Annotated in this window: 43 protein-coding genes, 2 pseudogenes and 1 riboswitch (1 of these 46 cut by a window edge); of the genes and pseudogenes, 20 read left to right on the top strand and 25 right to left on the bottom strand. The window is 64.9% G+C overall.

From position 1 onward, the window contains the following. Nucleotides 1-40: 40 nt before the first annotated feature. The 10 genes from QRM89_RS11160 to QRM89_RS11205 form a co-directional block, all read right to left on the bottom strand. Entirely contained in the window at nucleotides 41-256 is a 216-nt protein-coding gene (locus QRM89_RS11160; protein WP_014508557.1) for a hypothetical protein, read from the bottom strand. Between the two features lie 473 nt (nucleotides 257-729). Next, nucleotides 730-2,571 (bottom strand): beta-galactosidase GalC, encoded by a 1,842-nt coding sequence (galC, locus tag QRM89_RS11165; RefSeq protein ID WP_285448047.1) that lies wholly within the window; start codon nucleotides 2,569-2,571, stop codon nucleotides 730-732. A gap of 239 nt (nucleotides 2,572-2,810) precedes the next feature. Continuing rightward, nucleotides 2,811-5,156, bottom strand: coding sequence for a GH92 family glycosyl hydrolase (locus tag QRM89_RS11170; RefSeq protein WP_225041211.1), 2,346 nt, complete (start codon nucleotides 5,154-5,156; stop codon nucleotides 2,811-2,813). A gap of 135 nt (nucleotides 5,157-5,291) precedes the next feature. Beyond that, nucleotides 5,292-6,722, bottom strand: coding sequence for a glycoside hydrolase family 125 protein (locus QRM89_RS11175; RefSeq protein ID WP_225041229.1), 1,431 nt, complete (start codon nucleotides 6,720-6,722; stop codon nucleotides 5,292-5,294). Between the two features lie 174 nt (nucleotides 6,723-6,896). Then, the gene (locus QRM89_RS11180; protein WP_225041210.1) at nucleotides 6,897-9,563 is read right to left on the bottom strand and encodes a glycoside hydrolase family 3 C-terminal domain-containing protein; all 2,667 of its coding nucleotides are present in this window, start codon (nucleotides 9,561-9,563) and stop codon (nucleotides 6,897-6,899) included. A gap of 257 nt (nucleotides 9,564-9,820) precedes the next feature. After that, complete coding sequence (locus tag QRM89_RS11185) at nucleotides 9,821-12,502, bottom strand: glycoside hydrolase family 2 protein (RefSeq protein WP_221261842.1); 2,682 nt, start codon at nucleotides 12,500-12,502, stop codon at nucleotides 9,821-9,823. Between the two features lie 21 nt (nucleotides 12,503-12,523). Further along, nucleotides 12,524-14,980 carry a family 20 glycosylhydrolase gene (locus QRM89_RS11190; RefSeq protein ID WP_285448048.1) on the bottom strand — a complete coding sequence of 819 codons (2,457 nt, stop codon included), beginning with the start codon at nucleotides 14,978-14,980 and terminating at the stop codon, nucleotides 12,524-12,526. Nucleotides 14,981-15,129: 149 nt separating this feature from the next. Further along, complete coding sequence (locus tag QRM89_RS11195; RefSeq protein WP_011038014.1) at nucleotides 15,130-16,191, bottom strand: glycosyl hydrolase family 18 protein; 1,062 nt, start codon at nucleotides 16,189-16,191, stop codon at nucleotides 15,130-15,132. A gap of 14 nt (nucleotides 16,192-16,205) precedes the next feature. Next, nucleotides 16,206-17,891, bottom strand: a complete 1,686-nt coding sequence (locus tag QRM89_RS11200; protein ID WP_285448049.1) for an alpha-L-fucosidase — start codon at nucleotides 17,889-17,891, stop codon at nucleotides 16,206-16,208. A 204-nt stretch (nucleotides 17,892-18,095) separates the two neighbouring features. Beyond that, nucleotides 18,096-20,786 carry a TonB-dependent receptor gene (locus QRM89_RS11205; RefSeq protein WP_115540755.1) on the bottom strand — a complete coding sequence of 897 codons (2,691 nt, stop codon included), beginning with the start codon at nucleotides 20,784-20,786 and terminating at the stop codon, nucleotides 18,096-18,098. 376 nt (nucleotides 20,787-21,162) lie between these two features. Here QRM89_RS11205 and QRM89_RS11210 point away from each other — a divergent pair, with 376 nt between their 5' ends. Further along, nucleotides 21,163-21,495, top strand: a complete 333-nt coding sequence (locus QRM89_RS11210; RefSeq protein WP_285448050.1) for a hypothetical protein — start codon at nucleotides 21,163-21,165, stop codon at nucleotides 21,493-21,495. Further along, on the top strand, nucleotides 21,492-22,508 hold the full coding sequence (locus QRM89_RS11215; protein WP_115573372.1) for a glucokinase family protein: 1,017 nt from the start codon (nucleotides 21,492-21,494) through the stop codon (nucleotides 22,506-22,508). The genes QRM89_RS11210 and QRM89_RS11215 overlap by 4 nt, the downstream gene beginning before the upstream one ends. Before the next feature lie 209 nt (nucleotides 22,509-22,717). Here the strand turns inward: QRM89_RS11215 and QRM89_RS11220 are convergent, their stop codons facing one another. Continuing rightward, complete coding sequence (locus QRM89_RS11220; RefSeq protein WP_115573371.1) at nucleotides 22,718-23,452, bottom strand: 16S rRNA (uracil(1498)-N(3))-methyltransferase; 735 nt, start codon at nucleotides 23,450-23,452, stop codon at nucleotides 22,718-22,720. Beyond that, nucleotides 23,443-24,861, bottom strand: a complete 1,419-nt coding sequence (bioA, locus tag QRM89_RS11225) for an adenosylmethionine--8-amino-7-oxononanoate transaminase (RefSeq protein ID WP_115573370.1) — start codon at nucleotides 24,859-24,861, stop codon at nucleotides 23,443-23,445. Before bioA ends, QRM89_RS11220 begins: the two co-directional genes overlap by 10 nt. A gap of 41 nt (nucleotides 24,862-24,902) precedes the next feature. Between bioA and nudE the strand changes: the two genes are divergently transcribed. The 8 genes and pseudogenes from nudE (at nucleotide 24,903) to gcvH (ending at nucleotide 31,045) form a co-directional block, all read left to right on the top strand. Further along, the gene (nudE, locus tag QRM89_RS11230; RefSeq protein ID WP_029216848.1) at nucleotides 24,903-25,451 is read left to right on the top strand and encodes an ADP compounds hydrolase NudE; all 549 of its coding nucleotides are present in this window, start codon (nucleotides 24,903-24,905) and stop codon (nucleotides 25,449-25,451) included. Beyond that, nucleotides 25,448-26,248, top strand: a complete 801-nt coding sequence (gene cysQ, locus QRM89_RS11235; RefSeq protein ID WP_014508542.1) for a 3'(2'),5'-bisphosphate nucleotidase CysQ — start codon at nucleotides 25,448-25,450, stop codon at nucleotides 26,246-26,248. The genes nudE and cysQ overlap by 4 nt, the downstream gene beginning before the upstream one ends. A 34-nt stretch (nucleotides 26,249-26,282) precedes the next feature. Beyond that, nucleotides 26,283-27,089: pseudogene (gene mazG / locus QRM89_RS11240) on the top strand (nucleoside triphosphate pyrophosphohydrolase); the annotation flags it as partial. 14 nt (nucleotides 27,090-27,103) lie between these two features. Continuing rightward, complete coding sequence (locus QRM89_RS11245; RefSeq protein WP_012437730.1) at nucleotides 27,104-27,439, top strand: YnfA family protein; 336 nt, start codon at nucleotides 27,104-27,106, stop codon at nucleotides 27,437-27,439. A 350-nt stretch (nucleotides 27,440-27,789) separates the two neighbouring features. Beyond that, complete coding sequence (locus QRM89_RS11250) at nucleotides 27,790-28,755, top strand: SPFH domain-containing protein (protein ID WP_014508540.1); 966 nt, start codon at nucleotides 27,790-27,792, stop codon at nucleotides 28,753-28,755. A 3-nt stretch (nucleotides 28,756-28,758) separates the two neighbouring features. Next, nucleotides 28,759-29,193, top strand: coding sequence for an NfeD family protein (locus QRM89_RS11255; protein ID WP_042594711.1), 435 nt, complete (start codon nucleotides 28,759-28,761; stop codon nucleotides 29,191-29,193). Between the two features lie 207 nt (nucleotides 29,194-29,400). Further along, nucleotides 29,401-30,510, top strand: a complete 1,110-nt coding sequence (gcvT, locus tag QRM89_RS11260) for a glycine cleavage system aminomethyltransferase GcvT (protein WP_115006177.1) — start codon at nucleotides 29,401-29,403, stop codon at nucleotides 30,508-30,510. A gap of 139 nt (nucleotides 30,511-30,649) precedes the next feature. Further along, nucleotides 30,650-31,045 carry a glycine cleavage system protein GcvH gene (gcvH, locus tag QRM89_RS11265; protein WP_011038001.1) on the top strand — a complete coding sequence of 132 codons (396 nt, stop codon included), beginning with the start codon at nucleotides 30,650-30,652 and terminating at the stop codon, nucleotides 31,043-31,045. Nucleotides 31,046-31,262: 217 nt separating this feature from the next. Here gcvH and QRM89_RS11270 read toward each other — a convergent pair whose 3' ends face one another. Beyond that, nucleotides 31,263-31,556, bottom strand: a complete 294-nt coding sequence (locus tag QRM89_RS11270) for a hypothetical protein (protein WP_273671892.1) — start codon at nucleotides 31,554-31,556, stop codon at nucleotides 31,263-31,265. Nucleotides 31,557-31,603: 47 nt separating this feature from the next. On the opposite strand from QRM89_RS11270, the gene QRM89_RS11275 reads away from it, so the two are divergent. Then, nucleotides 31,604-31,795, top strand: a complete 192-nt coding sequence (locus QRM89_RS11275; protein WP_153065445.1) for a hypothetical protein — start codon at nucleotides 31,604-31,606, stop codon at nucleotides 31,793-31,795. 275 nt (nucleotides 31,796-32,070) lie between these two features. Here QRM89_RS11275 and QRM89_RS11280 read toward each other — a convergent pair whose 3' ends face one another. From QRM89_RS11280 to QRM89_RS11290, 3 genes and pseudogenes are all read right to left on the bottom strand, one after another. Beyond that, nucleotides 32,071-32,511, bottom strand: a complete 441-nt coding sequence (locus tag QRM89_RS11280) for a hypothetical protein (RefSeq protein ID WP_238150646.1) — start codon at nucleotides 32,509-32,511, stop codon at nucleotides 32,071-32,073. Between the two features lie 993 nt (nucleotides 32,512-33,504). Then, a pseudogene (locus tag QRM89_RS11285) lies at nucleotides 33,505-33,591 on the bottom strand (SufD family Fe-S cluster assembly protein); the annotation flags it as partial. Nucleotides 33,592-33,858: 267 nt separating this feature from the next. After that, a complete protein-coding gene (locus QRM89_RS11290; RefSeq protein ID WP_193725627.1) occupies nucleotides 33,859-35,202 on the bottom strand; it encodes a serine hydrolase domain-containing protein in 1,344 nt (447 codons plus the stop codon). Nucleotides 35,203-35,577: 375 nt separating this feature from the next. On the opposite strand from QRM89_RS11290, the gene QRM89_RS11295 reads away from it, so the two are divergent. Further along, on the top strand, nucleotides 35,578-36,942 hold the full coding sequence (locus QRM89_RS11295; RefSeq protein WP_285448051.1) for an MFS transporter: 1,365 nt from the start codon (nucleotides 35,578-35,580) through the stop codon (nucleotides 36,940-36,942). 56 nt (nucleotides 36,943-36,998) lie between these two features. Further along, complete coding sequence (locus QRM89_RS11300; RefSeq protein WP_011037996.1) at nucleotides 36,999-37,352, top strand: DUF1304 domain-containing protein; 354 nt, start codon at nucleotides 36,999-37,001, stop codon at nucleotides 37,350-37,352. A 684-nt stretch (nucleotides 37,353-38,036) separates the two neighbouring features. On the opposite strand, the gene QRM89_RS11305 is transcribed toward QRM89_RS11300, so the two are convergent. Next, the gene (locus tag QRM89_RS11305) at nucleotides 38,037-40,511 is read right to left on the bottom strand and encodes an acyl-CoA dehydrogenase (RefSeq protein WP_223646154.1); all 2,475 of its coding nucleotides are present in this window, start codon (nucleotides 40,509-40,511) and stop codon (nucleotides 38,037-38,039) included. After that, nucleotides 40,508-41,431, bottom strand: coding sequence for an alpha/beta hydrolase (locus tag QRM89_RS11310; RefSeq protein WP_285448052.1), 924 nt, complete (start codon nucleotides 41,429-41,431; stop codon nucleotides 40,508-40,510). The genes QRM89_RS11305 and QRM89_RS11310 overlap by 4 nt, the downstream gene beginning before the upstream one ends. Before the next feature lie 137 nt (nucleotides 41,432-41,568). On the opposite strand from QRM89_RS11310, the gene QRM89_RS11315 reads away from it, so the two are divergent. Then, complete coding sequence (locus QRM89_RS11315) at nucleotides 41,569-42,177, top strand: TetR/AcrR family transcriptional regulator (protein ID WP_011037993.1); 609 nt, start codon at nucleotides 41,569-41,571, stop codon at nucleotides 42,175-42,177. Nucleotides 42,178-42,284: 107 nt separating this feature from the next. Here the strand turns inward: QRM89_RS11315 and QRM89_RS11320 are convergent, their stop codons facing one another. The 3 genes from QRM89_RS11320 to QRM89_RS11330 all read right to left on the bottom strand — a co-directional run bounded on the left by QRM89_RS11320 (nucleotide 42,285) and on the right by QRM89_RS11330 (nucleotide 47,241). Further along, nucleotides 42,285-45,119, bottom strand: coding sequence for a TonB-dependent receptor (locus tag QRM89_RS11320; protein WP_285448053.1), 2,835 nt, complete (start codon nucleotides 45,117-45,119; stop codon nucleotides 42,285-42,287). A gap of 242 nt (nucleotides 45,120-45,361) precedes the next feature. Continuing rightward, nucleotides 45,362-46,195, bottom strand: a complete 834-nt coding sequence (locus tag QRM89_RS11325) for a hypothetical protein (protein WP_016944143.1) — start codon at nucleotides 46,193-46,195, stop codon at nucleotides 45,362-45,364. Nucleotides 46,196-46,350: 155 nt separating this feature from the next. Next, entirely contained in the window at nucleotides 46,351-47,241 is an 891-nt protein-coding gene (locus tag QRM89_RS11330; protein WP_285448054.1) for an Hsp33 family molecular chaperone HslO, read from the bottom strand. A 72-nt stretch (nucleotides 47,242-47,313) separates the two neighbouring features. Between QRM89_RS11330 and mtgA the strand changes: the two genes are divergently transcribed. Genes mtgA through QRM89_RS11345 form a run of 3 tightly spaced genes read left to right on the top strand, consistent with a single transcriptional unit; the run spans nucleotide 47,314 to nucleotide 49,497 of the window. Continuing rightward, the gene (gene mtgA, locus QRM89_RS11335; RefSeq protein WP_285448055.1) at nucleotides 47,314-48,054 is read left to right on the top strand and encodes a monofunctional biosynthetic peptidoglycan transglycosylase; all 741 of its coding nucleotides are present in this window, start codon (nucleotides 47,314-47,316) and stop codon (nucleotides 48,052-48,054) included. Between the two features lie 11 nt (nucleotides 48,055-48,065). Further along, nucleotides 48,066-49,109 (top strand): glycosyltransferase family 2 protein, encoded by a 1,044-nt coding sequence (locus QRM89_RS11340; RefSeq protein ID WP_285448064.1) that lies wholly within the window; start codon nucleotides 48,066-48,068, stop codon nucleotides 49,107-49,109. Further along, nucleotides 49,069-49,497: a CBS domain-containing protein gene (locus QRM89_RS11345; protein ID WP_070694333.1), complete on the top strand. Its 429-nt coding sequence runs from the start codon at nucleotides 49,069-49,071 to the stop codon at nucleotides 49,495-49,497. Before QRM89_RS11340 ends, QRM89_RS11345 begins: the two co-directional genes overlap by 41 nt. A gap of 9 nt (nucleotides 49,498-49,506) precedes the next feature. Here the strand turns inward: QRM89_RS11345 and QRM89_RS11350 are convergent, their stop codons facing one another. From QRM89_RS11350 to QRM89_RS11365, 4 genes are all read right to left on the bottom strand, one after another. Then, the gene (locus QRM89_RS11350; protein WP_285448056.1) at nucleotides 49,507-51,471 is read right to left on the bottom strand and encodes an AsmA family protein; all 1,965 of its coding nucleotides are present in this window, start codon (nucleotides 51,469-51,471) and stop codon (nucleotides 49,507-49,509) included. Between the two features lie 42 nt (nucleotides 51,472-51,513). Then, nucleotides 51,514-52,158, bottom strand: coding sequence for a hemolysin III family protein (locus QRM89_RS11355; protein ID WP_011037985.1), 645 nt, complete (start codon nucleotides 52,156-52,158; stop codon nucleotides 51,514-51,516). Between the two features lie 75 nt (nucleotides 52,159-52,233). After that, nucleotides 52,234-53,838 (bottom strand): peptide chain release factor 3, encoded by a 1,605-nt coding sequence (locus QRM89_RS11360; RefSeq protein WP_011037984.1) that lies wholly within the window; start codon nucleotides 53,836-53,838, stop codon nucleotides 52,234-52,236. 115 nt (nucleotides 53,839-53,953) lie between these two features. Beyond that, a complete protein-coding gene (locus QRM89_RS11365) occupies nucleotides 53,954-54,844 on the bottom strand; it encodes a M23 family metallopeptidase (protein WP_285448057.1) in 891 nt (296 codons plus the stop codon). Between the two features lie 139 nt (nucleotides 54,845-54,983). Next, nucleotides 54,984-55,104, top strand: a riboswitch (SAM riboswitch). A gap of 71 nt (nucleotides 55,105-55,175) precedes the next feature. Here QRM89_RS11365 and QRM89_RS11370 point away from each other — a divergent pair. The 3 genes in view from QRM89_RS11370 to QRM89_RS11380 are tightly spaced (each overlapping or abutting the next) and all read left to right on the top strand, a layout consistent with a single transcriptional unit that may run on beyond the window. Continuing rightward, nucleotides 55,176-56,207: a homoserine O-succinyltransferase gene (locus QRM89_RS11370; protein ID WP_115556504.1), complete on the top strand. Its 1,032-nt coding sequence runs from the start codon at nucleotides 55,176-55,178 to the stop codon at nucleotides 56,205-56,207. Beyond that, nucleotides 56,204-57,421 carry an O-succinylhomoserine (thiol)-lyase gene (locus QRM89_RS11375; protein ID WP_042594689.1) on the top strand — a complete coding sequence of 406 codons (1,218 nt, stop codon included), beginning with the start codon at nucleotides 56,204-56,206 and terminating at the stop codon, nucleotides 57,419-57,421. The genes QRM89_RS11370 and QRM89_RS11375 overlap by 4 nt, the downstream gene beginning before the upstream one ends. Further along, on the top strand, nucleotides 57,418-57,671 hold the 5' portion of the coding sequence (locus QRM89_RS11380; RefSeq protein WP_042594688.1) for a homoserine dehydrogenase. The gene runs 835 nt beyond the window's last position; the window shows 254 of its 1,089 coding nt (coding positions 1-254); it begins with the start codon at nucleotides 57,418-57,420; the stop codon falls past the right edge of the window. The genes QRM89_RS11375 and QRM89_RS11380 overlap by 4 nt, the downstream gene beginning before the upstream one ends.

Genomic DNA, 57,671 nt, shown 5'->3' on the forward strand with positions numbered 1-57,671 from the left:
GTGCTATCGCCCGTGTTGCCAACGCGCGGCTGCGCTGCGCTCAGGCGGCGTCTTGGTCGCGGCCTTGCGGGGGCAGCAGGGTCTGCGGTTGTTTGGCCGCGTGGGTCTGGACCAGGAAGGTCATCAGGTGCGTCGCTTCGGTGCTGCCGATCGGTTTGCTGGGTGCGTGCTTGCTGTGGACGTGTTCGGCGAAGGCGTGCTGGGTCTGCTCCGGAACCGCGGAGACAGGGTCTTGCGTAACGGTGGACGACGACATGAAACGCTCCTGGAACCAACCAACTGACCGCCGTTCAAACGGACGACGGGAATGCGCCGCTCTCTCTGTATAGCGACGTGAGCCGGTGATCTTGCCTTGAATGTGGTCCGTCCGATACCACGCGGGCCGCGGACGGTGCACGAGCACCGGATGTCCAGTTAACGGCGGGGCTGCTGGGCTCTGAAGGGCCCGTGGCCCGGCGGCTGGATGGCGGTTGCCTGCCGGTGGGGTTGGCGGTGGCGAGCCTGATCGCTGGAGTGGCGGATGGAGGCTTCTGGTTCGTGCGGGCGCACGTTGGCCTGAGCTGTCAGCAACTAGCCGGCGGGACTGACCACCAGCGATCAGCCGCTAGCGGCCAGCCGCCAACCGCCAGTAGCCAATTACCAAGCGCCACCACTACTCACCAATCACCAATCACCTGACCACTGCGTACGCGCGACGCAGACGCACAGCCCGCACGGTCCCTGCCGCGCTCACTCCTTCGGCGTCATCCATACCTGCTGCTGCAGGCCGCGCACGCTCGGCTTGGGGGTGCTGTCCAGGTCGAACACCACCACGGTGTTGTCGCCCTTGCGCTGGAACGGGGCGGGGTAATACAGCGCCCGTTGCGGGCCGATGTTCCAGTGCCTGCCGAGGTTGACGCCGTTGGCCCAGGCGATGCCTTTGCCGAATGCGCGCATGTCCAGGTAGGTGTCGGTGGGCGTGCCGATGCGCAGGGTGCCGCGATGAAAGGCAGGGCCTTGCACTGTGTTGCGGGTCCAGCCGCGGATGCTGTCGGGCGAGCGCATGGGGAGCGGGAACGCCTGCCAGTTGGTGAGTTGCTGGTTGTCCAGCAGTACCGGGTCGACCAGGCCGGCGCGGCCGTCGGCCATGCGCGGGCCGTAGTTGATGCGGCCGCTGTTTTCGACCAGCACATCGAGCGTGTGTTCGCCGGCCGGAATATCCACGTTGGTGGAGACCTGCTGCAGGCGACGCTCGACGCTGGCGACCGGCTTCTTGTCCAGATACACGCGTGCTACGTCGCGCACCTCGCCCAGATATAGCGAACCCTTGCGCGGGCCGGTGACGGTGGTGCGATACAGGATGTAGCCATAATCCTGGCCAAAATGTTCCATCGGCTGCGGCGTGGCGATGGCGATGGGCGCGGGCAGGTTGTCCCACAGCGAGGCCGACTCGCGCAGCGGTGCGTCCTTCAGCGCGGCCATAGCGATCGGTGCGGGCAAGGCCGGCGGCTGCACGCCGGTGACGCGCGTGATGGCATCGCGCATCAGCGCGAACTTGGGCGTGGGGCGGCCGGCTTCGTCCAGGATGGCGTCGTAGTCGTAGCTGGTAGTCTGCGGTGCGTAATGGTCGCTGGGATTACCCTGGAAATTGGCACCGTTCATGAAGCCGAAACTGGTGCCGCCGATGAACATGTAGAGGTTGGCCGAGTGGCCCTGGCGCAGGATCCATTCCAGTTCTTCGGTCTGCTGCTTGGCGTTGGTGCTCGCGTGCGGCGTGCCCCAATGGTCGAACCAGCCGGCCCAGTATTCGCCGACCATGCGTGGTTGGTCAGGCTGAAACTTGATCAGTTTGTCGAACGCACTCTTGGCCTCGCCCGGGGCGAAGTTCACCACGGCCAACGTGCCCGGCAGGGTGCCGTTGGCAAGCATGTCTGCGCCGTCGGAGGTAAACAGCAGCGCCTTGTCGAAGCCGGCCTTGACGAACATGGCGCGGTTGTCGGCCATGTAGGCATGGTCGTCGTCGTAGGAGCCGTATTCGTTCTCCACCTGCACGGCAATGATCGGGCCGCCGTTGTGGTTGAGCAGCGGTTGTATCTGCTTTGCCACCGCATCCAGGTAGGCCTGGCTGGCGCCGAGAAAGCGCGGGTCGCGGCTGCGCACACGGATGTTGTCCTTGCCGAACAACCAGGCTGGATACCCACCGGCTTCCCATTCCGCGCAGGCGTACGGGCCCGGCCGCAGGATCACGTTGAGGCCTTGCGCGGCGGCCTCGCGTACGAACGCGGCCACGTCGTTATTGGCGTTGAAATCGAATTGCCCCTGCTGCGGTTCGACTAGGTTCCAGAACACGTAGGTTTCCACGGTGTTCAAACCCAGCGCACGCGCTTTTTGCAGGCGGTCTTTCCAATAGGCGCGCGGAATGCGCTGGAAATGGATGGCACCGGAAAGCACTTGGTACGGCTTGCCGTCGCGCACGAACTGCGTGCCCTGGGTGGCGAAGGTGGGCCACTGGTCATCGCTGGCGGCCGTGGCGGTGATGGGCAGTGCGATGGCCAGGGCCAGGACGAGCGGGGCAAGCGTGGTACGCAACATGGGCAATTCTCGGCAATGACGAATGACGAATGACGTGGGGCGAGTGACACGAACGGATGGCAGGCCAGGCTGCAGTGCCGGTGCTGCGTGCACCGCAGGCTGTCTGTCGTTGCGCCATGCAGCACCGCGGTGGCGCGCGAAGCGGCTTGAACGAGCGCGCCGTTGCGCTGCGATCATCCGAGCGCAGCGCACCAGGTGTGGCCGCCAACGCGTGGCGCTGACGCAACGATCGCGCGCGCTCAGGCGAACGACGGCGGCAGGTCCTCCTTGCTTGCACCGAACGCCAGGTTGGGCGTGGCCCCCATGCGGAATTCCAGCGTGCCGCCGGCGGCCAGCTCGGCATGCCGCATCCAGCTGCGCGTGATCGGCGTGCCGTTCCAGGTCAGCGACTGCACGTAGAGGTTCTTGGCGCTGGTGTCGCGGGCAATGATGCGCAACGTGTGGCCGTTGCCCACGTCCAGCTCGGCGCGCTTGAACAACGGGCTGCCGAGTACGTAGTTGCCGCTGACCGGGTCCACCGCGTACAGGCCAAGTGCGCTGAGCACGAACCACGCACTCATCTGCCCGCAATCCTCGTTGCCGGACAGACCATTGCGCGCGTCGTGGTATTGCTCGCGCAACAGCCGGCGCACCATCGCCTGGGTCTTGTAAGGCTGCCCGGCGTAGGCGAACAGGTACGCCACATGATGGCTGGGTTCGTTGCCGTGCGCGTACTGGCCGACCAGGCCATCGATATCCGGCGGTGCGTCGGCCGGCAACTCGGAGCTGGTGGAAAACAGCTCGTCCAGCTTGGCCAGGAAGCCGTCGCGGCCGCCGTACAAATCCATATAGCCATACAGATCGTGCTGGTTGAGGAAGGTGGCCTGCCAGGCATTGGACTCGGTGAAATCGCGCCACTTGGCGATGTGCCCCATGCCCCGCGGGTCGAACGGTTTGGCCCAGCTGCCGTCTTCCAGGCGCGCCTGCACGAAGCCGCTGTCGCGGTTGAACACGTTGCGGTAATTGCGCGAACGGTCGCGCAGTGCGCGTGCATCGTCGGCGGCGCCGGCGGCCTGCGCCAGGTGCGCGCAGGCCCAGTCGTCGTAGGCGTATTCCAGGGTGCGGCTGACCGCTTCGTCCACCTTGTCGGCGGGGATGTAACCGAGTTTGCGGTAGTCCCCCAGGCCGTGGGTGGTGTCGTCCATCGCGCGCTTGCGGTAGGCCGGCCAGGCGGCTTTGTAGTCGATGCCGGTGAAGCCCTTGGCATGCGCTTCGGCTAGCACCACCGCCGAGTGGTAGCCGATCATGCAGCCGGTTTCCACGCCCTGCAGCGGCCAGATGCCCACACCGTCCGGGCATTCGTTGGCGCCGCGCACCAGGCATTGCACCAGGTCCGGCACGCGCTCGGGCTGCACCAGGGTCAGCAGCGGATGCGCGGCGCGGTAGGTGTCCCACAGCGAGTAGGTGCTGTAATTGTGATAGCCCTTGGGCACGGTGTGGATCTGCAGATCCATGCCGCGGTAGCGGCCATCCACGTCGCTGAAGAGGGTGGGCGCGAGCAGGCTGTGATACAGGCCGGTGTAGAAGATGCGCCGTTGCGCCTCGTCGTCGCTGTCGATGCGCACGCGCCCCAGTTCCTTTTCCCACGCGGCCACGGCTTGCGCATGCACGCGGGTGAAGTCGAAGTCGGGAAGTTCGGCATCCAGGTTGGCCAACGCGTTGTCCGCGCTCACCGCCGAGATGCCGACCTTGATCAGCAACGGCGCCTCGGAGGCATCCGGATAATGCAGTGCGGCCTTGAGATGCACGCCATCGGCGCTGCTCAGCCCGGCGGCAAGGGGCTGGTCTTCGTTGTACAGCTGCACCTTTTCGAACGGGCGCGACAGCCGCATGGCGAAGTAGATATAGCGGCCCTTGGCCCATTGATAGACACGGCGGCCGCCGGTGATGGTCTGTGCGTCGACCACGCGCAGCTGCGCATCGCTCACGCGGGTGGCGATGCCGGGTTTGTCCTGCATGCCATGGCACAGGTCCAGCAGCACGTGCGCAGGTTTGCCCTTGGGGAAGTGGTACCGGTGCAGGCCGGCGCGCGCGGTGGCGGTGAGTTCGGCATGCACGCCGCTGTCCTTGAGCCGCACGCGGTAGTAGCCGGGCGAGGCCGCTTCATCCGCATGGTCGTAGCGCGAGCGATAGCCGGCGTCGGGATCATCCAGCGGGCCGGGCACCAGCTTGACCTCGCCGGTGGCCGGCACCAGCAGAACATCGAGCATGTCGCCGATGCCGGTGCCGGACAGATGCGTGTGCGAAAAGCCCATGATCGAGCCATCGGACTCGTGGTAGCCCGAGCACGAATCCCACACCGCGTTGTAGGTGTCCGGGCTGAGTTGCACCATGCCGAACGGCAATGTCGCGCCAGGGAAGGTGTGGCCATGGCCGCCGGTACCGATGAAGACATCGACATGGCGGGTGAGGTCGGCGCGGGTGCGCGCATCGGCCGGCAGTGCGTAGGTGCCCGCGCGTGCGCGGGCGAGGCCTGTGGCCAGAGCGCCGCTACCGAAGAGGGCTGCTGCGATGGCGCCTTGTAGAAAACCGCGTCGTGTTGCCATGTGTCTGGTCTCGGAGTTTGCGGGCCGATGCCGGGGCACCCTCATCCGCCCTTCGGCACCTTCTCCCGGCGGGAGAAGGGAAGATCAAGTGCTCTGTCGTTCCGCCTGGAAAGGAAGATCTAGCGCTTCGGACAATCAGCGACTGCGCAGCAGCTGCGGTTTGCGCTGATGCAGGTCGATGATGAGTTCGCCGAACAAGGTGTTGGCCCAGGCGAACCAGTCACGCGTAAATGTGGCCGGGTTGTCCTTGTCGAAGGCCTCATGCATGAAGCCGGTGCCGGCATGTGTGGTCTTGAGCCACTGCAGGCACTGGCGCAGCTGCGCATCGTCGTCGCTGACCAGCGCGTACTGCACGATCGCCATCGGCCAGATGGTGCCCATGCCGCTATGCGGGCTGCCCACGCCTTCTGCCGCGGTGCCGCGCGAAAAGTACGGGTTGCGCTCGCTCCAGGCCAGCTGGCGTGTGCGCAGGAACACCGGGTCGGCGCGATCGCAACAGCCCAGGTAGGCGAGGCTGAGCAGCCCGGGTGCGTTGGCGTCGTCGATGAACAACTGGTTGCCATAGCCGTCCACTTCAAACGCCCAATACGCCTGGCCATCGCTGTCGCGCATCTGCCCGAACTGGCGTGTGGCGGTTTCCACTTCGTCGGCCAGCGCCGTGCAGTCGGCCGCGAATGCGCTGTCGCGATGGATCTGCGTGCTCATGCTGGCCAGGTGCCGCAGCGAGGCCACCGCAAACAGGTTGGCCGGCACGAACAATGGGAATACGCAGGCATCGTCGGACGGGCGGAACATCGAATGGATCATGCCGTTGGGCTTGGTCGGCTGGCCGTAGCCTTCCAGCACCAGCGTCTCGGTGGCCAGCGGCGAGGGGCGCTGGAACACGTACGGGCCGCGGTTGTCCTTGCGCTGCTGTTCGCGGAAGGTGCGCACCACCACGTGCATCGCCTCACGCCAATCGTCGTCGAACGGCGCGGTGTCGCCGGTGGCACGCCAGTATTCGTGCGCGATGCGGATCGGGTAGCACAGCGAATCGATTTCCCACTTGCGCTCGCCCACACCAGGCTTCATCTCGGTGATGTCGTTGAGCGACCACTTCAGGCGCTGGGTCTGGCCATCGGGCAGGAACGCGTTGGCATACGGATCGAGCTTGATGCAGGCCGCCTGGCGCTGGATCAGGCCATGGAACATGCGCCGCAGTGCGGGGTCGCGCTTGGCCAGCGGCACATACGGATGCACCTGCGCGGACGAATCGCGCAGCCACATCGCGTGGATGTCGCCGGTGATGACGAAGGTGTCCGGCTTGCCGTTGCGGGTGCCGGTTTCCACCGTGGTGTCGAGCGTGTTGGGGTAGCAGTTCTCGAACAGCCACGCCAGTTCCGGGTCGGCGATGCGCGCCTTGATCTGGGTGATTTGCTGCTCCACCGCGGTGCTGACAAAGCGGCGCTGCGCCTTGGGCGGACGCTTGCTGACAAAACCCGAGGCCGGCGACGAGGTCGCCGCACGCGCACCGGGGATGCCGCCGATCAGCGCGCTGCCTGCGGCGGCGCCGAGCATGCCCAGCATCGTGCGGCGCGAGACGGCGGCGGTAGTGGGTTGCGTGCTGTCGTCGCGCGCTGGCTCGGTGATGTTGTCTGTGGGGATCTTACGCATGGATACTCCTGATGCCGCGCCCGTGCTGCGGGCGCGTGGTGTTCGTGACGCGCATGCCGGCACTGCGCCGGCACGCTGCGAATGGCCTTACTTCGGCAGCGGTGCGCGGCCCTGGATGGTGAGCGCCGCACTCTGGCCGGGGGCGCCGGTGTCCGGCTGGCCGCCACCGACGAACAGCCGGTAATCGCCGGCTTCCACCGCACGCGTGCCTGTACGGTCCACATCGCTCAGGGCGCGCGCATCCAGGGTGAAGGTGAGCGTGCGCTGCTCGCCGGGTTGCAGATGCACGCGCTGGAATCCAACCAGGCTGCGCAATGGCGACTGCGGGCGGTCTGGATACTGCAGATACACCTGCGCCACTTCATCACCCGCGCGTTCACCGGTATTGCGCACGGTGGTGGTCACCTGCAGCGGGCTGCCGGCCTGCAGCGTAGTGACGGACAGGCGCGGCGTCTCGTACGCAAAGCGGGTGTAGCTCAACCCGTAGCCGAACGGAAACAATGCCTCGCCCTTGAAATAGCGGTAGGTGCGGCCCTTCATGTCGTAGCTGACGTACGGCGGCAGGTCCTTGGTGGAGCGATAGAACGTCACCGGCAGGCGCCCGCCGGGGTTGTCGTCACCGGCCAGCGCACGGGCAATGGCGGTGCCGCCGGACTGGCCGGGGTACCACGCCGCCACGATTGCATCGGCATGGGTCTTGGCCCAATTCAATGCCACTGCGCTGCCGCTCATCAACACCACCACCAACGGCTTGCCGGAGGCCTTGGCACGCTCCAGCAAGGCCTGTTGCGCGGCGGGCAGGGCGATGTCGTTACGGTCGCCGCCGTCGAAGCCGGGCACGTCGATGCGCAGCTCTTCGCCTTCCACATCGGGCGAGAGCCCGACGAAGGCCACCACTGCATCGGCCTGCGCCACGGCTTGTTCGGCTTCGGCCAACTGTGCGGCTGCCGGCGCCAGCCATTCCAGGCGCACGCCCTGGTCCTGGCCGCGGTGTTCAAGTTCCAGGCGGATCTTGCGTGGGCGGGTGTCGTCGAAATGCAGCACCGTCTCCACGCTGCGGCCGTCGGCGTTGTGCATGCCTGCCGGCACGTGCTTGTCTTCGGCGTTGCCGGCAACGACCAGTTTGTCGTCGATGTACAGCCGCACCGGGTCGTGGCCGGTGCAATCGAAGCACCGCGCCACGCGCACTGCCAGCGTGTAGTCGCCAGTGCCGGGCGGCAACAGCTCGCCGCTCCAGCGCACGGCGTAGCGATCGGCGGGCACGCCCTTGGCCGGGCTTACCTGGTCCCAGTTGAAGCTGATCGCGCGGTCCTGGCGCGTCACGCGCGGTGCGCCTTCCAACTCGACATTGTCGAAATACTCACCGCGCAGCCCGGGCTTGCCGTCGCTGCGCAACGCAGTCTCCGGAATCATGCCCGGCACGCCAGCGGCCAGCGGCGCGCCTTGCGCGTAGCGCACCTGCTGCGCGCCGAAGCGCTGGCGCAGGCCAAGCAGCGGCGTCACCGGCTGCGATGAGGTGCCTTGGTAGTTGGCTTCCAGTGCAGCCAATGCATCGGCGTTGGGGCCGATCACCGCCAGCCGTGTGCCGGCCTTCAATGGCAGCGTGGCGTTCGCGTTCTTCAGCAGCACAATCGACTCGGCGGCCGCCTGCAACGCCAGCGCACGGTTGCCCGCGTTGTCGATGTCCTTGGCGCCGAGCCTGGCGTAGCGGTCCTTGCGCGGCGCCTGCAGCTCGCCCAGGCGGTAGCGCGCGGCGAACAGGCGCACCAGCGATTGATCGAGCAATGCTTCGTCCACTTCACCGCGTTCGATCGCGGTGCCAAGCGCGCGATAGGCAGTGCCGCAGTTGAGGTCGTGGCCGGCCTTGAGCGATGCCGCCGACGATCCGGCGTTATCCGGGCGGAAATAATGGAACTGGGTCATGTCGTCCACCGCATCGCAGTCGGAGACCACAAAGCCCTTGAAGCCCCAATCGCCGCGCACGCGGCCGTTGAGCAACCAGTCCGCCGCGCATGCCGGCGTGCCGTGCAGGGAGTTGTAGGCGCACATCACCGAGCCGGCCTGGCCCTCGACCAGCGCGGCGCGGAACGCAGGTGTGTAGGTCGCTTCCACATCGCGCGGGGAGACGTCCACATCGAAACCATGCCGGCCCGGCTCCGGGCCGCTGTGCACGGCGATGTGCTTGGGCGTTGCAATCGTGCGCGGATGTTCCAGGTCATCGCCCTGCAGGCCGCGAATGAAGCCCACGGCCAGTTGCCCGGTGAGGAACGGGTCTTCGCCATAGGTTTCCATGCCACGGCCCCAGCGCGGGTCGCGGAAGATGTTGATGTTCGGCGACCAGATGGTCAGGCCTGCGTAACGCTTGTGGTCCTTGCCCGGGCCGCCGGCCTGGTTGAACTTGGCACGTGCCTCGGTCGATACCACGGTGCCCACCTGCTGCATCAGCTGTGTATTCCAGCTGGCGGCCAGCCCGATCGCCTGCGGAAACACCGTGGCGTAGCCATTGCGGGCAATGCCGTGCAAGCCCTCGCTCCACCATTCGTAGGCGGGGATGCCCAGGCGCGGAATCGCTGGCGCCGCATTCATCGCCTGGGCCACTTTTTCCTCGCGGCTCATCTGCGCGACCAATGCGGCGGCACGCTGTTCCGGCGTGCTGGTGGGCGCTGCGGCCTGAGCGGGCGCACTGGTCAGCGGTGCAGCCAAGGCAAATCCAAGAGCAAGGGCCAGGCGATGGGGAAACACGGACAACGACATCATTTCACTCCTGCCGTGCGGCAGTGGCCACGCGGCGTTGCATTGGGGTACCCGTCGCGTGCGACGGGCAGGGATGAATCTGTATGCGGCAGGCCGTGCATTGGCACTGCCGCGGTAGTGCGACTTCCGCTCGCGCTGCTGTGCAGGTGCGAAGCGGTGCGGTGGTGCTGGCGTGCGCCGCGCCTTGCACCAACGATGATGTTCACCGCGGTGCACGCGCCGCGCTCACTGAGCGCAATGTGCAGCGAACTGCAACGTCATTTGCTCTCGGCCGGCTCCGGTGGTGCACCCGCCAGCGTGCTGGCCAGGTCGCGGACCTGCAGCGCGGACTGCAACTGCGCCAGCGCTGTCTTGCTGGTCACGTGCACGGTCAGCGGCTCGCCCGGCAGCAGGTCGAAGGCGTTGTCCGACAGCGTGGCGTCCACGTCGCCGAACGATAGCCACACCTCGCGCGCCAGCGTCTTGCTGGACAGCGTGAGCGCGTAGCCATCGCCATCGGCGCGCCACTGGCTGTCGATCGTGGCGGTGGGCAAGGCCAGTTGCTTGGCGGCGGCGAAGAACACCACTTCGCGCGACAACAGCTTGTCGCCGTCGAATAATTCGAACACTGCGTAGCTGCGCTTCGGATCGGCGCTGCCCAGCAATTGCTTGTCGCTGAAGTTGCCCACCTGCAGGCTGCTCAGCGGCTTGAGCGTGGCTTTTTCTTCGCGCTTGCTCAGCACCTTGCCCTCCATGCTCATCACGCGCATGCGCCAGCGCGCCTGCAGCGGCGTGGTGCGGTCGGACACCAGCGAGACCTCGGTCTGGCCCTTGTCGTTGCGCAGCGCGGCGATCATTTCCGGCGCATAGAAGCGGCGTGCGTGGTAGTGCAGCGCCTTCCAGCGGCCGTAGTAGTCCACGCTGGACCAGGAGGCGCCGGGCCACACGTCGTTGAGCTGCCAGTACAGCGAGCCCATCGACTGCGGGCGTGAGGCGCGCAGATGCGAGGCGGCCAGGTTGATGCCTTCGGCCTGCATCAGCTGGCTCAGGTAGACGAAGCTTTCGAAATCCTTGGGCTCGCCGAATTCGCGGCGGATATACAGCATCAGCCGCTTGTTGCCGTTGCCCTTGTCGAACTTCTGATGCACGCGCATCACCGGCGATTCCGGATCCATGTCGCCGGGTTCGGCGAACGCGCGCACAGTGCGCATGTCGGGGAACGACTGCAGGCCGTATTCGGACATGAAACGCGGAGTGACATTGAGGTATTCGGTGACCGGCAGCGCCGGGCCGCCCCAGACCTTCCAGTAATGCATGTCGCCATCGTTGGCCTGGTCGGCGGCGCCGTCGAAGTTGGTGCCGGGCGAGGTGGACCAGTACGGCACGTCGCTGTCGTAGGTGGCGACCACTTCGCGGAACACGGTGCCGAACAGCGTGGTCATGCCACGCTCGATGCGGCTACGTTCTTCCGGGTCCACCGACTGCTTGAACTTGACCCGGTCGCCCCAGTTTTCCCAACCGGTCTGCACTTCGTTGTTGCCGCACCACAACACCACGCTGGGATGGTCGCGCAGGCGTTTGACCTGCTCGATCGCTTCCTGGCGGGTGTTTTCGCGGAACTCCACGTCATACGGCGGCACCGCGCCACCGAACATGAAGTCCTGCCAGATCATGATGCCCAGCTCGTCGGCCACCTCGTAGAAGTGGTCGTCCTGGTAATGGCCGCCGCCCCACATGCGCAGCATGTTCATGTTGGCATCGCGCGCGTCCTGCAGGGTGCTGCGCATGCGCGCCTGGCTGACGCGCGAGGGGAAGGCGTCCAGCGGAATCAGGTTAGCGCCCTTGGCAAAGATCGGGATGCCGTTGATCACGATCTCCATGCTCTTGCCGAACTTGTCTTTTTCGCGGCGCAGCTCCACCGAACGCAGGCCGGTGATGCGCTTGATCTGCTGGCTGTCGCCATCGGCATCGCGCACCGTGGCCACGAAGGTGTAGCGGTCCTGCGCGCCGTAGCCGGCCGGGAACCAGCGCTTGGGCTTGGCGATGCGCACGGCCAGATCGATGCGGTTCTGGCCCGGGTCGACCACCGCGTCCTGGGTGAACTGGCCCACGCGTTGGCCATTCGGGCCGAGCACGTCAAGGTTGACCTGCACCGGGCCGCTGCGGCCGGCCTGCAACTCCAGCTGCGCCTGCAACTGCGCACTGTCGGCATCCACGCGCTGCTGGGCGATATGCAGCCCATCCACGCGCACCGCATCCCAGGCTTCCACACGCACGTCTTTCCAGATGCCGGCGTTGACCATGCGCGGGCCCCAGTCCCAGCCGAAGTTGTACGGCGCCTTGCGCACGTAGGTGGAGCTGTGCCGCGATTCGGGCTCGTCGCCGAAAGCCGAATCGTAGGCGCCCGGCAGGGCGTAGGGCTGCTTGGCCAGCCACGGCTGGATCTTCTTGATCGGCGAAAACAGCTTCACTTCCAGCACGTTGTCGCCGCGCTTGAGCAGCGCCTTGGCGTCCACGCGCCACTGCCGGAACATGTTGTCGGCGCTGAGCAACGGCTTGCCGTTGAGGGTGACCTCGGCAAACGTATCCAGGCCATCGAACACCAGCTCCACATGCTCGCGCGCGAGCGTGGCCGCATCCACGGTGAAGCGCGTCTGGTACTGCCAGTCGCTCAGGCCGGCCCACTGAATCTTGCCTTCGTTGTCGCGGTAGAACGGGTCCGGCACGACCTTGGCGGCGATCAGATCGGTCTGCACCACGCCCGGCACCTGCGCCGGCAACCAAGCCGCGGCCTTGGGGTAGGTCTTGGCCTGTTCCTGCCCCGGCACCAGCCGCACCTGCCAGCCGCTGTCCAGCGTCACGGCCGTGGGCGGCGCCGCCCAGGCCTGCGACATGGCGAAGGCGAGGGCAAGCCCGAGGCGGGCGGGTGCAGGAACACGACGGTGGCGGGACAGGGACATGCAGGGTTCTCCTTGGAGGGATCAGCGCGTGGCGGCGGGGGGCGCCTGCGCGGTGGTTTCAATCAGATGGACGGCGCCGATGGCATACAACGGGCCGGTGATGGGGGCGGTGAAGCGCAGGCACAGATCGTGCGTGCCGGTGCGTGCAGGCAGCGCGCTTTCCAGCGTGAATTGTTCGCCGAGCGCGTTGCCCTTGGGCAGCGGGATGCGCGCGAGCACCTCGCCTTCGCAACCCAGGCGCACTTCGAGTTCGCCGTCGGGTGTCTTGGCCGGGTACTTCTGCACCTTGGACTGCTCGCGCGCCAGGCCAAAGTTGCGCGCCAGGCGTGCGGTGTCCACCTTGATCGCGCCCACGCCCTCCAGCCGCGCCTGCGGATACAGGCGGCAGGCATGGAACAGGTCCACGTTGTAGACCGGCGTGTCGGCGCCCGGCAGGTCCGGCAGCAGCGGCAGGCGCAGGCCCAGCGCCCCTTGCTCGACACAGTGACGCAGACCCTGGGTGTCGCGGCTCAGCAGCGCGGCACGGTCAAAGGTGCTGCTGCGTGGGGCGGCCAGTGCAATGCCATCGTCGGTGAAGGCGGTGGCCTTGACGGTGGTGGGCAGCTGAATCGCGAACGGCGCCGTGTAGCGCGGTGCATCCGGCGTGGGGTCGCTGCCATCCACGGTGTAGTGCAGGCTGCCGGCGCCGCTCTGGTTGCCGAGCGACACCTTGGCCGGGCCACCGGCCAGTACCGCGTTGACGTCGCCGTCCAGATCGATGTCGGCGGCAAACGCGCCATCGCTGTAATCGATGCCCAGCGCCTGATAACGCTGCAGCTGCGCCGGCATGCGCGCCAGGAAATTCTTCCAGTCGCGCGCGGCCATCGGCGACCACGTCACTTCGGCCACCGCTGCCAGGCGCGGGAACAGCGCGTGGTCGATGTGCCAGCGCGAGGGAATGTATTCGGCCCACAACGCGCCCTGCGCGCCGAGCACATGCTTGGCCTGTTCGGCACTGAGCGCGGTCGGCACCGGGTTGAATGCGTAGACCTTCGAGAGCGGTAGCGTGGTCAGGCGGCCGTTGGGTTCATCGCTGCGCGTGGTTTGCAGGTTGTCCAGATACAGCGAATCGCCCGGTGCCAGCACCACGTCGTGGCCTTGCTTGGCGGCGGTTACCGCGCCTTCGATGCCACGCCAGGACATCACGGCCGCGCTGGCCGGCACGCCGCCTTCGAGGATTTCGTCCCAGCCGATCATGCGCCGGCCGTGTTGGGTGAGGTACTGGGCCAGTTGCTCGTTGAACCAGCCTTGCATCGCGTGTGCGTCCTTGACGCCGAGCTTGCGCATCTGTGCGCGCACCGTAGGCGAGGCTTCCCATTGGTCCTTGACTGCCTCATCGCCGCCGATGTGGATGTAGGTCGACGGGAACAGCGTGAGTACTTCATCCAGCACATTGGTGATGAAGGTCAGGCTGCGTTCGCTGGTGTTGAACAGGTACGGGTTGACGCCCCAGTCCACACCCACCTGGGTGCGCACACCGGGGACGCCCACTTCTTCGGGATACGCGGCAATGGCCGCCTGCGCATGCCCGGGCATATCCAGCTCGGGCAGCACGGTGATGTGCAGGCGTGCTGCGTAGGCCACCACTTCGCTGATCTGTTCCTGCGTGTAGAAGCCGCCATAGCGCTCCGGCGTGCCGTGCTGGCCCGCGCCCGGCGGCGTGCGCCACGCGCCCACCTCGGTGAGCTTGGGGTAGCGCTTGATCTCGATCCGCCAGCCCTGGTCATCGGTGAGATGCCAGTGCAGCACGTTGAGCTTGTGCACGGCCATCGTGTCGAGCACGTGCTTGACCGTTGCCACGTCGTGGAAGTGGCGCGCCACATCCAGATGCTGGCCGCGCCAGCTGAAACGCGGCCAGTCGCGGATGGCCACCGCCGGTACCTCGACATCGCCCTTGCGCGCATCCGGGGTCATCAACTGCCACGCGCTCACGGTGCCATAGAACAACCCGGCGCCATCACGCGCCTGGATGCGGATGCCCTTCGCATCGCTTTCGAAGCTATAGCCTTCCTTCTGCGCTACCGGTGCCTGCGCGCTGCGTTCCAGGCGGATGCTGCCCGGTGAGGCGCTGGTTTCGTTGCGCACTTCCAGCGACAGGCCGCGCGTGCGCTTGAGCAGCTCGGCGAGATATTCGGCGCTGCGGCGTGCATCGGCATCGCCACCGACGATCGAAATCACCGTGCCGGCACCGATGTGGAAACTGCCACTGCCGCGTGTGAGCTGCGCCGGTGCCGGAATCAGGGGCAGCGGTGTGCTGGCGGCAGGTGCCGCGGGCGCGCCGGCACTGGCAACGGCCGGTGCAGTGCCGGCCTCGCGTTGACCACATCCAAGCAGGGCGCTGACTGCAACGCAGCAGACAAGCAGGCGCGACGGCAATCGTGTGGACAGCAGCACGCGCGACGACAGCGTGCGTGGAACAGGGCCGGTGTTGGAGAGCATGCAATCACATCCCGATGTGGCGATCAGCGCGTGTCATGCAGCTTGCCACGCGCCAGGACACGGCAGCCACGCACAGTAGCAAAGCCGTGGCGAACGACGCAGGGACTGGCGCACGCTTCGTGCGCGCGCCGCCCTGTTGCATGGCGGGCTCAGCGCTGCGCCACCGGCAGCTCATCCCACACCTTCGGATCTTCGGCGCCCAGTACCCAGCAGCTGAAGCCTTCCAGCCCGTACTGCTTCACCATGTCGTAGCGTGCCTTGAAGCTGCGCGCATCCGGGCGGAACACCCACTCGCGCATATCGTCGCGGTAGAAGTAGAACCACGATTCCTGCTCCACCGGATCCCACTGCACGGTGGCGTTCTGTTCGATTGCCAGCGGGAAGGATTCGTCGGCATCGATATACGTGGCCGAGATGTTCGACGCTTCGGTGCCGTCTTCCTTCACGGGGTTGCCGGTGTACCAACGGTAGCCGTAAGTGGCGATACCCAGCGACAGCTTTTCCTTCGGTACCTGGGTGATGGCGTAGTCCAGGTGCTTCTTCATCCACACCATGCCGTCAACCGGGCCGGGAGTGGTCCAGCGGGTGTGCTGGTCGTAGGTCATGATGCTGACCAGATCGGCGGCCTGGCCCAGTGCCTTCAGGTCATACGCACCGCGCCAGTATTCCCACATCCACTTGGAAAACTGGCCGCCTTCGGCATGGCCCGGTGCATTGGGCACCACTGCTACCGACATCTTGAAACCGGCCTTGTGCAGCGCATCGGCGGTCTGCTTGACCATTAGCGTGTAGGCATCGCGATCGGTCCAGGCGATGTTCTCGAAATCGAACTGGAAGCCGTAGTACTTGTGCTGCTTGCCGTGGATCAGCAGCGATTCGATCATGCGCTTCTTGGCTGCTTCGTCGTGCATCAGCTTGTGGAAGCCGTCGCGGCCGGTGGTCATCGACAGGATTGGCATCACGCGCAGATTTTTCTGCTTGGCGATGTCGTACAGATACATGTTAGGCGTGCCGTTGACCAAGCCGTTCTGATCCACGCCATACCAGGTGGGCACCACCACATCGATCTTGTCGACATTGGCCAGGAACGAGTTGGTCGATTTCTGCGTGTTCATCAGATAGAACAGCGCCGTGGGATTCTTGGCCAGCGCCAAGGTGGGCGCGCAGGCAACCGCCAGCGCGAGCAACATCCAGGTCAATCGCTTGATCATGAAGACAGGATCCGTCAGGGAGTGGAAGAGGGCGCAAGGTCGATGCGGAACACGTAGGCGCTTTCGCCGACCGGCTTGGCCGGCAGCCGCAGGTGCAAGCCATCGGCCTGTTGTTCGAAGGAAATCTTTTTGCCATTGGCCAGCAGCGTCACCCCGCGCACGCCATCGGCGGCAGTGAGCGAGCGGATCACCGCCTTGCCATCGGCCGGCCAGCCCAGCTCAATGGCATACAGCGCGCCATCGCGGGTGGTGAAGCGGAAATCTTCAGCCGTGTACGGCTTGGTCTTGACGTCCTGGAAGGTGCCGCCCACCACTTCGGTGGGGCCTTCGCCATACACGCGCCACGGCTTGCTGTCGTAGATCGCGCCGCCATTGGTCTTGAGCCACTTGCCGATCGAAAGCAGGATGCCGCGCTCGGTATCGGGGATGGAGCCATCCGCGCGCGGGCCGATGTTGAGCATCAGGTTGCCGTTCTTGGCCACCACATCGGCCAGCATGTGGATGATGAAGGTGGGCGACTTGTAGGTGTCGTTTTCGATATAGCCCCACGATGCATTGCTCACCGAGGTGTCGGTCTGCCAATGCGTGGGGTGGATGCCGGTGAGCTGGCCGCGCTCGATATCCAGCGTGCCAGCGCCTTCGGGGAACGCACCGAGCTTGTAGTTCACCACTACGCCACGGTCGGCTTCGGTCCGCGCCGCGCCCTGGTTGTAGTAATACGCCAGCATGGTCGGCAGGCTGCTGCGGAAGGTGGGATGGGCGATCCACCAATCGAAATAGATCAGGTCCGGCTGATAGACATCGATCAACTCGGTGGTGCGCGCCAGCCAGTCGTCCAGCCACGCCTGCGATACGGGCGTCCAGTCATTGGCGACATCGGCGTCGTCCTTGCCGGGCAGGCGCACCTGCGCGGGGCCGTACAGCGCCGCATAACGCGGGTCGTTGACGTCCGAATCGAACTTGCGCCCGCCATCGAAGAACCAGTTGTGCTCGGCGCGGTGAGAGGACAGCCCGAAGTGCAAGCCTTGCGCACGGATCGCGGTGGACAACTCGCCCAGCAGGTCGCGCTTGGGCCCCATCTTCATCGCCGTCCAGTCGGACAACTTCGAGTCGTACAACGCAAAGCCATCGTGATGCTCGGCCACCGGCACCACGTAGCGCGCACCGGATTCACGGAACAGCTTGGCCCAGCCAGTGGGGTCGAACTTGGGCGCGGTGAACTTGGGAATCAGGTCCTTGTAGCCGCTGCTGGCCTGCGGGCCATAGGTCGCCACGTGGTGCGCGAATTCCTTGGAGCCTTCCAGATACATGTTGCGCGAATACCACTCGCTGCCGAAGGCCGGCACCGAAAACACGCCCCAGTGAATGAAGATGCCGAACTTGGCGTTGTCGTACCACGCAGGTGATTGGTACGCCTTCAGCGCAGCCCAGTCGGGACGGAACGGACCCTTGCGCGCGCCGGCTTGCGCTTCGCGCACCAGCCGCGCGCGTTCGGGCGCGTACTGCGCGGTGGCGTCGAGCCACTGCTGGTCGATGACCTCCGGGCTGAGCGTGGTGGCGGTCGGTGCGGTGGGCGATTGTGCTGCGCTGAGCGTGGCGGCAGGCAACGCGAGCAACAGACCGAGCGCGAGCATTCGCGTTCTGGGTGCAGCTCCGGCGTGGCGGCGGGATGGAGCCGCAAGGCGGCTATCGGTCGTCATGGGAACTGCACTCCTGTGGGCAAAGACGCGCCGGCATCAGGCATCCGGCCCGTGGTTGCGGAAGCGGGACTGGCCATCACCCTTCAGCACGAAGGGCGATGGCCAGGTCCACTCAATGTGCACTGCATGCACTGTCGTTGCCCCATGCAACGACAGAAAAAAAAGCGCGCCACCGTGGAGGGTCGGTGGCGCGCCGTCACACCATCAGAACTTGAAGTTGAGCTGTGCCTGGTAGCCGCGGCCGTTCTTGTAGAACGCGGTCGGGGTATCACGCGTGTTGCTGAAGACCCGGTAGGTGGAATCCAGCAGGTTGGTGGCACCGAAGGTGATGCCCATGTAATCGGTGATCTGGTAGGAGGCGTTCAGATCCAGCTGCTTGTAGGCATCTGCAAAGTCACGCGATTCCAGTCGGCCGATCTGGGTGAAGTACTTCGAGCGGTAGCTGTAGTTCACACGCACGGTCCAGTCGCCGTGTTCCCAGTACGGGATCACGTTGTAGGTGTCGCGCGACAGGTACGGCAGGTTCAAGCCCGAGCTGGAATCGGATTCGGCAAACGTGTAGTTGGCCTGCAGACCAAAGCCCAGACCGAAGGTCTGCTGGTAGTTGACCGACACGCCCTTGACCTTGGCATCGGACACGTTCACCGGCGTGGTGACCTGGTACAGACCGGCAACGGCCGGCGGTGCCGGGTTCAACTGCTGGCTGGTGGTGGTGCTGACGATGTAGGAGCTGATATCGCGGTAGAACACTTCGCCGGACAGCATGCTGGACGGAGCGAAATACCATTCCGCAGCAAGGTCGTAGTTGGTGGACTCGTACGGCTTCAGATCCGGGTTGCCGCCGTTGGCAGTCAGGTCACCGGTACCGCTGTTGATGGTGAACGTACCGGCCAGGTCGGCATAACGCGGACGTGCAATCACCTTGGCCGCCGAGAAGCGCAGCACGGTGTCGTCGGTGATGTCGTAGGCGATGTTGAAGCTCGGCAGCGCCTTGCGGTAGTCGTTGGTTTCGGCCACGCGGTCGAAGTTGGTGCCACCGTCGTTGCTCTGCCAGAACTCGGACTTGTCGGTGGTGTCGACCAAACGCACGCCGACGTTACCGCGCCACTGGCCGGATTCGAAGTTCAACTGCGTGTAGACGTTCTGGGTGATTTCCTTGACCTGGAACGAGGCGCCGAAATCGGTGCGGTACGGGCCCTGCGGCTGCGACAACAGGTAGCTGCGCACGGCATTCAGGCTGGCGGTGGGCCAGGTGGTCAGGTCGCCGCTGGCACCGAGGCCGTCGTACAGGCTGCTGGGCGTGCTGCCCGGGTTGAACTGCGTCAACGACACTGTATCGGTGGAGTTGATGCGGTTGCCGCGCGCGTCCACGCCGTTGTTGTGGTTGATGTACTTGTAGCCGAATTGCAGCTTGGTGAACGGGCCCCATTCCAGGTCACGCGAGGCGTCCCACTGGAAGTACTTCTCGTCGTCCTTGCTCTTCTGGTAGGCGATACCGCCGGCCTGCATGATGCCGGTATTGGTGCCCGGGATATTGCCTTGCTGGCCAGGTGCCAGGCCAGCCGGATTGCCCGGCAACACCCAGTTCGAGGCGCCGCCGTTGTCGTAGTTCACCGAGGTGTTCTGACCGTCGAAGGCGTAGTTGTAGCCGCCGTCCTGCATCAGGAACTTCATCAGGTATTCGGGGTTCTTGCCGCCGGTGGCTTCGGTGTAACCGGCCTGCGTGGTGAACACCCACTTCTCGCCGGACCAGTCGTGACGCAGGTTCAGGCTCTTGGTGGTGACCGTGCTCTCGCGGTAGTTGGCATCCAGCTGTGCGTACGGCTGGCCGGCTGCGCCGTCGCTGACGGTGGCGCCGGTCACCACGCCGTTTTCGACATTGGCGCTGGTGATCTTCTGGCGGTCGTCATTACATGCCGGGCACACGTAGCGCGCCTGGCTGAAGTTGTTGTACTTGCCCTTGATGTACAGGCCGGTCAGGTTGAACTCGTTCTGCTCGTTGGGCTTCCACTGCAATGCACCCTGCAGGCCGCTGCGCTCGCGGGTCTGCTGGAAGAATGCGCTGCTGATGCCGGCCGGCACGCGGGCAGTGGCCACATCGCTGCCGTCGCCGGTGATGGTGGCGCTGGCCGGAATGCCGGCACCGGTGGTGTAGCCGAAGTATTCGATACCGGCGCGTGCCAGGTCCTGCTTGTCGTGCGTGGCGGAGATCAACGCGCCGAAGGTTTCGTCGTCGTTCTTCCAGCTCCACAGCGCCGAGCCGCGCGGATTACCTTCCTCCGAGCGATCGTTGTAGTTGTAGCCGATCGAGCCGCGGATGGTGTTCTTGGGCAGGTCCAGCGGCTTGCGGGTGTGCACGATCACGGTGCCGCCGATCGAGCCTTCGTCGATGCGCGCTTCGGGGGTCTTGTAGACCTCCATTAGGCCGATGATTTCCGGCGACAGCAGCGTGTAGTTGAAGGTACGGCCGCTGGTGTCGGTCGGGTTGCCGCCCCAGTCGCCGGAGGCGATGGTCTGGCCGTTGAGCAGCACGCGGTTCAATGCCGGGTCGGTGCCGTTGATGCTGACCTTTTCGCCTTCGCCGAACTGGCGGTCGACGCTGATGCCCGGCAGGTGCGAGAGCGATTCGGCCGCATTAATGTCCGGGAACTTGCCGATGTCTTCGGCGCTGATGGCGTCGACGATCGAGTTGGCCGAGCGCTTGACCGCCTGGCTCTTCTCCAGCGAAGCGCGATAACCGGTGACGGTGATCGTGTCCAGCTCGGTGGTGGACGAGGGCGCGTTTGGAGCAGCTTGCGGAGCGGCTTGCTGTTCTTGTCCGGCAGCCATGGCAGCGCCGGAGTAGTACAGGGCGGCGGTGATACAGAATGCTAACGTCGTGGTGCGGCTGTGCATGGCTAAACCTCGTTGGTTAGTGCTTTGAGCGCGGATGGCCCGTGGTGAGGCGCAACGCGCTCGGCGTGGCCGGCAAAACAACACGCCCTGACCGATCGCGGTGATCGCCTGACCGAACTTCGCGCGAAGTGCGGCTGCGGTAATTCGCGTGGTAGAGGAGGTGTCCCCCGTGTGGTGGTGCAGTGGAGCGAACGCGACATCTGCGAGTGCAGCGTCCCATGACGCGTGGCTCGCAAATCTGGATGTTCCGGGCGAGGGGCGCGCCAGTCCGTACAGTCGTAAAACAGTCCATGGCCCCTCCTGCCTGAACTCCGATTTGAATCGAGTCTCGCGTAGCGTTGACAGCGTTGTCAACACATCGTCACAGATCTCTGAAGTGGCTGCGATTGCGCTGCAATGCAGCATTTTTGTGCGGTGGTTCGCGGAACGCCGGCGGCGCTGCGCAATTGGGCCGCACGCGATGTGGGCAGCGATCGGCTGTTTCTATGGCCGATGTGCAATTCGAGCCGGCATTGCTGGATTTTGTGCCGGAATCACCGTTGCCAGCGCTGATATTTGTTGGATGATGGAATTTGCCGCGCGCGCGATGCAGCACGCGCGCGACGGTTGCGTTACAGGACGATTGCTGACAACGTTGTCTACCCGCTCGCCTTTCGTCGGCCAGCAGGACGATGTCGGCCCCGCTGCCACTTATCAGGAGAATGCGTGAGCGCAAGCAGCCCAATGGAAGCGGTGGCATTTCCGCGCCCCGAAACCTTCGTTGCCGCGGATGTCGGAGGAACGCATGTGCGCCTGGCGCTGGCCTGCGAGAGCAACGATCCGCGCAAGCCGGTCACCGTGCTGGATTACCGCAAGTACCGCTGCGCTGATTACCCGGGCCTGGCCGAGATCATGGCTGTGTTCTTTGCCGAGCTGTCCTGCGCACCGGTGCGCCGTGGCGTGATCGCCAGCGCCGGGTATGCGCTGGAAGACGGCCGCGTGATCACCGCCAATCTGCCGTGGGTGCTGGCGCCGGAGCAGATCCGCCAGCAGCTCGGCATGCAGGCCTTGCACCTGGTCAACGACTTCGAAGCGGTCGCCTATGCGGCCAATTACATGACCGGCAATCAGGTCATGCAGCTTTCCGGCCCCGCCCAGGGCGCTCCTGGCCCGGCATTGGTGCTCGGCCCGGGCACTGGCCTGGGCGCGGCGCTGTGGATTCCCAATGGTGGGAACTCGGTGGTGTTGCCGACCGAGGCCGGCCACGCCGCGCTGGCAGCATCCAGCGATCTGGAAGTGGCCTTGCTGCAGGAGTTGCGCCGCACGCGCACCCATGTGGCGACCGAACACTTTCTCTCCGGCCCTGGCTTGCTCACGCTGTATACCGCGCTGGCCACGCTGCGCGACGCGCCGGCGGTGCACGCCACTCCGGCTGCGGTCACTGCCGCAGCACTGGCCGGTGACGACGTGCTGGCGCACGAAGCGCTGCAGACGTTCTGCGGTTTCATGGGCAGCGTGGTTGGCGACATGATGCTGTTGTACGGCGTGCGCAGCGGTGTGTATCTGGCCGGTGGTTTCCTGCCGCAGATTGCCGACTTCATCGCCCGCAGCGACTTCGCTGCACGCTTGCTCGACAAGGGCCCACTGCGCCCTGCGCTGGAGCAGGTGCCGGTGCGTATCGTCGAACATGGCCAGCTTGGCGTGATCGGTGCCGCCAGCTGGTTCCTGCAGCACGGCCGCTAAGCGCCGGGGTTCCGCGGGGCGCAGAGGCAGCATGCGTCCGGTGCGCAGCGCTACCACGCGCCTGGCATTAGCCGGGCAAACGTAGGAGCGCCCTCGGGCGCGATGAGGCTCTACCGATAACGCCCTCGCGCCCAAGGGCGCTCCTACAGAAAACCCAGCCCTAAACAGGGCGTACCTTGCCAGCGCCGCACACACACGACCAACCCGCCCTACAAATCTCCAAATCGCGACTGCAGCGCCGCAATCGCTGCCAATCCTGCGGTTTCGGTGCGCAGGATGCGGGGACCCAGGCGCAGCCCGGTGAAGCCGGCCTCGCCCAGCGTTGTGCGGTCGCGTGGCGACCAGCCACCTTCCGGGCCGATCGCCACAATTACCTCTTGCCCGGGCTGCACCGCCAGCGTGCCCAGGCGATGTTCGCCGTGCGGGTCCAGCGTCAACCGCAACGCCTGTGCATCGCTGGCACGCGCGGCGTCCTGCAGCGACGCGGGCGGTGCCAGCGAGGGAATGCGTGCGCGCCCGGATTGCTCGCAGGCCGAGACAATCACGCTGCGCCAATGCGCCATGCGTTTTTCCAGGCGCGCGGCATCCAACTTCACCTCGGTGCGCTCGGCATTGACTGGCACGACCGCTGTCACGCCGAGCTCGGTGGCTTTCTGCAGGATCAGGTCCATCTTCTCGCCGCGCGCAATGCCCTGCAGCAGGGTGATTGCCAGCGGCGACTCGTTGCTCACTGCCTCCACGCGCTCGACCACGGCCCGCGCCTCGCGCTTGCCGGCCACGGTGATGCGTGCGTGGTAGTCACTGCCATCGCCATTGAACAGCACGCAGGCATCGCCTTCGCGCAGCCGCAGCACACGCAGCAGGTGGTTGGCCGATTCCTCCGGCAGCGTGACATCGCCGCCGCTGTGCAGCGGCAATGCAACATACGAACGGGTCAGGCGCATGCAATGGCCTCGGCGATGGCGTGGCGGGTGGTGTCTGCGAGCAGCGCAAGCTGTTCGTCGTCCACGCAATACGGCGGCATCCAGTACAGCACGTCGCCCAACGGGCGCAGCACCACGCCGCGTGCCAATGCGGCGCGGTAGGCCTGCAGGCCCACGCGCGCAGCGGCGGGGAAGGGCGTGCGCTTGTCGCCGCCCTGGGTGAGCTCGAAGGCCACGATCATGCCGGCCTGGCGCACGTCGGCCACCGCGCTGTGCTCGCCGATCTGCGCAGCGAGCTGGGTCATGTGTGCGGCGGTGCGTTGGTTACGCGCAATGATGTCGTCGTCGGCGAAGATCTGCAGCGTCGCCAGCGCCGCCGCACATGCCAGCGGGTTGCCGGTGTAGCTGTGCGAATGCAGGAAGGCGCGCTCGCGCGAGTCATCCAGAAACGCGTCGTATAGCTGCTGCGTGGCCAGTACCGCCGACAGGGGCAGGAAGCCACCGGTGAGTCCTTTCGACAGACACAACAGGTCCGGCATCACACCGGCCTGTTCGCAGGCGAACAAGGTACCGGTGCGGCCAAAGCCGGTGGCGATCTCGTCGGCGATCAGGAACACGCCATGCGCATCGCACAGTTCGCGCGCACGGCGCAGGTAGGCCGGGTGATACATGCGCATGCCGCCAGCGCACTGCACCCGCGGCTCCAGGATCAAGGCGCAGATTTCGCCCGGGGATTGCTCCAGCAGATGCTGCAGTGCATCGGCCGCCTGTAACGCGTAGTCTTCGTCGCTCTGTCCCGGTTCGGCCTGGTACGCATCGGGCGAAGGCGCGAAGATCGATTCCAGCAACAGCGGCGCGTACACGCGGCGGTACAGCGGAATGTCGCCCACCGACAGCGCACCGATGGTCTCGCCGTGGTAACCGTTCTCCAGCGCGATGAAGCGGGTGCGGCGGTGCTCGCCACGGTTGTGGAAATAGTGGAAGGCCATCTTCAAGGCGACTTCCACCCCGGCCGAGCCATTGTCGGCGTAGAACACCTTGGCCAACGGCGCGCGGTCGGGCTGGCGCGGCGCGATGGCTAGCAGCCGCTCGGCCAGTTGCACGGCGGGCGCATGCGTGAAGCCGGCCAGCATCACCTGTTCCAACGTGCCGGCCTGCTGCGCGATGGCCGCGCCGATGCGCGGTTCGGCGTGTCCAAACAAGTTGGTCCACCAGCTGCTGACCGCATCCAGATAGTGGCGGCCATCGTGGCCGATCAGCCAGGCGCCGTCGCCACGTGCGATCGGCACCAGCGGCAGTGTGTGCGGGTGCTCTCGCATCTGGGTGCAGGGGTGCCACACCACCGCAAGATCGCGTTGCCGCCAATGTTCGGCAGCTTCGAAGGCTGCCGGGTCTGCTAGGATTTCGGGCTCATGAACATGTCGATGCATCTGCCTATTCTATCGGCCGGCTCCGCCGCTGCGTGCTGCGCATGAGCACGCGTCTGCCGACCATCCACAAGATCACCGATCTGGGCGAAGGGCCGTTCCGGCGCCAGCAGCTCGATCTGGAATTTTCCAACGGCGAGCGGCGCCTGTACGAACGCCAGCTCAGCCAGGGCCACGGCGCTGTGGTGGTCGTGCCGATGCTCGATGCGCAGACCGTGCTGCTGGTACGCGAGTACGCCGCCGGCGTGCACCGCTACGAGCTGGGCTTGGTCAAGGGCCGCATCGATGCCGGCGAGACGCCCGAGCAGGCCGCCGACCGCGAGCTCAAGGAAGAAGCCGGCTACGGCGCGCGCCAGGTGCAGGTGCTGCGCGCCATGACGCTTGCTCCTACTTATATGAGTCACCAATCCTGGCTGGTGCTGGCGCGCGACCTCTACCCCGAGCGTCTGCCCGGCGACGAACCCGAAGAACTGGATGTGATCCCCTGGCCCTTGGCACGCCTGGACGAACTGATGCTGCGCGAAGACTTTTCCGAAGGCCGTTCCCTGGCGGCCCTGTTCATTGCGCGCGAGTGGCTGGAGCGCAACCCATGATCCGCATCCCGATGGAATTGCGCGAGACCGTGATTGCGATCGCGCGCCAAGCCGGCGACGCCATCATGGAGGTGTACGCGCAGGATTTCGCTGTCGAGATCAAGGCCGACGCCAGCCCGTTGACCCAGGCCGACCTGGCCGCCAACCGCGTCATCGTGGAAGGCTTGCGCCGGGTCACGCCGGATGTGCCGGTGTTGTCGGAAGAGTCTGCCCACGTGGCCTGGGAAGAACGCCAGTACTGGACCAGCTATTGGCTGGTCGACCCGCTGGATGGCACGCGCGAGTTCGTCAAGCGCAATGGCGAGTTCAGCGTCAACATCGCCCTGATCCACATGGGCGCGCCGGTGCTCGGCGTGGTGCAGGCGCCGGTCGATGGACGGGTCTGGTATGCGGCGCGCGGTGAGAACGCCTACCGCCGCGATGGCGACCGCGACGAAATGCTGCATTCGCGCACGCCTGCTGCTGCCCCGTTACGGGTCGCCGCCAGCCGCTCGCATCGCGATGCACGCACAGCCGCCGCGCTGGAACGCATGGGCCAGATCGACGTGGTGGCGCAGGGCTCCTCATTGAAGTTCTGCCGCATCGCCGAAGGCGAGCTGGATGTGTACCCGCGCTTCGGTCCCACCTCCGAGTGGGACACCGCCGCTGGCCAGTGCGTGCTGCATGCCGCCGGTGGCGCGCTGCTCGCGGCCGGCACCGGCAAGCCGTTCCGCTACAACCGCCGCGACACCTTGCTCAATGGCGACTTCATCGCCCTGGGCGACCCCGGCCTGCCGTGGCGCGACTGGCTGGTGTAAGCGTGCCGCCCCGCCGCACCCAACGAGAGATCCAATGAGCCAACCTCCTTCCAGCGGCGATATCGCGCACCTGCTGCAGCTGATGGCGCGCCTGCGTGACCGCGAGCAGGGCTGCCCGTGGGATGTCGAACAGACCTTCGCCACCATCGCGCCGTACACCATCGAAGAAGCCTACGAAGTGGCCGATGCGATCGATCGCCACGACCTGCCCGGCCTGCAGGACGAATTGGGCGACCTGTTGTTGCAGGTGGTCTTCCATGCGCAGATGGCGTCTGAGCAAGGTGCCTTCGGGTTTGCCGACGTGGTCGCCAGCATCAGCGACAAGCTGGTGCGTCGCCATCCACATGTCTTCGGCGCGCAACAGGTGGATGGCGCGCAGGCGGTGAGCGCCAACTGGGAGCAGATCAAGCGTGAGGAGCGCCGCGCGGCGGGAGAGAAAGACAGTTCCGCGCTGGCCGGCATCGCACGCGGCCTGCCGGAGTGGCAACGGGCCACCAAGTTGCAGTCGCGCGCGGCGCGGGTCGGTTTCGACTGGCCCGGTCCGGCGCCGGTGCTGGAAAAACTGCAGGAAGAAATCGATGAGCTGCGCGTAGAGTTTGCGCGTGGCCCGGTCGCCGATAACCAGGCACGACTGGAAGACGAGTTGGGCGATGTGCTGTTTGTCTGCGCCAACCTGGCCCGGCATGCCAAGGTGGATGTGGGCGCGGCGTTGCGCCACGCCAACCTGAAATTCGAGCGTCGCTTCCGCGCGATGGAAGCATATGCCCAGGCCGACGGCACCGCGCTGGACGCGTTGTCGCTGAGCGAACAGGAAGCGTTGTGGCAACGCGTCAAGCGTGACGGGCCCGCCGCGCAGTGAGCGCGGCGCTGACCACGCTGCTGTTGTTCGTGGCCACCGCGGTGGCCGAATTGGTGGGTTGCTACCTTCCTTATCTTTGGCTGCGCAAAGGCGGCAGCGTGTGGCTGCTGTTGCCGGCCGCACTCAGCCTGGCGGTGTTCGTCTGGTTGTTGACCTTGCACCCGGCCGCCAGCGGCCGCGTGTATGCCGCCTATGGTGGCGTCTACATCGCCACCGCACTGCTGTGGTTGTGGTGGGTGGACCGGGTGACACCCACGCGGTGGGATCTGCTCGGCGCCGGCTGCTGCCTGCTGGGCATGGCCATCATCATGTTCTCGCCGCGCTCCGGTTGAGTGCGCTCGTGCGGGTGGGTCACAGGCATGCAATGCCTCGCCATCGCGCTGCACGTTGAGGCAAAGCCTTTCCACACCTTCTTATGCGTCGCAGCGAGAACTGCCTTCGGCCAGTCCGAGACAGATCGCCCTAGCTGCTGCACTGCGCCATGCGAGGGGATCACGCGCGTACTGATCAAGCGCCGCGCACACGCGTAAGGTTGGTCATGCGCAGCGCCTATGCGCCGCCTGCGTGACGGCACCCATCGATCATCCCACGTGCATGCCTTCCCTCTTCCAGCGCATTCGGGCACTCCACGCACAGGCCTATACTTGGGCAAGGATCGTTCGCATCGGGGAAGGAGTGGCACATGTTTCCAACATCGTTCTTGGCAATCGTGGTTCTGGTCGCTGGCGTCATCGTGCTGTTCAAGACGGTGCGCATGGTGCCGCAGGGATTCGAGTGGACCGTGGAGCGCTTCGGCCGCTACACCCACACGATGACGCCGGGCCTGCATTTCCTGATTCCGGTGGTCTACGGCGTGGGCCGCAAGATCAACATGATGGAACAGGTGCTCGACGTGCCCAGCCAGGACGTCATCACCAAGGACAACGCGGTGGTGCGCGTGGACGGCGTGGTGTTCTTCCAGGTGCTGGACGCGGCCAAGGCCGCCTATGAAGTGTCGAATCTGGAAATCGCCAGCATCGCCCTGGTGCAGACCAACATCCGCACGGTGATCGGTTCGATGGACCTGGACGAATCGCTCAGCCAGCGCGAAACCATCAACGCGCAGCTGCTCAGCGTGGTCGACCAGGCCACCAACCCGTGGGGCATCAAGGTCACCCGGATCGAGATCCGCGACATCCAGCCGCCGCGCGACCTGATCGATTCGATGGCGCGGCAAATGAAGGCCGAACGCGAGAAGCGCGCGCAGATTCTCGAAGCCGAAGGTTCGCGTCAATCGGAAATCCTGCGCGCCGAGGGCGAAAAGCAAGCCGCGGTGCTTGAAGCCGAGGGCCGCAAGGAAGCCGCGTTCCGCGATGCCGAGGCACGCGAGCGCCTGGCCGAGGCCGAAGCCAAGGCCACCCAGGTGGTGTCCGATGCGATCGCTCAAGGCAGCGTGCAGGCCATCAACTACTTCGTTGCGCAGAAGTATGTGGAAGCGTTCAAGGCGCTGGCCACCGCGCCCAACCAGAAGTTCGTGCTGATGCCGATGGAATCCAGCGGCATCATCGGCTCCATCGCCGGCATCGCCGAGCTGGCCAAGGAAGCCTTGGGCAAGCCCGACGCGCCGGTGGTGCGCACGCCGCCATTGCCGCCGCGCGCGGGAGGCTGAGCGATGCGCTGGGACGTGGTCGCCTGGGCAGTGCTGGCCCTGCTGTTGATCGCCGCCGAGACGCTGGCGCCCGGCGCGTTTCTGCTATGGATGGGCATCGCGGCCGCGGCGGTGTGCGTGCTGGTGCTGGCCGTGCCCGGCATGTCGGTGCTGGTGCAGATCGTGGCATTCGTGGTGCTCAGCTTCGTCGCCATCCAGGTGTATCGCACCTGGTTCCGCGGCAAGGGCCGGCAGAGCGATCGGCCCTTGCTCAACCGGCGCGCCGAACAGTTGATCGGTCGCAGCGTGCTGCTGGATCAGGCGATCGTTGACGGACGTGGCCGCGCCAAGGTGGACGATGCGTTCTGGGTGGTGAGTGGCCCGGATCTTCCCGCCGGTGCGTTGGTGCGCATCGTTGCGGTCGACGGCATGACCCTGCAGGTGCAGCCCAACACCTGAGCCACCCACGGGCGCGTGATGCGCCCGTCTTGCGCCGCACGCCGCTCAATCGGAAACTCATCGGTCGCCGCTGGTCGGGTGCGCCCAGGCGGCGCACGCACCCCGATGCCCACGCACCGGCCGTGCGTTGCGCCAGTGGCAATCCGCGGTTTCCCCCAAGCGTGGCCGGCCGGCGATAATGGTCCTCTTTCCCTTGGACCGGCGCTCATGACCCAGAAGACCATCCTCAACGACACCCATCGCGCGCTCGGCGCCAAGATGGTCGACTTCGGCGGTTGGGACATGCCGATCCACTACGGCTCGCAGATCGACGAACACCACCAGGTGCGTCGCGACGCCGGCATGTTCGACGTCAGCCATATGACCGTGGTCGATCTGCACGGCGCGCGCGTGCGCGAGTTCTTGCGCTACCTGCTGGCCAATTCGGTCGACAAGCTCAAGGTCTCCGGCAAGGCGCTGTACACCTGCATGCTCAACCCGCAGGGTGGCGTGATCGACGACCTGATCGTGTACTTCATGCAGGAAGAGTTCTTCCGCCTGGTGGTCAACGCCGCCACCCGCGACAAGGACCTGCAGTGGATCGGCGAACAGGCCGCACGCTTCGAGGTGCGCGTGGAAGAGCGCGCCGACTTCGCCATGATCGCGGTGCAGGGGCCCAACGCGCGCAGCAAGGTGATCGATCTGCTCGATCCCGCCGACGCCAGCGCGGCGAGCAAGCTCGGCCGCTTTGCTGCGCTGCAGACGCGCACGCACGATGGCGTTGCGTTGTTCCTGGCGCGCACCGGTTACACCGGCGAGGACGGTTTTGAAATCGTGTTGCCGCAGGCCGATGCGGTCGCGTTCTGGAATGCGCTGCTCGCGCATGGCGTGGCGCCTGCCGGCCTGGGCGCGCGCGACACCTTGCGTCTGGAAGCGGGCATGAATCTCTACGGCCAGGACATGGACGACAACGTCACTCCGTACGAAGCCGCGCTGGCCTGGACCATCACGCTCGACGAAGGCCGCGACTTCATCGGCCGCAGCGTGCTGGAGTCGCAGAAGGCGCAGGGAGCACCCCGCCAGATGATCGGCGTGGTCATGGACGAGAAGGGCGTGCTACGTCACGGCCAGAAGGTGCTCAGCGCAGGCGGCGAAGGCGAGATCCTGTCCGGCACGTTCTCGCCCACCCTGGGCAAGGCCATCGCCTTCGCACGCGTGCCGGCCGGCAGCATCGACGACCTGCGCGTGGACATCCGTGGCAAGCAGGTGCCATTGCGCGCGGTGAAGTTTCCGTTCGTGCGCGACGGCCAGGCCCAGCCAGGCGTACTCGGCGCGTAAGCCTGCTGCTGCCGGTCGTTCGCGCGGCCGGCAGCAGTGATCCATCGGCATTGCCATCACGCGATGCCAGCACCTGACGCACGGCCTTGGTTAAACTAGCGCCTTGTCCCCGAACCCTACGTTTTCCCGGAGCACACCCATGAGCGAGATCCCTGGCGACCTCAAGTTCCTCAAATCCCACGAGTGGGCCCGCGTCGAAGGCAATGGCCGCGTCACCGTCGGTATCTCCGACCACGCGCAAGGCTTGCTGGGTGACCTGGTCTACGTCGAACTGCCAGCCGTTGGCGACACCGTCCAGGCTGGCAACGGCGCTGCGGTGGTGGAGTCGGTCAAGGCCGCCTCCGACGTCTACAGCCCGGTCACCGGCACGGTCGTCGAGGTCAATGCCTCGCTGAGCGACAAGCCGGAAACCATCAATGAAGACGCGTACGGCGAAGGCTGGATCTTCGTGGTGGAGATCGACGACAAGGAGCAGCTCAACGAACTGCTGGCCCCGGACGATTACGCCGAGCTGCTGGAAGACGACGCGCACTGATCGCGCCGCCTGCTGCATCCCGATGGCCGCTCATCCGAGCGGCCATTTTTTTTGCCTGGCGGGCGGTGGTTCGGCGGCCGAGCACAGAACTGCATGCCGTCTTCTTCTAGCTGGCGGTGATGCATGCGCACGTGCAGGGCGTCGGCGCGCGGAGCAGTGGTCGACCGATCGCTGTCGTCGCTGTCGCATCCGTCACGGGTGATGCTCGGCCGATGCGCTACATGCGGGCGGTCGGTTTGTTGGTCAAACGTGCGCGGTCGTTTTCGTCGCGTCGGAATTCTGGCGTGAGCCACTCGTGAGGAGTTGGCGTGCGCTCGGTGAAAAAGTAGTCGTCGTACTGCCATTGCCGATGGCGCGAACCAACGCCTGCGACTCCATCGGTGCGCGTGTGCCGCACCGCATGCAGTACAAAACGGCGCAAGAAGTTTGCGCATTTGTGCTTGTGCGACGCCGGAAGCGGCAACGCCGGCAAAAAAATTTTCAGCTGGCGGACAGGCGGCGCAGCGGTCATCGCAGACACCGCGTCGTGTTGCTGGCGCGGAGTGCCTGCGTATGTGCTTGAACGGCATGTATGAAAAAAACAGCGCAAAAGAAGTGCTTTTTAAAAAACCACTGCGCAAGCGTCTGTGCGAATGCGGGGTTGGTGATCGCCGGCAACGCCGGTTTGCGTCGCCGCTTGCCGACGCGTGGCGACACCAGACTGAAAAATATTTGCAAAAGAGTGTTGACAGTAAAAAAAAGCGTGATTAGGTTTCGCCCAGCAGACATTGCTGCGGAAGAGAGTGAGCAGAATCGACATCAGGCCGACACGCTTGTTCCAGATGTCCACCGAAGCACCATCAACGGTGGAGTCGGGTTCGCTTCTCTCCAAAAAAACGCAGCGGTCGTTCCGATCACGCACCCGTGTCGCCGTTCGATGCGGGTGTTTCTGTATCCGTCCCGTCGCGCATCACCTGCGGACGGTTCCCGACGACGGCATGCCGTCACGGGGTTTGCTTCAACTGGGCGTTTTCCAACTCCATAGTTCACTGACGAGGAGCCAAACACATGGCCACCACTAAAAAAGCTGCGAAAAAGAAACCCACCGCCAAGAAGGCAGTGAAGAAGACTGCCGCCAAGAAGGCCGTCAAGAAGGTCGCGAAGAAGGCGACCGCCAAGAAGGCAGTGAAGAAGACCGCCGCCAAGAAGGCCGTCAAGAAGACTGCAAAGAAGGCAACCAAGAAGACTGCCGCCAAGAAGGCAGTGAAGAAGACTGCGAAGAAGGCAACCAAGAAGGCTGCCGCCAAGAAGGCAGTGAAGAAGACTGCAAAGAAGGCGACCAAGAAGACTGCCGCCAAGAAAGCCGTCAAGAAGACCGCCAAGAAGGCAGCTCCGAAGAAGGCGACCAAGAAGTCCGCCACCAAGAAGTCTGCTGCCAAGAAGCCTGCTGTGAAGAAGGTCGCCAAGAAGAAGCCGGCCGCTCGCAAGAAGAAGGCCGCTCCGGTCGCGCTGCCCGCAACCCCGGCACCGCTGATCTGATTTGTAACACCCGATCGCCGTAAACATCGAGCTCTCTCCCCGACGCCCAGCGGGGAGGGAGCTTTTTTATTGGGCGGGGCAGAGCATCTTCGCTGACGCGGCGAATAGATGCAGGCGGCTGGGTCGCGTGCTTGTAGCTTGCGGATCGTCTGTAAGGAATGGGCAGTGCAATACGACAGCGGGCAATGCGCTAGGGCAGGCTGCAGCCCAGGGACGGAAGAGCCCCTCGGACCTGCGGCCAGGGTTGCATAGCCGACAAGGCGCCATAACTGCGGACGGCTCGACGCGGCACCATGCTGCACCGATCAATGCCGCCGAGTTTGCCTGCGTCGGCTGGATCCCCATCGCCAGCGTATAGCTGTTAGTGATAGCTGTAGTTGCAGCGACCGATCTTCAGCTCAGTTGACCACCACCCCAGCGACTTCCTTGCAGTCGTTGCAGATCCCCCGGGTCGATCCGCCGATTGCATTACCGGCATCGTTTTCGAAGTGCCTCAATGTGCATAACCGCCTGCAGATGGCGGTGGCCCTGCCGCTACCTGCCTGCCATCGCCATTTCCCTTCCATCACCAAACGCGGAATCTGTTCGCAGCGACACGAGCTTCGGGGTCTGCCCGCCAGTGGCTGTCCATCACCAACCCCGGAATCTGTCTGCCAAAGGCCAACCGACACAAGCCTCGTCATCTGTCTGCCAGTGGTCAGCCGGTACGGGCTTTGAGCTATCTGCCAGCGGCAGGCCAACATGAGCTTCGGAAGCTCGCTGCTAGTGGCCAGCCGGCACAGAGCGTGCCGATCACCACGCCATCAGTGGCGCAGGCTCGCTTGGCCGAGTGCAAAGGCACTGAGCGCTTGCGGGTTACCTGGTACGTAGCTACAGCGACAAGCCACGTGTTGCTTCCGCCTCGTGTGCCGTGAGGGCGCCCAGCCGGGTGCAGCGCCGGATAACCCGCGCGAGCGCAGGTAGAGCAGCTCACTGTCGTCGAGCTGGCCCACGGTGCTGCTGTGTGCGGCCTGCACTTCGTCCGCGTCATGGCCCTGTGGGTCGAATAACGTCGAGATGGGCGCGGCTAGCAAGCATGCATAGCGAAACGGCATCTCACCTGCCATCGGCAACTTCAGTTGGCATGGGTGTCATCGCATCTCACGCACTCACGCACCAGCCGCAGGCTCGGGCGCAGGCGCGCCAATCCACGCACTAACGATCTGCTACCCAAATCCATCGCACCGCCTCCCAGCAAGGCAACAAAAAAGGCGGCCGAAGCCGCCTTTTGATCTGTGCGTTATCCAGCCACCAGGTCAGCGCGGCGATGCCACCGACTTGCCAGAGGAGGCGCCCTTGCCGGCCGGGTCGGGGCGCTCGGCCAGCATGTTCTCACTGCCGAAGTCGCCGTCCACATCGATATCCAACCAGCGCTTGGCCGGCAGGCCAAGGGCGCGGTCGAGGATGGTCGGCAGCATGCCCGAGGGCAGGCCGCTTTCGCCGTTCCACATGATGGCAATGCCGAGGTCGCGTTCGGGCAGCAACGCCACCAGGCCGCGATAGCCCTGCACGGCGCCGGCGTGGAAGATCACCTGATGCCCGGCGTAGTCGAACACGCGCCAGCCCAATGCATAGCTGGCCGCGTCCACACGCTCATGGCGCCAGCCCGAGCGCATTTCGCCCGGTGTGGAGATCAGCGGTGCGTGCAATGTCGCCAGTAGCGGTGCAGGCAGCACGTCGGTGCGATGCCCGGTGTGGGCGAGCAGCCACTGCGCCATGTCGCTGGCGCTGGCATTGACGCCGGCAGCCGGTGCCAGGCGGTAGTAGGTCGGCTTGGGCGTCAGCGACACCCAGCCATTGCGGCTGCGCACATGCGGGCGTGCCCAATGTGGACTGGCCTGGATACCGGCCAGGCCCATGCTGGCATCGTTCATGCCCAGCGGCTTGAAGATGCGGCGCTCCACCGATTGCTCATAGAAGCTGCCCGAGGCCGCGAACACCACATCACCGACCAGGCTGAAGGCGACGTTCTGGTAGGCATAGCAATCGCCAGGCGCGCAGCGCAGTGGCGCGGCTGCCAGCTTGTGGCTGAGCGAGTAGTAGTCGGCGTTGGATTCGATGTCGCGGTCGTAGGCGTTGCGGGTCAGGCCGACGCGGTGGCTGAGGACTTCGGCCACGGTGAGCTGACGGGTGGCAGTGGAGTCGCTGAGCTGGAAGCCGGGGACGTAGTCCACCACCTTGCTGTCCCAGCGCAGCACTCCGTCGTTGACCAGCAGCCCGGCCATGGTGCCAGCAAATGCCTTGGACAACGACGCCAGCCGGAACACGGTGTGGCCGTCGACAGGCTGCGGATGATTGACGTCGGTGACGCCATAGCCGCGCGCGCTGAGCACCTTGCCGCCCTGCACGATGGCCATCGCCATGCCAGGTACGCGGTTGCCGTAGGTGAGCTGGTCGGCCATCGACTCGAACGAAGGCACATCGAAGCCAGCGGCAGGCGCCAGCACGCTGCTGGCAGGCAGCGACGTGCGGTAAGGCAACGGAGTAGTGGGCGACTGCGCGGCGGTCGCCGGCTGCAAGCTATTGGCAGTCAGGGCAGGGGTCTGCGCGGTGGAAGAAAGCGCCAGAGGCAGCAATGCCCCGAACAGCCCAACGGCCAACGGACGGAACCGTCGGCGCCTGCGTATTTCTGTCATGGTGTTCCCGCCTGTTCCACTGCCTCCGGCGATTCTAGCGCCGCGCTTTGCAATAGCACAAACTGCCGGAAGATGAATGGGCATCGTATTGATCCTATTGATGATTCTGCTTGTGAAAAAGCCCGCATGCAGCACGCCTGGGCGGGCATGCAGACACCACGATCAGGCAGCTGCAAGCCGCGTGCCCAGGTGCCGGGCAGGCCTCGCCAGGACCGTTAAAACCGCGCAAGTGCTTGGCGCCGCTGGCTGCGAACGCGTGCATCGGCTAACTTGCGCGCTTTCCTGCGGGCGCTGCGCTGCCATGGTCTTATTGTCGAGCTCGCCGCACCGAGCGCTGTCATGCCGATGAACAGCCAGTCATCTTCGCGTCCATCGGTGGCCCACCTGGCGGGTGCTTTGCGCAGTTCTCCGCCATTGGCGTGGTCGTTCCTGTACTTCTTCTGCCTGCTCAGCGGCTACTACGTACTGCGCCCGGTGCGCGAGGCAATGGGTGCGTCGGCGGATGTGGCGGCAATCTTTCCGGCCGGCATGATCGCGTTCTTCGGTGCACACGGCATGCCGCTGAAGGACTTCACCTTGCAGGTGCTGTTTACCTGCACCTTTTTGATCACCCTGCTCCTGCAACCGATCTACGGGGCCCTGGTGAGCCGCTACCCGCGCCGTGTGTTTCTGCCGGTGGTGTACGGCTTCTTTATCGCTACGCTGTTGCTGTTCTATGTGCTGTTCGACACCGGTGTGCCCGGGCGCGGAATGGCATTCTTCCTGTGGACGGCGGTGTTCAACCTGTTCGCCGTGGCAGTGTTCTGGAGCTTCATGGCCGATGTCTTCAGCAATGCGGAGGCGCGCAGCTATTACGGCTATATCGGTGCGGCCGGCACCATCGGCGCGTTCCTGGGGCCGATCCTGACCCGCACCCTGGTGGAGCGGATCGGCATTGCGCACTTGATGCTGGTGTCGGCCGGCTTTCTGGGGATGTGCGTGGTGTGCCTGCTGCGCCTGCGCCTGTGGGCGGTCGCACGCGAGCAGGAGCGCCAGGTGACCTCCGGCGAAGTGCCGATGGGCGGCGACGTGTTGGGCGGGCTGAAGCTGATCGTGCGCGAGCCGCTGCTGCGCTGGCTCGCGGTCATGGTGGTGTTCGGCGTGGGCGTTGGCACGCTGCTGTACAACGAGCAGGCCGCGCTGGTGCGGCGCCTGTATACCGATGCGGCAGCGAGCACCGCCTACTACGCCAACATCGATCTGGCGGTCAATGCGCTCACGCTGGTCCTGCAGTTACTGGTCACGCGCGCCCTGTTGTCGCGCTTCGGCATTGCACCCGCGCTGCTGATTCCCGGCGCGGCGATCATCTTCGGATTCGCCGTGTTGTCTGCCTCACCGTTGCCCATGATGCTGGCGATCGTGCAGGTGATGACCCGCTCCAGCGAGTTTGCCCTGGCCAAGCCGGCACGCGAGACGCTGTACACGCGCGTCGATCGCGAATGGCGCTACAAGGCCGGGGCTGCGATCGACACCGTGGTTTACCGCGGCGGCGATCTGAGCGTTGTGTGGATCCACAAGGTGGTGTCGGCGTTCGGTTCCAGTGTCGTCTTCGGTGTGGGCGTGTTGATCGCATGCGGCATGACGGTGGGCGCCCTGGGCGTGCTGCATGAGGCACGCAAGCTCCCCGCCGAACGCGATGCGGCGGTGAGGCGCATCCGCGAGTAAGCCGCACGCCAGTCATCGCCGCTATGCTGGCGCCTACCTTGATCGAGCCCGTCCCTATGTCCATCGTTGCCATCGTTGCCGGCCTGTGTGTTGCGCTGCTGCACGTCTACATCCTGGTCCTGGAGATGGTGCTGTGGACGCGCCCACTGGGCCTGAAGACCTTCCGCAACACGCCGGAGAAGGCACAGGCCACCCGCGTGCTCGCGGCCAACCAGGGGCTCTACAACGGTTTCCTTGCCGCCGGCCTGTTCTGGGGCGCGCTGCAGGCCCGCACCGACGTGCTGGGCTTCTTCCTGGGCTGTGTGGTGGTGGCGGGCTGCTACGGCGCCTACAGCGTCAATCGACGCATCTTCTTTGTGCAGGCGTTGCCGGCGCTGATTGCCTTGGCACTGCTGTGGTTGCCGGGCTGAAGTCGCTGTTGCATTGGTAGTGGCAGGCGGCCAACGCGCTGCAATTGGCTGCAGGGCACGTTCGGCGGGAGTGCGGCAGCGCATCGTCGGTTTGCTGCGCGCGTTTCAGTGCGTTTTCCGTTGGTGCTCGGGTAGGACGCTGTGCTGCTGCCTGGCGACGTCGGCGCTAAAAATGGAAGAGATCACCTCCTGTTGCGCTGAACTCGATTGTGCAGGTGCCAGGTGCCCTCCGCAGCGATGCACGGTCAGGCCAGTCAGCGCGGTAGCGCAGGTGCAATGACGATTGCTCTCTTGCGTGCGGCAAGCGCTGGTTTGCCAGGCTCCAGAGACAACAATTGGCGAAGCACAATCCGCTCGCAGAGACGCTGTGCAACAAGCCTGCATCTCTCTCACCCCAAACGCGGCCGGACCCGTCGGCGCAGTCGCTCCACGCGATGCCTGCAGCGTGTTGGCACGTTCGCCAGTGCGCATTTGCCACCTCAGAACAGCAACGGCTAGCCTGAGCTCGCCGTTGCAACGACGCTGCGCGACGAGTCCCTCATTCCCTTCCCAACGCTGCCGGATCAGTCGGCATGACCATCCACTCGCTGACAACGACACGTTCGCCTGCGCTCACGCGTCAAACGCCAGAAACAACAACGGCGAGCCTGAGCTCGCCGTTGTGCTTGTTCCTCGTTGCAGCCCTTACGCGGCTTCGCGCGGCTGCTGTGCCTGCGGCTTGTCGTAGAAGCTGGCCGCGCGCAGTTCGTGCGGATCGAAATCGTCCACGGTGATCGTGTCCATCATGATCTCGCGCAGCTCTTCCAGCAGCTTGCGCTCGTCCAGGGTGAGCACGCCCTCGGCCACGGCTTCGTCCAGCTGCGCCGGGAAATCCAATGCCTCGATACCCTTGGTCTTGAGCGCCTTCAGGAACTTGCGTTCCACCGGCTCGGCCATCACCGCCTTGGTCAGGTAGCTGGCGATACGGCCGCCCGGATTGTTGGCGCACGGGGTGAGGAACACACCCTGTGCCAAGCGATCACGTGCTTCGTTAGGTGCCATCAGGATCGATGCCACACGATGGCCCAGGCGGTCGCCCGGTGCTTCGGCACGGCGGCCCAGCGGGAAGATCAGCACCCACATCAGCCAGCCCACCGGGCGGATCGGAAAGTTACGCAGTGCCGCCGACAGCGCGGTTTCGATCTTGTGCACGCTGTCGTGGAAGGCCCAGGCCAGCAGCGGCTGATCGGTCGCCGGTGCGCCTTCGTCGTGATACCGCTTGAGCATCGCGCTGGTCATGTAGATATGGCTCAGCACATCGCCCAGGCGCCCGGACAACGACTCCTTGAACTTCAATTTGCCGCCCAGCATCAGCATCGATACGTCGGCCATCAAGGCCAGGTTGGCCGAATAGCGATCCAGCTTGCGGAAGAAACGACGCGTGTACGCATCGCCGGGCGCCGCACCGATGCGCGCACCGGTCAGGCCGAACCAGAACGAGCGCACGGCGTTGGAGATACCGAAGCGGATATGGCCGAACAGGCTCTGGTCGAACTCTTCCAGGCCGCGACGCGTATCCGGATCCTGCGCCGCCTTCATTTCCTTCATCACCCACGGATGGCACAGGATCGCGCCCTGGCCAAAGATCAGCAGGCTGCGGGTCATGATGTTGGCGCCTTCCACGGTCACACCGATCGGTGCGGCCTGCCAGGCGCGGCCGGCGAAGTTGCGCGGCCCCAGGATGATGCCCTTGCCGCCGATCACATCCATCATGTCGCTGACCACTTCGCGGCCCATGGTGGTGCAGTGATACTTGGCGATTGCCGACGGCACCGACGGCACGTCCCCACGGTCAACCGCTGCGGCCGTGGCCTGCGCCAGTGCGCTGATCGCATACGCCTTGCCACCGATGCGGGCGAGTGCTTCTTCCACGCCCTCGAAACGGCCAACCGACAGGCCGAACTGCTTGCGGATGCGTGCGTACGCACCTGTCACCACTGCAGCGTACTTGCCACCGCCACTGGCGGTGGAGGGCAGGGTGATCGAGCGGCCCACGGCCAGGCACTCGTTGAGCATGTTCCAGCCCTTGCCGACCATTTCCACGCCACCGATCAACTGGCTCAGCGGAATGAACACTTCTTCGCCATGGATCGGGCCATTCTGGAATGGCGAATTCAACGGGAAGTGGCGGCGGCCGATCTCCACCCCGGGGGTGTCGCGCGGCAGCAGCGCCAGGGTGATGCCGATGTCCTTTTTGTCACCGATCAGGCCGTCCGGATCATAGGCGCGGAACGCCAGACCGATCAGCGACGCCACCGGCGCCAGGGTGATGTAGCGCTTGTCGAAAGTGAGCTTGACGCCGAGCACGTTGGCGCCATTCCACTCGCCCTTGCAGACGATGCCGTAATCCGGAATCGACGTGGCATCGGAACCTGCGAACGGGCCCGTCAGGCCGAAGCACGGCACTTCGGCGCCGATCGCCAGACGCGGCAGGTAGTAATCTTTCTGTTCCGGCGTGCCGTAATGCAGCAGCAGCTCACCCGGCCCGAGCGAGTTCGGCACACCGACGGTGGAACTGACCACGCTGGAGATCGACGACAGCTTCTGGATCACCTTATGGTGCGCCAGCGCACTGAAACCCAAGCCGCCGTATTGCTTCGGAATGATCATGCCGAAGAACTTGTGCTTCTTGATGTAGTCCCACAACTCCGGCGGCAGGTCAGCGTGGACATGGGTGATTTCCCAGTCGTTGACCATCTTGCACAGTTCTTCCACCGGGCCATCCAGGAACGCCTGCTCTTCGGCGGTCAACTGCGGCTTGGGATAGTTGAGCAGCTTCTGCCAGTCCGGATCACCGGTAAACAGCTCGCCCTCGAAGCCGACCGAGCCGGTTTCCAGCGCAATACGCTCGGTCTGCGAGAGCGGCGGCAGCACCTTGCGGAAGAACGCCATCAACGGCGTGGTCAGCAGTGGCTTGCGCAGGAACGGCAACAACACCGGCGCTGCAATCAGCACGACCAGCGCGGCTGCAACGATGGTGGCGGTGAGGTTGGCTCCCAACAGCCAGCACGCCACCAGCACGCAGGCGCTCAGCGCGACCCACGTGGCAAGGCGCATGCGGTGATAGGCAGCGATGCCCGCCGCCAGGATGACGAGGAGGAACGGTGCAACGATGCTCATGGTCTTGCTCCAGTGACATGCTCGGTAATGTTGGACGCGGTGCTGATGCCAACCGAGGGAAGTGCGTCCAGATAATGCAACACGGTGGCGGTAAACGTGGTGTTGTCGTCGCCGGCCAGCATGTGCGTGGCGTGCAGCAGTTGCACGTGCTGCGCATGCGGGGCGATCGACAGGAATTCAGTGATGGTTTGCGGCGTGACCAGATCGCTGCGTCCGCCGCTGATCAGCAGCATCGGGCACCGCACCTGTGCCGCAGCCTCCATCAGTGCCTGTTGCTGTGCCTGACTATCCTGGCCCGCCAGTTCGCTGACCAGGCGCGGATCCCAATGCCAATGCCATTGCCCGTCACTGCGCTGGCGCAGCAGCAACTGCAGTTGCGCCGCACTCTTGCGCGGGCGCTGCGGCAGATATGCGGCAATTGCATCGGCAGCCGCATCCAGCGATGCAAACCCCTGCGGATGCGCGGTCATGAAGCGCAGGATGCGCTCCACACCGGTGGTATCCCAGCGTGGCGTGATGTCCACCAGCACGATCGCGCGAAACAAGCCCGGCCAACGCGCTTCGGCCAGCAGGCCGAACAGCCCGCCCATCGACGCAGCTACCAGCACCGGTGGCTCGGGCAACTCACCCGCCAGCACGATCAGGTCATCGGTGAATTGCGCCGCCGAATAAGGCAGGGACGCAGGATTGGGACTGGAGTCGCCATGCCCGCGCGCATCGAATGACAGCGCCTGATAGCCGGCCTCCGCCAGTGCCGTGGCCGTCGCTTCCCAGGCATGACGTGTCTGCCCGAATCCATGCGCCAGTAACACGGTGGGCGCATTGCCAGCACCACGCCGCGAAACCGCCAGCGGCGCATCTCCCACGCTGATGCGAGCAAGGGATGCAGTCTCGGCGAGGCTAGAGGGATGGCTGACCATACCTAATGGTATGGATCCCGCCCGGGGGATGTCAATACTCCCTGGTATGGACGTTAAGCCGTTGAATTGCCGCGCTTTGCGTTATCGGCGGATGGTGCATACTGCAACCGACCCGAGCGTATGGTTAAATCGTCACAATGAACGACATCACCGAATCCAGCCCTGCCACTCCCCGCGCCAGTTCCGGTCGCGGCAACCGCCTCAGCGCCGACGATTGGGCGCAGGCTGCGCTGGATCTGATTGCAGAACAAGGCGTGGGCGCCGTTGCGGTCGAACCGCTGGCGCGCCGTCTGGGCGTCACCAAGGGCAGCTTCTACTGGCACTTCCCCTCGCGCGACGCACTCTTGCAGGCCGCACTCGAACGCTGGGAAATCTTCGAACAGAAAGAAGTGTTCGGCAGCCTGGAGGACGTGCCCGACCCAAGCGCTCGCCTGCGCGCGCTGTTCCAGCTGGTTGCGCACGAGGTCAAGCCGCATGTGATCTACAGCGAGCTGCTCAAGGCGCTGGATCACCCCGCAGTACGCCCGGTCATCGACCGTGTCTCGCAGCGCCGCCTCGACTACCTGATCGCCTCGTTCCGCCAGGCCGGCCTCAGCCGCACCGATGCTCAACACCGCGCCCGCCTGGCCTACGCCGCTTACGTCGGCTTTCTACAACTCTCGCTGCAACTGCAGCAACCCAAGCAGGCCCGCGAAGATTTCGAAGCCTACGTCGAGCATGTGATCCAGACGTTGATTCCGGGGTAATTCCCGTACACGTCAGGGATGGCTTAATGCTGCCTCGTGAGTAAAGAAAAACCGCGACTCTTTCGAGTCGCGGTTTTTTTATTACGCATTACAAACGCGGAGAGCTATCAGAACTTCTGGGTGTAGCGCATGTAGTAGAAACGACCCGGAATTTCGTACTGCGAGTCAAAGCTGTTTGCGAAGGCGGTAGCTGACTGCGGCGGATCACGGTCAAAAGCATTGTTCACGCCGACGGTAACGCGAGCATTCCAAGGCGCTTTCCAATACGCACTAATGTCGGTGTAGGTGACGCTTGGGACATGATTGCGCGGTGCAGCTCCCGCACTCGTGACGCGATCTGCATCAGAGCAAAGCAGGCCGATGTTGGCCGGATTTGCAAGGTTGGCGCCCGTGCAGTTTTCGACTTGCGAGCTGTAATAACGCATGGCTACAGAGCTGCCGACATCGCCCAATTCCCAGTTTGCCATCATGTTTGAACGCAGGCGCCAGTTGTTGTCACGCGCCGAACCACCACGATACAAGCCAACACGCTCTTCAGGAGCCTGCAGAGGCTTCTCAACAGTGAACTTCGTCAGGTAGGTCGAGTCCCAGACGAAGCTGAAGCTGCCCCATGCGGTTTCAGGCAGTCGATAGCCAAACGTAAAGTCAAAGCCTTCTGCTTCGATACTCGCGATATTGCGGGGAACCGCAAGCATATTAGAGATTTCACCGGTACTCTCGCGAGTGATCAGTGCGCAAGTTGACTGGATGCCAGCCACATAGCAGCTATCCAGCAGCTCTTGCGCGGTCTGGGTATCGATGGCATTTTCGATCTTGACCGTCCACCAATCGACTGCTATGTCCAGACCCGAGGCGAAGCTCGGGCTATACACAAAGCCAAGCGTCTTGGAGGTGGAGGTCTCTGGTCCGAGTTCTTCACTTCCGCCGACAGTTGTGCGGATCTGCGAATTGGCCTGGGCATAAGGAGTGACCCCAGCACAAGAGCCAGGAATTGCCCCGTTGACGCTACCGTCAGTGTAGGAGCCGGCGCATGGGTCGCGAACGTCTTCGAACGTGTCGCTCACGCCGGAGAACAGTTCGCTGATAGAGGGTGCACGAAATCCCTCGGACCAGTTGCCACGGATCATCAAATCCGTAATGGGCTTCCAGCGGAAGCCAAACTTGCTATTGGTCGTGTTTCCGAAGTTGCTGTACTTGGAGTAGCGCGTTGCCAAGCTGAAGTCAAGCAGCTGTGCTCCTGGCAAATCCGCCAGCAGGGGCACTGCCAGCTCCAGGTAAGCTTCGTCGAGATCGTAGCCGCCACTGGTCGCAGTGCGGGCATTACCGGTCGTGTCGCCAGAGTTGATAAGTGCATCCGGATCATCGAAACCGGACTCTTCGCGATGTTCGACACCTAGCGAGAAGGCAAACGCACCTCCCTGCATGTCGAAAAGTTCTCCGCCGATGCTGCCGTAGTAGCTCTTTTGCTCATAGCCATAAACGTCGTGCGCCTTGAAGCCTGCGTAATCGATCATTTCAGGCGTCATCGAGCCGGCACCACCCAGCAGATTCAGCGGGACGCAGCCATCGATCGTGGAGGCAGCCGTTCCGCAACGGGCTACACCAGTGGCATCAACAAACGACGGTCCCAGTGCACTCCGCAGGGCCGAGATGTTGAAAAAGCCCGTAGTGATATCGGTCTGGTCATTCTTGCCATAGAACATGCCAGCTTCCCAGTTAAAGAAGCGGCTGCCAACTTCGAAATCACCTTCGAAAGCACCGTTGAAACCATACGTCTTGACGTTCTGGGTGTAGATGCGACCGCCGGTCTCATTTGCGCGATACTGGATGTAGTCGATATCACGACCAAAGTTGTTATAGATGTTGTCTGCGTCAATAACGACGTTGGCACCATTCGTACCCGGGGCAGCGCGACCGAGCACAATGGGCATCGCTGCCAGAACCTGAGACGACTCGCGTTCGTTGTACGTGACGGTGGTCTTGAACCGCACGTTCTCTGTAATGCTCAGCCCTGCGTCAGCAAAAACAGACTTGCGTTCCTGTGGCGTGACCAAGTAATTGGTCGGAGCAAAGTTGTAGCTATCTGCTGCCGTGTACGGCCGAGTGGTGGTGCCACCATTGCCGGTTACAAAGTAGCCCGGCGTGCCATTAAGGCGCGTTGCTCCATTGGTTGTTGCACTTGTGGGCCCGAACACCGCAAAGCGGCCGCTAGGAGTGGTCGAGCTATTGCCCGTGCCAGGCACAGCGCCGAATACAGGAACAGCGGAAATCTCGCGATCACCTGCCCAAACCTGCTCCTCCTTCACATAGCCCACGCCCAAGGTGGCGTGCCAACGATCGCCGGCCGAACCAATGGTGAAGTCGTATGACTCGCGGCTGCCGTCGCCCTTGTCGTACTGGCCGTAATAGGCATTCGCCTCTGCCCCGTCGAAATTCTGGCGCAGGATGATATTGACCACACCGGCGATGGCGTCGGAGCCGTAAATCGTGGACGCGCCGTCCTTCAAGACCTCGATGCGCTCGACAGCAGCAGTCGGAATCGTATTGAGGTCGACCGCGCCACCCAGACCGGTGCCACCGACCCAACGGCGGCCATTGACCAGCACCAGGGTGCGGTTGGAACCAAGGTTGCGCAGGTTGACGCGAGTTTCGCCATTGCCACCATTGTTGACATTGGTGTTGAGGGCTGAACCATTGGTGGCAATGTTCTGGATCACGTCGCCGATCGAGGTCAAACCCTGCGATTCGATCTGCTGACGGCTCATGCTGAAGACCGGCTGCGACGTTTCAACGTCGGCGCGCTTGATGCGCGAGCCGGTGACTTCGATCTTGTCGAGGTTGGTGGTACCGGCTTCCTGAGCGATGGCGGTACCAGTACCGCTGGCGCCCACGACAAGCGCGAGGACAACTGCATCGCGCAGCTTGTTGGACTTGCAATTCATTAGCTCTCTCTCCAAGTGATCTTGGGTACTGCCAAGGGTTTGTTGGCCCGGCGGGGGATCCGAAGAAGCGGATCCAAAACGTCAGGGTGAACCGATGGTATATGCGTTGCGTCAGGAATTAAAGTCCCGTTAATGAAAAAGAAGAAAGACGTGAAATCGGGCGACGAACGGTCGGCCACAACGCAAAACGCCACCGGCTGGTGGCCGGTGGCGTTGCTAAATTCTTTTTTCTAATCAGAGGCTTACAGGTCTTGCTCGTACCTGACGTACGGGATGGTCCCGTCGCTGTTGCTCTCGTTGTTTGGGGCAAACGGGTTCTTGCCGCGGGAAATGACGTTCTCCGCGCCGACCGTGAGCTGGCCGCTCCAGGGGGTGCGCCAGGTCAGGCCAAGGCCCAGGCCTTCCCACTTTTCCGGCTGGCCGGGGACGTCGACCACGCGCCCGATGACATTGGCGCTGAAGGCGCCGTAGCCGCCGCCGACGCTGAGGGTCTTGCTGTCCCATTGGTCGGCAATGGCCGGCGAGACGTCGGCCAGTGGCACCAAGCGGGCTCGGGCGTAGGTGCCACCGATGGACACGAAGCCTTCGCGGCCGATGTTCTTCTGGCCGAAGACGGTGAGATCGTTCTGCTCCACACGGGTCAGTGGGGCCTTGCCGGCACCGATCAGCCAGGAGGGCAGGGTGTCGCGGCCGGTCCCCGCGGTTACGCCCGCGCGTGCGCCATTGCGGTTGAAGCCCAGCGTGGCGGACACGCGGCGCGAGGCGGCCGCGCTGTCTTCTTCGTCATCGCCGATACCTGCGAGCAGGCAATGGCTGGCAAGGCCGCTGATATTGGTGCCGCGGCTGCTGTTGCACAGCAGGCCGAGCGAATCGCCGGAGGTCAGGCCGAACGCGGCATCGAGCGAATTACGCCCGAAATGCCAGCGCGCGCCGGCCTTCTGCTCGCCGGTCGGTTCCAGGTAGAGGAAGGCTTCGACCTTGCCGCTGCCTTTGTTCCATACCGGCAAGATGGTGCTTTCACGGATCTGGGCTGCCGACTGCGCGTGCACGCCGCTGGCTGCCGCGAGGGCAACCAAGAGAGCGAGCGGAAGGCGCAGAAGATGTCGCATACCAGAGTTCAGACCCAGAGGCAGGTGTTAAGTTCCCGATAGCGGGCAGTGAGGATGCTAGGGTGTTTATGAATATTTAACAAGTCCTCGCTCTCCCCAGAACGTCGCTTGCCAGATGCTCTCTACTGCAACCGTTCCGGCGCATCCTGCGATGGCTGCGCCTCGCTGAAAAGTACGTCCAGCTCGGTCAACGGAAAGTGATACTCACGTCCGCAAAACTCGCACCGCACTTCGACTTCCCCAGTCGGCTCCGCTGCCGTGCGCGCTTCGTCTTCGCCCAGCGACTGCAGCATGGCGGCGACGCGCTCGCGTGAGCAGGAACAGCCGAAGCTTAGCGCCTTGTTGCCCACCAATTCGGGCGCTTCTTCATGGAATAGACGATGCAGCAGGTCTTCGCCGGCGACCGAAAGCAGTTCCGGGGCGCCCAGAGTGTCGAACAGAGCGCCGACGCGGGTCCAGCCGTCGGTGTCGCCTTCGTCGCCGGGCAGCTTTTGCAGCAGCAGGCCGGCAGCCTGGTCTGGCCCGGCGGCCAGCAGCAGGCGGGTGGGCAGCTGCTCGGACTGCAGAAAATAGGTTTCGAACGCTTCGGCCAGATCCGGCGCCTGCATGCCCACCAGGCTCTGGTAGCGCTGCGGTTCGCGCGGGTCCAAGCCGGGGTTCTCGATGGTGATGGCCAGCAGGGCGTCGTCGCCGAGCTCGCGCAGATCGGTGGGCGCATCGGCACCGTCGGCGATCTGGACGATGCCGCGCAAGGTGCCGGCGGCGGTGCATTCGGCAAACAGCGTGCGCAGGCGCTCATTGCCGCGCAGCTGCACCGACAGCCGGCCGTCCACCTTGGTGTGGCCGGTGAACAGCGCGGACGCGACTGCGGCTTCGCCAAGCAACTGGCGTGCAAATGGCGGGTAGTGGGCAGCGCCCTGGATGTCGCGCCAGGCCTGGGTCAGACGCACATGCACGCCACGCACGCCGGCGGCAGGCAACAGGAAACGGGAAAGCTGATCGTGATCGGTCATGGGAGCGTCGGACGTAAGGGACGCCAGTGCCGGATAATGCGGCAGGCATCGGGATGAAGGTCGTAGCGAACAATGGGGACGGACGGATTGGATGACAAGCAGGCCAGGCCACCGCGTCGGGCGCGGCGCTGGCTGCGCTGGGTGCTGGCGGCACCGTTGCTGTTCGCCGCAGCGAGCGTGCTGCAGGTGTTGGCGCTGCGCATCATCGACCCGCCCATCAGCACGGTGATGGTGGGCCGCTACCTGGAGGCCTGGGGCGAGGGTGAGGTGGGGTTCTCGCTGGACCATCAGTGGCGCGACCTCGACGAGATCGCGCCCAGCCTGCCGATTTCGGTGGTGGCCGCCGAAGACCAGCAGTTTCCATCTCACCATGGGTTCGATCTGCAGGCGATCGAGAAGGCACGCGACTACAACGCGCGCGGTGGCCGCGTGCGCGGCGCCAGCACCATCAGTCAGCAGGTCGCCAAGAACGTGTTCCTGTGGCAAGGCCGCAGTTGGGTGCGCAAGGGGCTGGAGGCCTGGTACACGCTGCTGATCGAGCTGTTCTGGCCAAAGCAACGCATCCTGGAGATGTATGTGAATGTGGCCGAATTCGGCGACGGAATTTACGGCGCGCAAGCGGCGGCGCGGCAATTCTGGGGCAAGGATGCGTCGCGGCTGACGCCGACCGAATCGGCGCGTCTTGCCGCGGTACTGCCATCGCCGCGCCGCTATGACGCGCGCCGCCCCGGCGCCTATGTGCAGCGCCGCACTGCGTGGATCCAGCGCCAGGCCCGCCAGTTGGGTGGCCCCGGCTATCTGCAGGCGCCATGAGCGCGCCCGCGATGCTGCCGACCGATCAGAACGCTCCGCTCACCGCGGAACGCCTGACCGTGGTGATTGCCGCCTTCAACGAAGCGACCAGCATCCCGTTACTGCATCCACGCCTGCAGGGTGTCCTCGCTGACATAAGCGGCGTGCAGACGCATGTGCTGTATGTCGACGATGGCAGCACCGACGACACCTGGCAGGTGCTGCAGGCGCTCACCGAGGCCGATGCGCAGGTCAGTGCAGTGCGGTTGTCGCGTAATTTCGGCAAGGAAGTGGCGATCTCGGCCGGGCTGGACCATGTGCAGCCGGGCGCAGTGGTGCTGCTGGACGCCGATGGCCAGGATCCGCCGGAACTCATTCCCGAGTTCGTCGCGTTGTGGCGCGCCGGGTACGACAACATCTTCGGCACGCGCGTGTTTCGCGAGGGCGAGAGCTGGTTGAAGCGTGCGGCCGCGCATGCGTTTTACCGGGTGATCCGGCAATTGTCGCGAACGCCGATTCCTGCCGACACCGGTGATTTCCGGCTGCTCTCGCCTCGAGTGGTGCAGGCGCTGCAGCAATTGCGCGAACGCCATCGTTTCATGAAAGGGCTGTTTGGCTGGGTGGGATTTCGCCAGGTGGCGCTCCCGTACCGGCGCGCGCCGCGCCTGTCGGGGCGCAGCAAGTTCACCGTGTGGCGGCTGTGGAATTTCGCGCTGGACGGCATCACCAGCTTCTCCACCGTGCCACTGCGCGCGGCCACCTACCTGGGCATGCTGACAGCGCTGGTGGCGTTCGTGTTTGGTGGCTGGGTGATCGTCAAGGCAGCGCTGATGGGCGACCCGGTGCCCGGCTGGCCGACCATGATGTCGATCATCCTGTTCCTGGGCGGCATCCAGCTGATTGCGCTGGGCATGATCGGCGAGTACCTGGGGCGCCTGTACGACGAGGCCAAGCAACGGCCGCTGTATCTGATCGACACGTATCGCGGCGCGGCGGGAGTATTCTCGGGCGACCAGTCCAATCGCGGAGCAGGCCATGCAAACGGTACGGCAGCTGTTGGGGATGAAGCAGGTTGAGGTGTTTTCCGTCGCGGCCGACGCCGCGGTGATCGAGGCCATCCGTCTGATGGCCGACAAGAGCATCGGTGCGGTGTTGGTAATGGAGGGCGAGCGCCTGGTCGGCATCGTGTCCGAGCGGGATTACGCGCGCAAGGTGGTGTTGCGGGACCGTTCCTCGTCCAGCACCAGCGTGGCCGAGATCATGAGCCACGCGGTGGTAACGGTGTCGCCCGCAGACTCGGTCGAGCACTGCATGCAGCTGATGACCGATGGGCGTTTCCGGCATCTACCGGTGGTGGATAACGGCCGGGTGCAGGGCGTGATTTCCATCGGCGATCTGGTCAAGGCGGTGATCGAAGCGCAGCAACAGGATATCGATCAGTTGCAGCGCTACATCGCCAGCTGAGGCGAGGCGTTACTGCGCGTACTTGCCGCCGCAGTCGCTGTCCTTGCCGGGCCCGGGTTCGAAGGTCGCCAGCAGGGCAGCGGGCGGGGCGATGCTGCCCAGTGCAACCGCGATGGCGCCACGCACGCCCAGCGCCTTGAAATCCGGGCGGAACGACGGGTCCTTGAAGGTCCCGCCGATCCGCAGCGGCGAGCGCAGGCTGAGGATGCTGCGATCCTTCGGGCGCGGGCGCAGCAGCAGATCCAGCTGCTCGTCCTTCAAGCTGATACTGCCTTCGCCGATGATGATGGTGTCGGTGCTGTCGAAGGCCAATGCGCGCGATTGCATCACGCCATCGCGCACACCGAAGTCGCCGAAGATGCAGCGCACCGGAATCTGCCGGTCGCGGGTGACCAGGTATTTCAGCGATTCGGCAATATCCAGGCCGGCCAGTTCCATGATCAGGTTGCCCACGTGACCGCGGCCCATGCCCACACCGATCGAGCCGTCGGCGGTACCGAGCATGGCGGCGATCGAATTGCCGCGTCCTTTCAGATCCAGATCGCCACCGATCGCGCCAGACGCCTGCTTGGCCAGGGTGGCATCGGGAAACAGCTTGTCCAGGCGGATACCGCGAATCGCGGCCTGCAGTTGGGTGGAAATCACCGCGCTGCGGGCGTCCATGCGGATGGTGGAGCGGATATCGCCGCCCGCCACGCCGAAATTGAGTGGATCCAGCTGCAGCAATCCATCCTTCAAGCGCAGCGATGCATCCATGTCGTCCAGCGGCCACGAGGGTGCATTGATGCGCTGCGCGCGCCAGCGCACCTGCGCATCCATCGCCCGCAATTTGGACAGGTCATAGGGCGTGTCGGGCAGTACGCGGGTGTCGGCGGCCAATTGCGCTGCCTGCTTCTTTTGCTCGGCGTTAGCCGATTCGTTGGCGCCGGTCTTGGGCGGTGCACCGACAAACCCGGCGAGGTCGTCGAAATCCAGGCGTTTGGAGGCCAGATCGGCGCGCAGGAAGGGGCGCTTGTTGCGCAGGTCCACTTCGGCGGTGCCTGAGAGATCGCTATCGCCGGCCTTGCCGGTGAAATTTTCGTAGCGCCAGATATCGCCGTTGCGGCGCAGGCGGCCATCCAGCGTGTACGGCGGGGTGGAGGGAATCGCCACGCCGGTTAGCGGATACAGGTCCTCCATGTCCTGGCCGCTCAATGCCATCTGCAAGTCGAACACCTGGAATTGAAACGGATTGGTCAGCGTGCCGCGCACGTGGGTACGGGTGGCCCCGGCACTGCCGCGCAGGTCGATCCGGAATGGGTGCTCGGTCTGGCTCAGCTCCAGCGGTGAGGCGGTATTGCCCTTGAGCGTGAAGGGATAGCCCTTCCAGCGGCCCTTGCCGTCGATGCCGATCGGTGCGGCGCGCTGATCGCTGCGCGGTGGTGCCAGGCTATTGATGGCGACGTCCACGTCAGACTTATTGGCCGCATCGATGTACTGCAGCCGTCCGTCCTGCACCAGCAAACGGCCCAGTCGCGGCAGGGTGCCATCGCCGCCGCTCGTCTCGAACACCCAGTTGCCGGGGTGGGTGTCGTCGCCGGCTTCTAGCACCACCTTGGCATGCTCCAGCCGGATCTCCGGCAGGCGCACCTTGCCGCGCAGCAATGGCCAGAATTCGACATCGATTTCGGCTGAGCGCATCTGCGCCATGGGGCCGCGTTTGGACCATGCGGCATTGCCTAAGCTCAGCTGCTCACCGCGCACGGTGACGATTCGGCCCAGATCCACATCCAGATGGCCCAGGTGGAATTCGCGCCCGGTCTTGGCACTGACTGCGCGCTCCACCGGGCCACGCAACCAGTTCCAGTCGAACACCAGCACCAGGATCACGATCAGCGCCAGCACGATGCCGGTGCCGATCAACCAGCGGCGTCGGCGTAGTGGACGGGAGGGGCGGGCGGCGATGGAAGCGGTCGGGGTAGTCACCCGACCCATGGTTGGCGAAGCCTCGTGCACGGCGCGCGAACGCGCCATCGGTCACACGATTTGCGCGGTCACCGCCACAAAGTGGCAAGCGCTGCCGGCGAGCACGAACAGATGCCAGATGGCGTGGAAATAGCGCTGCGTGTCGCGTTGGTAGAAGTAGGTGCCCAACGTATAGAAGAGCCCGCCGGCGAGCAGCCAGCAGAGAGACCAGGTGTCGACCGCCGCCAGCAGCGGCTTGATCGCCACGATGATCAGCCAGCCCATTGCCAGGTACAGGATGGTCGACAACAGCCGGAAGCGGCCGGTGAAAAACAGCTTGAAGATCACGCCCGCTGCGGCGATGGTCCAGATCGCGGCGAACAGGCTCCAGCCCCACGGCCCACGCAGGTTGATCAGCATAAACGGCGTATAGGTGCCTGCAATGAGCAGATAGATCGCGCAGTGATCGAGCACCTGCAGGCGGGCCTTGGCACCCACGTGCGGGATGGCATGGAACAGCGTGGATGCGACATACAGCAGGATCAGCGTGGCACTGAACACGATGGTGGTGGCCAGCTGCCAGCCATCGCCGTAGATCGCGGCCAGGGTGATCAGGACCGAGCCACCGGCCAGTGCGGCAATCGCGCCCAGGCCGTGGGTCACCGCACTGGCGATTTCATCGCGCAGGTCGGTGGAGGGGGGGGCATCTGCATTCATGCCCAAAAGGTACCGTAACCGCGCGCAAATCGCATCGCCAGCGGTGGCGCTGGCTTGTGGCGATTCAAGTGGCGGTCAATCGACCGCCGTGGCGTAGGCGTGTTCGCGCGTTGCGGAAAAGCGCACGTCCGGCGCGCGTTCCTGGGCCAGCTGCAGGTTGACCCGGGTGGGTGCGAGATACACCAGTTGCCCGGCCGCATCGATGCCCAGATTGCCGGCGTTCTTCTCGCGGAACTCTTCCAGCTTCTTGGGGTTGTCGCAGTGCACCCAGCGTGCGGTGGTGACGCTCACCGGTTCGAAGATCGCATCCACGCCGTACTCGTCCTTGAGCCGGTAGGCCACTACGTCGAACTGCAGTACACCCACCGCGCCGAGGATCAGGTCGTTGCTCATCAGCGGGCGGAAGAACTGCGTGGCGCCTTCTTCGGACAATTGTGCCAGGCCCTTCTGCAACTGCTTGAGCTTGAGCGGGTCGCGCAGGCGTGCGCGGCGGAACAATTCCGGCGCGAAGTTGGGAATGCCGGTGAACGACAGCGACTCGCCTTCGGTGAAGGTATCGCCGATGGAGATGGTGCCGTGGTTGTGGATGCCGATCACATCGCCCGGCCACGCTTCGGCGGCGATCTCGCGATCGGAGGCCATGAAGGTCAGCGCGTTGGCCAGCTTCACGTCCTTGCCGCTGCGCACGTGCAATGCCTTCATGCCGGCGGTGAACTTGCCCGAGCACACGCGCATGAACGCCACGCGGTCGCGGTGCTGCGGGTCCATGTTGGCCTGGATCTTGAACACGAAGCCGCTCAACTTGGGCTCGACCGCTTCGACCCGGCGGCCGGTGGTATCGCGTGCCTGCGGCGGCGGTGCGTGCTCGACGAAGAAATCCAGCAATGGCTGCACGCCGAAGTTATTGACGCCCGAGCCGAAGAACACCGGCGTCTGCTGCCCGGCGCGGTAGGCATCCAGGTCGAACGGATTGCTGGCGCCTTGCACCAGTTCCAGTTCCTCACGCAGTTCGTCCAGCATCTGGGTGCCGATCTTTTCGGCAAGGCCCGGCGCATCGAGCGAGGGAAAGATGGTGGAGTCCTGACGGGTGAAGTTGCGGCCCTGCTCGTACAGGTGCACTTCGCCGGTGATCAGATGCACCACGCCCTTCAGGCGCTGGCCCATGCCGATCGGCCAGGTGACCGGGGCACACTGGATGCCCAGCACGGTTTCCACTTCATCCAGCAGGTCGATCGGGTTCTTGCCTTCGCGATCGAGCTTGTTGATGAAAGTCATGATGGGGGTGTCGCGCAGGCGGCAGACTTCCATCAACTTGATGGTGCGTTCTTCCACGCCTTTGGCCACGTCGATCACCATCAGCGCCGAGTCCACCGCGGTCAGCACGCGATAGGTGTCCTCGCCGAAGTCGGCGTGGCCGGGGGTGTCGAGCAGGTTGACGATCTTGTCCTCGTACGGGAACTGCATCACCGAGGAGGTCACCGAGATGCCGCGCTCTTTTTCCAGCGCCATCCAGTCCGAGGTGGCGTGGCGGGCGGCCTTGCGTCCCTTCACCGAGCCGGCCATCTGGATCGCGCCGCCGAACAGCAGCAGCTTTTCGGTCAGCGTGGTCTTGCCGGCGTCGGGATGGGAAATGATGGCGAAGGTGCGGCGGCGCGCGGCTTCGTTGGAGACTTCGGACATGAGGGAGCGCGCCCGGTCGGACGCCTGCGGAAACTGAGGAAGCCGGTGATTATAGCGGCTTCGGTGCGTCGGCCTGCGGCAGGCCAGGGAGCCCGGCTGGCGCTGGCCGCACGCGTCAGGGCGCGGGCGAGGGGAAGTGCAGCTCGCCTTGTGGGCCGCTCATCCGGAATGGCAGCGAGATCAGCCGCAGGCCGACATTGCGTTGCACCGCGAAATGCAGGTGCGGCGCGGTGCTGAAGCCGGTGCTGCCGGCGCTGCCGAGCCGCTCGCCGCCGCGCACGCGCTGACCGGGGCGCACCAGCACGCCCGCCGGAGCCAGATGGGCGTAGATCGCCATGCTGCCGTCGGCATGCAGCAGGCGCACCAGGTTGCCGCCGCCGGCGTCCGGCCCATGCGGGCCGGCTTCGTCGGCGCCTTGCTGGATCTCCATGACCACGCCGTCGCGGGCGGCCAGCACCGGGGTACCGGCGGGCAGGGCGAAGTCGATGGCATACCAGTTGGGATCGTCACTATGGCTGTACTGACCGCCATAGCCCTGGTCCACCTGGATCGGCACGTCGCGGAACGGCAACTGGTAGCGCGCTTCCTGCAGTTGCGCCTGCGGGTCGCCGGGCACCACCTCCAGCCGCAGGCCGAGCCCGTCCAGCGTCCTGCGCTGGCTGACCGGGTACACGCGGGCCAGCAGGCGCCGTTCGCGCGCGCCCAGCGACTGCACCAACGGAAGCTGTGGCACGGCGCGATAGTCGGCGCTGGGCGGTGCGCTCAGGCGCACTTCGGCCGGGCCGTCCAGTGGATTGACGGCCCAGGCCAGATATACCGGCGCCTGCCATTCGAGCTGCAGGGCCAGGCCCGGCGCGGCGGCGGTTTCGGCGCGTTGCGACGCACTTGCAGGTGGCGTTGCGCCCACTGCCGCTGCGCCAGGCCAATGCCAGCGCTGTTGCGCGGCGACCGGTGCCGCGGGGATGCACAACAGCAGGATGACGGCGGAAACGGCGGCACGAAGCATGGGCGAGCGGCTGCAGTTGAGGTCGGGCGAGAGGGGCGCAAGTATGCGGTCCATCACGGCCAGGTGGTATCGGATGAAAATATATCTTTCCATCCGCATGAAGAGATTGACATCGCAAAAAGGCGGTGGCATCGTAGCCTCACCATCGAGACCGGCGGAGGGACAGGCCCTTTGATGCCGGGGCAGCCAGCGGAGCGCGCAAGCGCCCGCGTTTGGTGCCAAATCCTGCGGGGACCTCCGCGTCCGCCGAAAGATGGTTCGAATCGTGCCCTCCGCACGTCGAACGCGAGCTCCCGCGAAGCTCGATGGCCGATCCACCCCGGATATCGCCATGAGCCTCGTGACCACAGCATCGCCACTCACCACCGCCGACACCTATACGCCCGCCGCTGATAGCGACGCCCCGCCTGCCGTGCGCGGCGAGCTCGTCATCAATCTACCGATGCGCCACGCCGGCCAACGCGAGCTGCGCCTGCGCTACGAACTGGTTGGCGCGGAGCAGGCGCCGGTGGTGTTCGTGGCGGGCGGAATTTCAGCCCATCGCCATCTCGCTGCCAGCGCGGTGTTCCCCGAGAAAGGTTGGGTAGAGGGGCTGGTCGGTGCCGGCCGCGCGCTGGACCCGGCGTCGCGCCGACTATTGGCCTTCGATTTTCTTGGTGCAGACGGCAGCCTGGATGCGCCGATCGACACCGCCGACCAGGCCGATGCAATCGCCGCACTGCTGGATGTGCTGGGCATCGCGCGCCTGCACGGCTTTGTCGGTTATTCCTACGGCGCCCTGGTCGGCCTGCAATTCGCCAGCCGGCATGCCGCGCGGCTGCACACGCTGGTTGCGGTGAGTGGTGCCCATCGGGCTCATCCGTATGCCGCCGCATGGCGTGCCCTGCAGCGGCGCGCGGTGGCGCTTGGCCAGTTGCAATGCGCCGAGCACCACGGGCTCGCCCTGGCACGCCAGTTCGCGATGCTGAGCTACCGCACCCCGGAAGAATTCAGCGAGCGCTTCGATGCGCCGCCGGAAGTGATCAATGGCCGCGTGCGCGTGGCCGCCGAAGACTATCTGGATGCGGCCGGCGCCCAATACGTGGCGCGCACGCCGGTGAACGCCTATCTACGCCTGTCCGAGTCCATCGACCTGCACCGCATCGACCCGGCCGCGGTCGCCGTGCCCACGGTGGTGGTCGCGGTGGAAGGCGACCGCCTGGTGCCGCTGGCCGATCTGGTCAGCCTGGTCGAAGGGCTGGGCCCGCGCGGCAGTTTGCGCGTGCTGCGCTCGCCCTACGGCCACGACGCCTTCCTCAAAGAAATCGATCGCATCGACGCGATCCTCACCACTGCCCTTCGCACGACCGGAGAAACCGCATGAGCTTTCGTGACCCTGCCGACGCGCCCTGTAGCGCTGCCACCGCCGCCGTCCGTGCCGGAATCGACCGGGACACCGCCTACGGCGCGGTGACGCCGCCGATCGTGCTGTCGTCGAACTTCTCCTTCGACGGCTTCGGCAACAAGCGCCAATACGACTACACCCGCAGCGGCAACCCCACTCGCGACCTGCTCGGCGAAGCCCTGGCCGAACTGGAAGGCGGCGCCGGCGGAGTGATCACCTCCACCGGCATGGGCGCGATCAACCTGGTGCTCAACGCCTTGCTGCAGCCCGGCGACACCCTGGTGGTGCCGCACGATGCCTACGGCGGCAGCTGGCGGTTGTTCAACGCGCTGGCCAAGAAGGGCCATTTCGCCCTGATCACCGCCGACCTCACCGACCCGCGCTCGCTGGCCGATGCACTGGCGCAGTCGCCCAAGCTGGTGCTGATCGAAACCCCGTCCAACCCGTTGCTGCGCATCACTGATCTGCGCTTTGTCATCGAGGCCGCGCACAAGGTGGGCGCGCTGACCGTGGTGGACAACACGTTCCTGTCGCCGGCGCTGCAAAAGCCGCTGGAATTTGGCGCCGATGTGGTGCTGCATTCCACCACCAAGTACGTCAACGGCCACAGCGATGTGGTGGGCGGCGCAGTGATCGCGCGCGATGCGGAGCTGCACCAGCAGTTGGTGTGGTGGGCCAACGCCCTGGGCCTGACCGGTTCGCCGTTCGATGCGTTTTTGACCTTGCGCGGGCTGCGCACGCTGGATGCCCGCCTGCGCGTGCACCAAGAAAACGCCGATGCGATCGCGGTGCTGCTGGACGAACACGCGGCAGTGAACCAGGTGTATTTCCCCGGGCTGGCATCGCATCCTGGCCATGCGCTGGCGGCACGCCAGCAGAAGGGCTTCGGCGCGATGATCAGCTTCGAGCTCAATGGCGGTGAGGCGGCGGTGCGTGCGTTCGTCGACGGGCTGCGTTATTTCACCCTGGCCGAATCGCTGGGTGGCGTGGAGAGCCTGATCGCGCATCCGGCTTCGATGACGCACGCGGCGATGACCGCCGAAGCGCGCGCTGCGGCCGGTATTTCCGATGGCTTGTTGCGGCTGTCGGTGGGCATTGAATCTGCCGAGGATCTGCTGGTCGACCTGCGTGCCGGCCTGGCACGTGCGGAAGCCGCGTTGAGCGCGGTCGCGCGCAAACAGGTCGACGCGTGAGCGCCGTGCTGCCTGTCTCGCGCCGTGCGCCGGTGGCTGCCGTGACGCCCACACCGCGGCTCGCACTGTTGGGCACCGGCACGGTGGGGCGTGCCTTCGTGACGCGCTATACCGCCTTGCAGCAGCGTCAGTTGCGCCTGCCGCGCTTTGACTGGCTGGCCAACTCGCGGATTGCGCACGATTGTGGTGCCGGCGCGGAGCAGGCACTGCAGCTGGCCAATGCGGCGCCGCGTGGCCGTGCGGTGCTGCA

Source organism: Xanthomonas sp. LMC-A-07, from assembly GCF_030208825.1.
Taxonomy (GTDB): Bacteria; Pseudomonadota; Gammaproteobacteria; order Xanthomonadales; family Xanthomonadaceae; genus Xanthomonas; species Xanthomonas campestris.

Coding starts and splice junctions, on each gene's coding strand:
- nudE (WP_029216848.1), top strand. CDS start 24,903: ATGAGCACGCGTCTGCCGACCATCCACAAGATCACCGATCTGGGCGAA.
- QRM89_RS11205 (WP_115540755.1), bottom strand. CDS start 20,786: ATGCACAGCCGCACCACGACGTTAGCATTCTGTATCACCGCCGCCCTG.
- QRM89_RS11170 (WP_225041211.1), bottom strand. CDS start 5,156: ATGGCAACACGACGCGGTTTTCTACAAGGCGCCATCGCAGCAGCCCTC.
- QRM89_RS11315 (WP_011037993.1), top strand. CDS start 41,569: ATGAACGACATCACCGAATCCAGCCCTGCCACTCCCCGCGCCAGTTCC.
- QRM89_RS11220 (WP_115573371.1), bottom strand. CDS start 23,452: ATGCGCCTGACCCGTTCGTATGTTGCATTGCCGCTGCACAGCGGCGGC.
- QRM89_RS11350 (WP_285448056.1), bottom strand. CDS start 51,471: ATGGGTCGGGTGACTACCCCGACCGCTTCCATCGCCGCCCGCCCCTCC.
- QRM89_RS11295 (WP_285448051.1), top strand. CDS start 35,578: ATGCCGATGAACAGCCAGTCATCTTCGCGTCCATCGGTGGCCCACCTG.
- bioA (WP_115573370.1), bottom strand. CDS start 24,861: ATGCATCGACATGTTCATGAGCCCGAAATCCTAGCAGACCCGGCAGCC.
- galC (WP_285448047.1), bottom strand. CDS start 2,571: ATGTTGCGTACCACGCTTGCCCCGCTCGTCCTGGCCCTGGCCATCGCA.
- QRM89_RS11255 (WP_042594711.1), top strand. CDS start 28,759: ATGCGCTGGGACGTGGTCGCCTGGGCAGTGCTGGCCCTGCTGTTGATC.
- gcvT (WP_115006177.1), top strand. CDS start 29,401: ATGACCCAGAAGACCATCCTCAACGACACCCATCGCGCGCTCGGCGCC.
- QRM89_RS11345 (WP_070694333.1), top strand. CDS start 49,069: ATGCAAACGGTACGGCAGCTGTTGGGGATGAAGCAGGTTGAGGTGTTT.
- QRM89_RS11305 (WP_223646154.1), bottom strand. CDS start 40,511: ATGAGCATCGTTGCACCGTTCCTCCTCGTCATCCTGGCGGCGGGCATC.
- mtgA (WP_285448055.1), top strand. CDS start 47,314: ATGGGGACGGACGGATTGGATGACAAGCAGGCCAGGCCACCGCGTCGG.
- QRM89_RS11370 (WP_115556504.1), top strand. CDS start 55,176: ATGAGCCTCGTGACCACAGCATCGCCACTCACCACCGCCGACACCTAT.
- QRM89_RS11195 (WP_011038014.1), bottom strand. CDS start 16,191: ATGATCAAGCGATTGACCTGGATGTTGCTCGCGCTGGCGGTTGCCTGC.
- QRM89_RS11190 (WP_285448048.1), bottom strand. CDS start 14,980: ATGCTCTCCAACACCGGCCCTGTTCCACGCACGCTGTCGTCGCGCGTG.
- gcvH (WP_011038001.1), top strand. CDS start 30,650: ATGAGCGAGATCCCTGGCGACCTCAAGTTCCTCAAATCCCACGAGTGG.
- QRM89_RS11310 (WP_285448052.1), bottom strand. CDS start 41,431: ATGGTCAGCCATCCCTCTAGCCTCGCCGAGACTGCATCCCTTGCTCGC.
- QRM89_RS11175 (WP_225041229.1), bottom strand. CDS start 6,722: ATGCTGGGCATGCTCGGCGCCGCCGCAGGCAGCGCGCTGATCGGCGGC.
- QRM89_RS11160 (WP_014508557.1), bottom strand. CDS start 256: ATGTCGTCGTCCACCGTTACGCAAGACCCTGTCTCCGCGGTTCCGGAG.
- QRM89_RS11375 (WP_042594689.1), top strand. CDS start 56,204: ATGAGCTTTCGTGACCCTGCCGACGCGCCCTGTAGCGCTGCCACCGCC.
- QRM89_RS11365 (WP_285448057.1), bottom strand. CDS start 54,844: ATGCTTCGTGCCGCCGTTTCCGCCGTCATCCTGCTGTTGTGCATCCCC.
- QRM89_RS11330 (WP_285448054.1), bottom strand. CDS start 47,241: ATGACCGATCACGATCAGCTTTCCCGTTTCCTGTTGCCTGCCGCCGGC.
- QRM89_RS11300 (WP_011037996.1), top strand. CDS start 36,999: ATGTCCATCGTTGCCATCGTTGCCGGCCTGTGTGTTGCGCTGCTGCAC.
- QRM89_RS11355 (WP_011037985.1), bottom strand. CDS start 52,158: ATGAATGCAGATGCCCCCCCCTCCACCGACCTGCGCGATGAAATCGCC.
- QRM89_RS11340 (WP_285448064.1), top strand. CDS start 48,066: ATGCTGCCGACCGATCAGAACGCTCCGCTCACCGCGGAACGCCTGACC.
- QRM89_RS11185 (WP_221261842.1), bottom strand. CDS start 12,502: ATGTCCCTGTCCCGCCACCGTCGTGTTCCTGCACCCGCCCGCCTCGGG.
- QRM89_RS11180 (WP_225041210.1), bottom strand. CDS start 9,563: ATGTCGTTGTCCGTGTTTCCCCATCGCCTGGCCCTTGCTCTTGGATTT.
- QRM89_RS11250 (WP_014508540.1), top strand. CDS start 27,790: ATGTTTCCAACATCGTTCTTGGCAATCGTGGTTCTGGTCGCTGGCGTC.
- cysQ (WP_014508542.1), top strand. CDS start 25,448: ATGATCCGCATCCCGATGGAATTGCGCGAGACCGTGATTGCGATCGCG.
- QRM89_RS11320 (WP_285448053.1), bottom strand. CDS start 45,119: ATGAATTGCAAGTCCAACAAGCTGCGCGATGCAGTTGTCCTCGCGCTT.
- QRM89_RS11270 (WP_273671892.1), bottom strand. CDS start 31,556: ATGACCGCTGCGCCGCCTGTCCGCCAGCTGAAAATTTTTTTGCCGGCG.
- QRM89_RS11200 (WP_285448049.1), bottom strand. CDS start 17,891: ATGACGACCGATAGCCGCCTTGCGGCTCCATCCCGCCGCCACGCCGGA.
- QRM89_RS11360 (WP_011037984.1), bottom strand. CDS start 53,838: ATGTCCGAAGTCTCCAACGAAGCCGCGCGCCGCCGCACCTTCGCCATC.